This window comes from Rhodoferax sp., assembly GCF_028714215.1.
Classification (GTDB): Bacteria; Pseudomonadota; Gammaproteobacteria; order Burkholderiales; family Burkholderiaceae_C; genus Rhodoferax.
In genome coordinates this window covers 1-57,671 of the sequence record NZ_JAQTMS010000031.1, presented here as the reverse complement: position 1 = coordinate 57,671, position 57,671 = coordinate 1, and the positions used below count along the sequence as shown (strand labels likewise).

Sequence of the window (57,671 nt, the reverse complement as noted above, 5' to 3'; positions counted from 1 at the left end):
CCTCCTCGAAAACCTGTTCCTGCTGCAGTTCCGGCATCGGGTGAAAGCCGCCGACGAAGGCGGCGTCCAGCCGGCGTTCCAGGACGCCCCGGATCAGCTCGGCCGTGGTCCCGGTGACCAGCGACAACTGAACCTCGGGGTGGCGCTGCCGGTAAGTCATGAGTACCGCCGGCAGCCGGATCGCCGCCGTGGTTTCCATGGCGCCTAGCCTGAGCAGACCGCGTGGCGTGTCGGAGTCCGACAAGACCGTTCGGCTCTCGTCGGCCAGCTGCAGGATGCGCCGCGCGTAGCCCAGAAAAGTGCGCCCGGCGGCCGTCAACGCGACGCCGCCGCGGCTGCGCAGAAACAGCGCTTGTCCCAGCTCGGTCTCAAGCTCCCTGACTCTCATCGTGACATTCGACTGGACACAGTGCTGGGTCTCGGCGGCAGCGGTAAAGCTGCCCTGATCCGCCACCGCGCAAAAGATCCTGAGTTGACGCATTTCCATGGCTTGAACCTCTTTTTCCTTCCCATCACGGCCTGACGCGGCCCGGGAGGGCCCGTTCGTGAATCAGTTTTGATGATGCTAAACATCAATATAAATCAGTTTACAGGATGGGCGATGCGGGTTATCTTTGGCCCGTATGTCCGGCCCGCCGTGGCCATCTTTTGCATGGAGATTCCGGGATGCAGTTGCACGATACCGGTCTGAGGTTCTCGCCGCTGACACTTTTTCTGCACTGGGCAGTGGCCGCCGCGGTGCTGGCCCTGCTGGGGCTGGGCCTTGCCGCCGCCCGGCTGGAACCGGGTCCCGCCAAACTGGCGCTGCTGGGCTGGCACGGCAGCATCGGTCTAAGCGTCTTGCTGCTGTCGCTGTACCGCCTGTGGGCACGGCTGCGCTTCCACCATCCGCTGCCGGTCGGTGCGGTCAGTCCGATCGAACTGATCGTCAGCCGCTCGCTGGCAATCGCGCTGATCGCGGCCACGCTGGTCTTGCCGCTGCTGGGCTGGACCGCGCTGTCGGCGGCCGGGACCCAACTGCGGCTGTTCGGTGGAGTCGCGCTGACTCCGCTGGTCGACCCGGCACCAGGCTTGGCCGGCGTGGCGCGCCTTCTGCATAGTCTCGGCGCCTATGCCTTTGCCGCCGCTCTGGCGCTGCATGTCTACGGTGCGCTGCGGCACCATATCGTCAACAAGGACGACACGCTGCGCCGCATGCTGGGCAAGCAGGTCGAACTCTGAACCGGTGCTGAACCCATGAAGACAAGCCACGCGAACGCCGCCGACCGCTGCGGCATCAAGCTCCCGGTGTTTCAGGCCGGCATGGCCGGCATGGCCGGGCCGGCGCTGGCCGGCGCGGTCTCCAATGCAGGGGCTTTGGGCCACCTCGGTGGTTTGCGCCAGCCGCCGCTGCGCCTGCGGCAATGGATCCGCGAAACCAAAGCCCTGACCGACCGGCCGTTCGGCGTCAACCTGGTCCCGGTGTGGGGCGGGCCAGAGGTGTTCGAAGCCCAACTGCGGGTGGTACTGGAGGAACACCCTGGCGTGCTGTCGCTGTTTTATGGCGACTTCGGTGCCGTGATACCGCGCGCCAAGGCGGCCGGCCTGACCGTCATGGTCCAGGTCGGCACGGTCGCCGCGGCGCGGCGCGCGTTCGACCAGGGTGCCGACATGGTGATTGCACAGGGCGCGGAAGGCGGCGGTCACCTGCATCATGGCCGGATCGGCCTGCTGTCGCTATTGCCCGCGGTGGTGGCCGTGGCACAAGGGCGCCCGGTACTGGCGGCCGGCGGCATCACGGACCGCCATGACGTCAGGGCGCTGCTGGAACTGGGGGCCGCCGGAGTCTGGGTCGGCACCGCCTTCGTGGCGACGCATGAGTCCCTGGCGCACCCGGTCTACAAGCGCCGACTGCTGGAAGCCACGACCGACGACACCGAGTACCGCACCGGTTATTCGTTTGGCTGGCAGTTCGGCACGCCGCACCGGGTGATTCCGAACCGCGAGCGCTGGAACCTGTTGCGTTTCATCGGCGGCGGCGCGCGCCTGGTGGATGCCCCGCGGGTCGCCGAGAAGCTGTCACTGTTCGCCGGTCAGGGTGTCGGCCGCATCGACTCCATCGTGTCGGCAGCCGAACGCGTTGCCGAATTGGCCAGCGGGTTTGGCTGACGGGAACAGGGCTGCTGTTCGAGTTTTTGCGCGGCCGCCTCCGAGCGCAATGTCACCAAGCCCTCGGGGTCGCCGGAGAACCAGAACCACTGAGGGTCGGTGCCACCCTGGCGCAAGATGAACTGCCGGATCGTCAGCGAGACCAGCGCCACCACAAGCAGCAGCACGATCAGGCCGATGGCCATAGTCCATACGAGGATCAATGGCGCACCGGGCGCCATTTGTTTGCCAAGGAAGCCGGCTATCCCGGCCAGCAGCAGGGCTGCCAGCACCAGCTTGGCGATGGTGACGAAGACTTGTTTTCTGATTGGCATGGCCACACTCCCGTTTTTATCTTTTGCGTCATGCACGCGGCAAGGTGCTGACGGCAAGACTTTACCCTATTGCTTGCGGCGCTGAATAGCCCTGGCCATGAGGCGTTCCGCGGCACCACCTTGACGCTATAGTTCGGTGCCCCGATTTCATGTTTCAATGGACCCCATGCGCTGGACCCTCCGCTTGACCGAGACACCGGAAACACCCCGGTCTGCCGCCCTGCGCGCCAGCACGCTGCTGGCGCTGCTGTGCGCCGCCCCTGCCGGCCTGGCCAGCACGCCGGCCGCCAGCGAACGCGCGCTGCACACGGCCGAATGCGTTGCCGCGCTGGACGTCAAATCCCTTGACCTGGCCAGACAGGTGAAGGCCGGACAGCCCGAATTGCAGGCCCCGCTGACGGCCACGCTGGAAGCCGGGGCGGCTTTCATCGGACACGCCTACCTGCAGGGCGATCGCGACGAGGCGCGCTCGCAGGCCCTGCTGAATGCCGCGCTGGAAACGCAAAAACTGCTGCCCGAGGCCGAGTTGGCGGCGCGTCAAGCCAGTTGCGCGCAGGAAGGCGCACGCCTGCTGTCGCAAGCCGACGTGATCGGCCGCTTCGTCGTATCGCGGTTGGTGCAGCGGCGGCTGCAGAAGTTACTGGGCGATTGACCAGCCGCCACCCAGCGCCTTGACCAGAAACACGGTGGTCACCAGCCGCTGCCCCAGCAACTGGACCGTTTGGCGCTCGCTGGCCAGCAGCGCCTGCTGTGCCACGACCACGTCCAGATAGGCCGAGGCGCCGCCCTCATAACGTGCCGTCGTCATATCCAACACCCGGCGCGCCGCCAGCAAGGCGGCGTCGGCCTGCTGCGCCGCGCGCTCCAGCGCCGCCAAGCCGGTGATGCCGTCCTGCACCTCCTGCATCGCCGTCAACACCACGCGCCGGTAGTTGGCCACGCTGGCGGCATGGCCGGCGCTGGCGAATTCCAGGTTGGCGCGGGTGCGGCCGCCGTCGAATAGCGTTTGCGCGGCCGACACGCCCAGCGACCACAGCAGGCTGGGCGCATCCAGCAGCGTGGCCAGTTCCCGACTGTCAAGGCCCAGCGCCGACCCCAGCGTGATGCTGGGATAGAAAGCGGCATTGGCGACGCCGATCTGGGCGTTGGCGGCGGCCATGGCGCGCTCGCTGGCGGCAATGTCGGGGCGGCGCTGCAACAGATCGGAGGGCAGGCCTAGCGGCACCGCCGGCGGCACCAGTTCACGGCGCTCCGGCGCCAAGCTGAACTGCGCCGCGGCAGCCCCGGTCAGCGTCGCCAGCGCATGCTCGAACTGGCCGCGCTGGCGGCGCAGCAACTCAAGCTGCACCAGCGTCGTTTCCAGCAAGGCTTGCTGCTGCGCCAGATCCAGTCCGGAAGCGGCGCCCAGGTCATGGCGCGCGCGCACCAGTTCCAGGGCGCGCCGCTGCAATGCGATGGCACGCGCCAGCACATCCAGCTCGGCGTCGATTTCGCGCAGGTTGAAATAGTTGGCCGCCAGATCGGACGTCAACAGCAGGCGGGTGTTCTCAAGATCGGCGGCGGCTTGCTCGGCCGAGGCCTTGGCACCGGCTATCGTCTGCTGCACGCGCCCCGCCAGATCGAGCTCGTAGCCCACCGTCAGCGACACGCTGAGCTCGTTCTGCACGGTGGAAAAATTGGGGCTGGCGTAGTTGCTCAGCGGCCGATTGGCGGAAATCTTCTGACGCGCCGCGCGCTCGCTCAAACCCAGTTGCGGCAGTGCACTGGCCGCCGTCGCCGCCAGCGCGGCGCGCGCCTGCGCCAGTCGCGCCTGCGCCAGGGCCAGCGTCGGACTGCCGGCCAGCGCCTTTTGTTCCAGCGCGTCGAGTTCCGGGTTGTCGAAAACCTGCCACCAGGCACCCTTGCTGGCCGCGTCGGCCGGCCGACCGGCGCGCCAGGGCGCCTCCAGCTTCCAGCCGGGCGGCAGCTCCAGCGCCGGCGGCTGGTACTCGGGGACGGCGGCGCAGCCCAACAGGACCGAGAGACCGACGGCAGGGAAGATACGGCGCACGATCACAAGCCGTCCTTGCCCGGACTCAGCACCACGGTCTGGCCGTCGGCCAGCCAATCGGGCGGATTGAGTACCAGGCGATCGGTCTCGGCGATGCCGTCCAGCACCTCGAAATCGACACCGTAGTTGCGCCCGACGGTGACCCGGCGCAGCGTCACGCGGCCGTTGGCGTCGACCACCGCCACCATGGTGCCCGCGGCGCGAAACAGCAAGGTGTTGGTCGGCGCCAGCAGCGACTGGCTGGCGGCCAGCGACAGCTCGACCTTGACGTAGGACCCGGGCAGCAGAACGCCGTCATGGTTGGGCAGCGCCACTTCGAGCTGCATGGTGCGGGTGGCGCTGTCGATGGCTGCCGCGGTGCGTACCAGTTGTCCCGGAAAACGCCGTCCGCGCAACTCGGTCTGCGTCACCAGCACCGGCTGGCCGGGCTTGACCAACTGGGCGTAGGCCTGCGGCACATTGACGTAGACGCGCAGCGGATCGGTCTGCGACAGCATGAACAGCGCTCGCGTGCTGTCGATCAGATCGCCGACGTCCACATTGCGCCGCGTGATCACGCCGGCGAACGGCGCCAGCACGCGCTTGAAATCCTCCAGTTGGCGCAGCCGCTGCACGTTCGCCTCGGCCGCCGCCAGGAACGCTTTCGACTGCGCGACGGCACTGCGCCGCTCATCCAGATCCTGCTGCGACACCACATCCTTCTTGCGCAAGTCCTCCCAGCGCGCCAGCGTGCTGCTGGCCAGTTGCAGGCTGGCCGCGGCCTGATCGCGCGCCGCCAACGCCTGGCTCAACTGCTGGTCGATCTCGGGCGTCTCGATCTCGGCCAGCAGTTCGCCCTTCTCGACCTTGCTGCCGATGTCCCGGGTCCAGCGTTTCAGGTAGCCGCTGGCACGGGCGGCGATCGGCGACTGCACAAAGCCTTGCAGGGTACCCGGCAAGGCCAGTGTCTGACCGGCGGCGGCGCGCCGGGCCTGCGTGGTCTTGACGTACTGGCGCGCCTGCTCGGTGCTGCTGGCGCCCAGCGCTTGCGCGTTGGCGATCCGGCTCAGCACCGTGCGCGCCGCACCGGCAGACAGCAGCAGCAGCAGGATCAGGGCGGTGAACTGGGTCCGGCGCACGATTTGGCGGCGCTTGAGCAGTTCCACCGGCGCTTCATCGGCGTCGAACGCGATCGGGTGCAAACCCAGGGCCGAATGGCGTTGCTCGGTCATGCTTCAGGTCTCCAGGTTTTTGTGGGCCAAGCGCTGGTGCACGGCGGCAAACACCACCGGCACAAAAAACAGCGTGGCGATGGTGGCAAACAGCAGGCCGCCGATCACCGAGCGCCCCAGCGGTGCGTTCTGCTCGGCGCCCTCGCCCAGCCCCAGCGCCATCGGAATCATGCCAATGATCATGGCCAGCGCCGTCATCAGCACCGGGCGGATGCGGGTGGCACCGGCTTCCAGCGCCGCCGCCAGCGGCGGCACCTGAGCCGCCATGCGCTGGCGCGCGAACGAGATCAGCAGGATGCTGTTGGCGGTCGCCACGCCCATGGTCATGATGGCCCCGGTGAGGGCCGGCACGCTCAGCGTGGTGCCGCTGATGAACAGCATCCAGGCAATGCCGGCCAAGGCCGCCGGCAGCGCCGCAATGATGATCAGCGCGTCGATCCAGGACTGGAAGTTGATGACGATCAGCAGGTACACCAGCACGATCGCCATCGCCAGCCCGACACCCAGTCCGACAAACGACGCCTGCATGGTTTCGATCTGGCCGCGCAGCACCAGCTGGCTGCCGCGCGGCAAGCGGGGGCGCAGCTGCTCGATCAGGGTTTCGATGCGCGCCGCCACGCTGGCCAGATCGGTGCCCTGAACGCTGACGTAAACATCGATGGCCGGCAGGATGTTGTAGCGTGAAGCGACCGCCAGCATCCGCCCTGGCGTCACCTCCACCAGATTGCCCAGCAACTGGGTGCTGCCGCTGCCCGGCCCGCTGGCACCGCTGCCGACCGGCATGTTGAGCAGCGCGTCCAGCGAATCGACCTGGTATTGCGGGGTCTGCACCGCAATGTTGTAGACCACGCCGTTTTGCGGATTGAGCCAGAACGCCGGCGCCGTCTGCGAACTGCCGGAGAGCGAGATCAAGACGTTTTGCCCGACGTTGGCGGCCGTCAGGCCGACCTGCTGCAAGCGGCTGCGGTCCATCTGCAGGTTCAGCGCCGGGGCATCGAGCCGCTGGTGCACATGGGCGTCCACGGCACCGGGAATCTGGCGGATCTGCTGGGTCAGCTCGGCCGCCAGCAGCGCATTGGCCGCCAGGTCGGCGCCGGTGAACTGGACGTCGATCGCCGCCGGCAAGCCGAAATTGAGAATCTGCGTGACGATGTCGGCCGGCTGGAAAAAGAATTCGATGCCGGGAAAACGCTGCGGCAGTTCCAGGCGCAGGCGCGCAACGAAGGCCTCGGTCGGCGCGTGACCTGGGCGCAGGGACAGCAGAATCTCGCCGTCCAGCGTGCCTATGGTGCCGGCATTGCTGTACGACAGGTTGATGCCGCTGTTGGGCACGCCCAGGTTGTCGAGCACGGTCTCCAGTTGCTCGCGCGGGATGATCTCGCGGATGACCGCCTCCACCGCATCGGCCAGACGCGCCGTCTCCTCGATGCGGGTGCCGGTCGGTGCCCGCAGGTGCAGACGGATCTGACCGGCATCGACGCTGGGGAAGAAATCGCGCCCCAGCACCGGGTACAACAAGCAGGAGCCCAGACAGAACGCCATGAACAGCAGGGCAAAACCGCGCCGCTGCGACAGCAGGGCCGACAGCGCCAGCGTGTAGGCACGCCGGACCCGCTCGAAGCGGCGGTCGAAGGCGCGGTACAGGCGTTGCAGCAGGCTGTCGCCGCTCGGTGCGCCTTGCTGCTTGGCCATCAGCAGCAACACCAGGGTCGGTACCAGGGTGCGCGACAACAGGTAGGAGGCGACCATCGCCAGCACCACCGCCTCGGCCATGGGCACAAACAGAAAGCGCGCCACGCCGGAGAGGAAAAACAGCGGCACGAAGACGATGCAGATGCACAGCGTCGAGACGAAGGCGGCCACGCCGATCTCGCCGGCGCCGGTCTCGATCGCCTCGGCAATGGGCTTGCCCATGTGCAGATGGCGCTCGATGTTCTCTATCGTCACGATCGCCTGGTCGACCAGAATGCCCACCGACAGCGCCAGGCCGCCCAGGGTCATCAGGTTGAGCGTCTCGCCCAGCATCTTCAGCACCAGGATCGAGGCCAGGATCGACAGCGGAATGGTCAGCGCAATGATCAAGGTGCTGCGCCAGTTGCCCAGGAACAGCAACACCATGGCGGCGGTGAGCGCCGCCGCAATCAAGGCCTCCAGCACCACGCCCTTGACCGCCGCCTTGACGAACACCGACTGGTCGAACAGCGCCGTCACCTTGACGTCGGGCGGCAGCACCTGGGCCACGCGCGGCAGCAAGGCTTTCAGGTTGGCGACGATGTCGAGGGTGGAAGCGCCGCCGTTCTTCAGCACCGACAACAGCACGCCGCGCTCCCCGTTCTGGCGCACGATGTTGGTTTGCGGCTGAAAGCCGTCGCGCACCTGCGCCACATCGCGCAAATAAGTGGTGGCGCTACCGCTGGTGCGTACCGGCAGGTCGCCCAGGCCGGCAATGGCGTCGGGCGAGCCGTTCATCTTGACGGTGTACTCGGTGCCGCCGAACTTGGCGGTGCCGGACGGCAGAATCAGGTTTTGCAGGTTGATCGCGTTGACCACGTCGACCGGTGCCAGGCCGCGCGCCTGCAGGGCCGCGGTGTCGAGATCGACCGAAATCAAGCGGTTCTTGCCGCCGTAGGGATAGGGCACCGCGGCGCCCGGAATGGTGATGAGCTGCGGCCGCAGCACGTTGACGGCGTTGTCGAACACGGCCTGCTCCGGCAAGGTCGGGCTGGACAGCGCCAACTGGACCACCGGAATGCTGGAAGCGGAGTACTTGATCACCAGCGGCGGCGTGATGCCGGGCGGCAACTGGCGCACCTGCGTCTGCATCGCCGCCACCACCTGGGCAATGGCGGTCTGGATGTTGGCGGTCGGCTGAAAAAACACCTTGATGATGGAGACGCTGGCCAGCGACTGCGATTCGATGTGCTCGATGTCGCTGACCGTCGTGGTCAGGCCGCGTTCGCTCTGGCCGGCGATGCGCTGCCCCATTTCCTGCGCCGACAGGCCACCATAGTTCCAGATGATGCTGACCACCGGAATGTTGATTTCCGGAAAGATGTCGGTCGCCATGTTCAGCAGCGCAATGGGCGTTGCCAACACGATCAGCAGCGCCATCACGATAAAAGTGTAAGGGCGACGCAGCGCCAGCTGGACCATGGACATCGGCAACAGTTCTCCTCGTTATGCGGCAAATCATAGCAAGCGGGAACCGGCCCGAGTCGACAGCCACTCATTCTGGCCCGGATGCGGTTGCGCGCAGGCTTGGCGGAGTTCATTGCCTCCAGCACGCCGGTGGCTGTCACACGCCACGGTCAAACGGCAGGCCATGTCACTCCCACGCAGGGCCAACCGGACGCAGGCATGGCAGTGGTGAAAAAGGCCGGCAAGACCCTGATTGGCACTGCCGCGATGGCAATTACTGCTTCTACTTGCCTGTGCGGTACGGATAGCTTGCCCAATATCGACGGAGGACGCCGATTTCTTTGGCACCGGCGTGGCGACCTGGACAACCGACCCAGTCAAACCAGCGAGTGAAGTCCACCCGTCAGCGCCACCGAAACCACTCCATCACCTCCATAATGTTGCGTACACTACACTTACATGTTGCGTTTACTACATTTATATGGCATATTTCGAGCAACCCATGAAACGCACCTCCATCACGCCCAACTCCACCGAGGAATGAATATGGCTCACGCAGTGACGAACGCATGCATCAAGCGCGAACACACGAATTGTTGTTTGAGCTTGCCCCATGGACCGCTTTCATGAAAGCAAGGTTTGGACCTCCTGCCAATCGATCCAGGTGAATGCAATGACGGCGTGCTTTGAAATCTGGAATGTTCTGTCAGCACATCCAGGCAGACATCGCCACGCCTGAACAATTCAAACCTTTTTTGGAACTCAACGAATGCCGGTCCAAGCAATGGGCAACCATCTCTAAGCGCATTGCGTCCTTGCCAAAGGCGGAGCCATCGAAAGCCGGAGCCCGCAAGTTGGCAAAGCCAAAGCTGGATCGCCGAACAACCCAACAAAATTTCAGGTAGTCACTCGCCATGAGCGCTTTCAACGAAGAACGTGTCTTGTCGGTCCACCATTGGACTGAACGACTATTTACTTTTTCAACGACCCGAGAGAAATCTTTGCGGTTCAGCAACGGCCACTTCACAATGATTGGGCTCAGGGTCAATGATAAGCCGCTGCTGCGTGCCTACAGTATCGTTAGCCCAAACCACGAAGAACATCTTGAGTTTCTCAGTATCAAGGTGGCTGACGGCCCCCTGACATCGCGACTTCAGCATGTCAAGGTCGGGGATACGATCATCGTTGGCAGAAAACCAACTGGCACGTTGCTTATTGACTATTTGCTTCCAGGCAAGCGACTCTATATGCTTTCGACGGGGACCGGCCTGGCCCCTTTCATGAGCATTATTCGCGATCCGGCAACCTATGAAAAGTTCGAACAAATCGTTCTGGTTCATGGCGTACGTCAGGTTGACGAACTCGCATACCACGATTTGGTCGTTAACCATTTACCGAAGGACGAATTTCTCGGTGATCTGATCTCCAATCAACTTTTTTACTATCCCACAGTGACTCGTGAATGCTATCGAAATATGGGCCGGATCACTGACTTGATTGAAAACGGCAAGATGTTTGCCGACCTGAAATTGCCTGCATTGGACCCCTCGCAAGACCGCGTCATGCTTTGCGGAAGTCCGGCCATGCTCAGAGATTTGAAGCAAATGCTTGAGAGCACAGGCTTCCTGGAGGGAAGCACCGCCAAGCCGGGTGACTTCGTCATTGAGCGTGCTTTTGTCGAGTCATAGACAGCACACCCTCAACTGAAGCGCCGACGTCATCCAGCCCATCGCCGATACCAGGCAGCCATGTAGTAAACACGACAAATACATGTAGTGATTGCAACATTTATGGAAGTACAATGGCAAAAACAGGAGCGTTTCAGTTATGCGCAAGTATCTACAAATTAATCTCGCGGATCGATCGATCAAATGCGAAGAACTTCACGGCGAGGCCATTATTCGTTCCGGCCGCTACCTGATCGCCAAGACATTGCTTGAAATGGGTGCTGCCAGCGTCGATCCGATGTCGCCACGGAACCCCTTGATTTTTTCTGCCGGCCCGTTTGCGGGCACGAATTTCTCCAATGCGAACCGGCTCAGCGTGGGATGCAAGAGCCCACTGACGGGTGGCATCAAGGAAGCCAATGCCGGCGGTACCTTTGGCTTCGCACTGGGTCAACTTGAAATCGCGGGCTTCACCTTGCAGAACGCATCGCCCGACTGGATCGTCATCCGCATCACCAAGGATGGACAGATTGCGTTCGATAGCGCCGAACCGTATAGGGGCAGGGGCAACAACGAAGTCGCCCGCATGCTGATCGAAAAGTACGGCAAGAAGATAAGCTTTGCGATCTGCGGCCCGGTCGGCGAACACCTTGGACTGATGGCCGGCATTTCGTTTGCGGATACCGACGCACGTCCCTCAAGGCTGGCTGCACGGGGTGGCGTTGGCGCCGTGATGGGCAGCAAGAAAGTCAAGGCCATCGTTATCGATACGCACAAGATGCCAACTTTCCACGACCGTCAGAAGGTGATGGGCGCGGTCCGCGAATACGGCGCCAAACTCGGCAAAGAGTCGGCGATCGACAATTTCAAACGCTTGGGTACCGCCATGGTGGCCGATCTGACCAACTATATCGGCGGCCTGCCGGTGCGAAACTTCAGCGTCGGACGCCTGGTTGAAGAAAAAGACGGTCCACTCAAACTGGGTGGCGCCTACATTCGCGAGCGCAACCTGACACGCGGAGGCAAGACCGCGCACGATTGCATGCCTGGCTGCCTGATTCAGTGCAGCAACGTCTACTTTGACGACCAGGGCCAGGAAATGGTGTCGCCGCTGGAATACGAAACGCTGGGTCTGATGGGTAGCAATTGCGGATTGCAGGACCCGGACGACGTGGCGCGCCTGAATGCCGTGGCCAACGACTTGGGCATAGACACCATAGAACTCGGCGCCACGCTGGGGGTGCTGATGGAGGCCGGACAAGGCGCCTTTGGCGATGTCGCTTTCATGGCGGCAGCGCTGGAGGATATTCGTATCGGCAACCAGCGCGGCCGCCTGCTGGCTCAGGGCACCGCCCAGGTCGGCAAGCATTACGGCGTCACGCGCGTGCCGGTTATCAAACGCCAAGCCATCAGCGCCTACGACCCACGCGTAATCGAAGTGACTGGCATATCCATGATGCTCACCGCGCAGGGTGCGGATCACACCGCCGGCAACCTGCCGGCCTTCGATTGCAAAGGCAAAAGCACCGAAGATCTGGTAGCGGTCAGCCTGGGTGCACAGGTGGCAGCGGCAGCCGCGGATTCCCTGGGTTTCTGCATCTTCGGACGCTCCGTGACCGACACCAATCCGCAACTGATCGTTAACGCACTGAACGACGCGCACGGCACGCAGCTCGATGAATCGTTCCCCAAAACGATGGGGCTCGAGGTGTTGAAACTGGAATGGAAGTTCAACCAGCTGGCCGGCTTTACCGACCAGGACGACGAACTCCCGGCCTTCTTTTACGCCGAGGCGCTGGCGCCCACCGGCAATCTGGCGCGCCATCGCGGCAAAGCAGTCAACCAGAGTTTGGATCAACTCATTGTCCGCAACTGAGTGAAGCGTCATGGAGTCGAATTGTTCGCTTTGCCTGGTTATCGCCGCTGAACCAATATTCACCCTCTTGATCAGCGTCTGTGAGAAACAGCCATGACTCATGTAGTAACCGAAGCCTGTATTAAATGCAAGTACACCGATTGCGTCGACGTCTGCCCGGTCGACTGCTTTCGCGAAGGCCCCAATTTCTTGACCATCGATCCGGCTGAATGCATCGACTGCGCGGTTTGTATTCCCGAATGCCCGGCGAACGCCATCTATGCCGAGGAAGATGTGCCAGCGGATCAACGGCACATGACCCTGCTCAACGCCGAATTGGCCAAGCTACCGAGTTGGAAAGGCATCAGCAAGCGCAAGGCCCCCTTGCCGGACGCCGACCATTGGAAGGACCAAAGTGGCAAGTTGTCGGATCTCATTCGTTGAGCTTCGCACTCCCTTGGATCCAGCATGATTCATCCTTGAAGATTTCGAACGAATAATCTTGACCCGAGCGAGCCGAAGCCAGAATCTCTATCACATCACCATGACTGCCAAATCCAACCGTCTCCCTTTATCAGCTTCCCGCAGCGCTCCAGCGAATCAAACCGGCGCTCGAGAAAGCGGAGCCAACAGAACACGCAACAACATTCTTCGTGCTGCCACCAAAGTCTTTGCCCGTTACGGTTACGAGGGCGCTAGCGTGGAGAAGATTTCGAAGACCGCAAAATCATTCGACCGAATGATCTACTACTACTTTGGAAGCAAGGAAGGCTTGTTTATCGAAGTTTTGGAGGATATGTACCGGCGCATGAACGACGCCGAAATGGAATTGCGGCTAGACATCGAACAGCCGGTTGAATCCCTCACGGAAATCATTCGCTTCGTGGCTTCCTATTACCACAAGAACCCTGAATTCATCACACTGCTGAATACCGAAAACCTTCATCGAGGCAAACATATCTCGAAATCGGCGCGCGCCAGGGACTACTCGTCGCCAGCCATAGACATCATTCGTCAGCTACTGGAAAGCGGCGCGCGAAAAGGTGTCTTCAGAACCGATGTCTCGGCACGCAATGTCTACCTGCTGATTGCAGCCATGGGCTACTTCTATATCGCCAACGGCTACACGCTATCAACCTTTCTCGGCGAAGACCTGAAGACGCCAGAAGCCCTGGCAGAGTGGCAGACCTTCATCATCAGCGCGGTGATGCGCACTGTCATGCGCAACCGCTGACTTTTTCCGCTGTGCGCAGCCGTAGCAACTGACGTTTTCATCAACCTTTAAAAGGAAAACCATGGCAACCCAAGGAGCAACCGAAAAATCAGGCAAAGTAGTCATCCGGAACATTGGCTTGCTGTTGTCTGGCGACATCGACTTGCCCGTTCTCGACGCGGACACGATTGTCGTGAACGACGGCCTGATCGTGGCCGTTGGCAAAGCCAAGGACTGCAACCTTGAGCACGCTCAGACCATGATTGATGCACAGCAGACCTGCGTCGCTCCGGGCTTGATTGACAGCCACGTTCATCCGGTGTTCGGCGACTGGACGCCGCGCCAGAACCAGAGCGGCTGGATCGATTCCACGATGCACGGCGGCGTCACCAGCATGATCTCCGCGGGTGAAGTCCACTTGCCCGGGCGACCCAAGGATATCGTTGGCCTGAAAGCGCTGGCCATTACCGCACAGCGCGCGTTCGACAATTTCCGCCCCGGCGGCGTCAAGGTCCTGGCCGGTGCACCGATCATTGAAAAAGGCATGGTCGAACAAGACTTCAAAGATCTGGCCGACGCTGGCGTCAGTTTGCTCGGTGAAGTGGGTCTGGGTTCCGTCAAGGCTGGCTACGAGGCTGCGGAAATGGTCCGCTGGGCCCGTAAGTACGGCATCCAGAGCACCATTCATACCGGTGGCCCCTCCATTCCGGGATCGGGTCTGATCGACAAGGACGTGGTGCTTGAGGCCGATGCGGATGTCATCGGTCACATCAACGGTGGTCATACTGCCTTGTCCGAGGCCCATGTTTGCGAACTGTGCGAAAAGTCGTCGCGGGCCATCGAGATCGTGCACAACGGCAATGAAAAAGTGGCTATCGCAGCGGCGCAGGCCGCGTTGCAACTCAAGTGTCCGCACCGTATCATCCTTGGCACCGATGGGCCGGCCGGCTCGGGTGTTCAACCGCTGGGCATGCTGCGCATGGTGGCCTTGCTGTCCAGCCTGGGCGGCATTCCGGCCGAGATCGTGTTCTGCTTCGCCACCGGCAACACAGCGCGCCTGCGCAATCTGAACTGTGGCCTGATCGAAGTCGGTCGGGCTGCCGACTTTGTGTTTTTGGACAAAGCACAGCATACGGCGGGGCGCGACATCCTTGACAGCATTCAGCGTGGCGACATCCCGGGCGTTGGGATGGTCATGATCGACGGCATTGTGCGTTGTGGTCGCAGCCGCAACACGCCACCGGCAACGGCGATTCCCGTCGTGCTCGGCGTCGCCTGAAAACCGACCAGCATGGGAGACCGAAAATTGACTAGCAGCACAGGTGTTTATCTGCGCCCAAAGACGCTTGATGAGGCCTTGACCGCATTGGCCACAACGCCTTTGACGGTGCTGGCGGGGGGCACTGATTTCTATGCTGCGCGCAGCGGGCAGATCATCACGGAGGCCCTTCTCGACATCACTGCCATTGCGTCATTGCGAACCCTGGTCGATGAAGGCTTGCATTGGCGCATTGGTGCCACCGTCACATGGAGCCAAGTGGTTCGGGCCAAGCTGCCGGCGCAATTTCGCGGGCTGCAGTCGGCGGCACGGGATATTGGCGGCATGCAGGTGCAAAACAGCGGCACCGTGGCCGGCAATATCTGCAATGCATCGCCCGCTGCCGATGGCGTCCCAGCCCTGATGGCACTTGATGCGCAAATCGAAATTTCGTCGTTGGCGGGTACGCGCAGCGTGCCGCTGACCGGGTTTGTGCTGGGTCCGCGCAAGACCGCCCTGCTCCCTGGCGAGCTCGTGACGGGCATCCTGGTTCCCAAGCGTGGCGCGGCCAGGTCCAGTTTCATCAAGCTTGGACACCGGCGCTACCTGGTGATTTCAATCGCCATGGTGTCGGCTGTCATCGAGGTCGACGCGGCCGGCGTGATTACCTATGCCGGGATCGCGGTGGGGTCCTGTTCGGCGGTGGCCCAGCGCCTGAGGACGCTGGAACATAGACTGATCGGCCGGCAGGCCTGGCCCGGCCTGTCGGGATTGGTCGAGGCGTCTGACCTCGCTTCGCTGACACCGATCGACGACGTGCGCGGCAGCGGAGTCTACCGACGTGACGCGGCCTTGACGCTGGTTAAACGAGCCATTGAAGAGGCCCTCCATGAATGACCCACTACAAATGACGACGCCAGCTCAGGTGCCGCAGACCCTCCGTTTGAATTTGAACGGCAAGACGGTTGACGTTTTGACTGCACCCAGCAAACGCTTGTCGGATGTGTTGCGCGATGACCTTGGTTTGACCGGGACCAAAATCGGCTGCCATGCGGGTGATTGCGGCGCCTGCACCGTTTTGCTCGACGGCGAACAGGTTTGCGCCTGCATCACTCCGGTTGGCCAGTGCGTGGACCGGGTCGTCACCACGGTCGAGGGACTGGCCTGTGACGGCCAGCTCAATCGCCTACAGCAGGCCTTTCTTGCACATGGTGCAGCACAGTGCGGGATTTGCACGCCGGGCATGCTGATGGCTGCCAGCGACGTGCTGCGTCGTTATCCTGATCCCACCGAGCAGCAGGTGCAGGATGGCCTGGGCGGTGTCCTGTGCCGCTGCACCGGTTATCGGAAGATCATCGAAGCGGTGCTGGCGGTGGCGCGGGGCGAATTCATTTTGCCGCAACCGCCGGCTGGTCAGGCCGTAGGCGCGCGCCTGCCCAGGCTCGACGGCGTTGCCAAGATCACCGGTGCCGAGAAGTTCGGCGCCGACCACTACCCGCCGGATTGCCTATGGCTGCGCACGGTGCGCTCACCGCATGCACGGGCCACATTCACGCTCGGCGACCTGGATTCCTTCAAGCGCCGGCACCCGCAAGTCGTTGCGGTCTTCAGCGCCAAAGATGTGCCTGAGAACAGTTTTTCGGTGTTTCCGGAGCCGAAGGATCAACCGGTTCTGGCGGAACACCATGTACGCATGCGCGGCGAGGCGGTCCTGCTGATCGTCGGCGCCATGGAGGCGGTGCAGGCCATTGCCGAGTCGGATATCCCGATCACCTGGCAGCCAGAGGCGCCGCTTGACACCAGTGAAAAAGCATTGGCAGCGACCGGTGATCTGCTGCACGATTTCGCGCCTGAAAACGTGTTGTGCCGTGGCCGCGTGGTCAAGGGCGATGTGGCGACCAGTCTTCGCGAGTCGGCCTTCATGGCGGAAGATGAGTACCGCACTGGCTACGTTGAACACGCCTACATCGAACCGGAGGCAGGTTATGCCGAAGTGTTCAATCAGCTGGGCGAGCAGCGCCTACGCGTCTTTGTCTGCACCCAGACACCGGTGATGGATCGGGATGAGGTGGCACATGTGCTGAAACTACCCAAGCATGTGGTGCACATCGTGCCCTCTGCCATCGGCGGCGGATTTGGCGGCAAGCTTGACGTCTCTGTCCAGCCCCTGTTGGCGCTGGCAGCCTGGCTTCTGAAGCGGCCGGTGCGCACGGTCTACAGCCGGGCCGAATCCATGCAGTCGACGACCAAGCGCCATCCGTCACGTATCCGCGCCCGCTTTGCTTGCGACGCGCAGGGCCAACTGACTGCGCTCGATTTTCATGGTGATTTCAACACCGGCGCCTACGCCAGTTGGGGTTCTACCGTCGCCAATCGGGTCCCGGTGCATGCGACCGGGCCCTACTACGTTCCGAACTTGCGGGCACTGACGCGGGCGGTGTACACCAACAACGCCATCTCCGGCGCCTTCCGCGGGTTTGGCGTACCGCAGGCCCATATCGTGACCGAGGCCTTGCTCGACGAATTGGCCGAAAAAGTCGGTATCGACCAGCTCGAATTCAGGCTCAAGAACGCGATCCGTGCGGGTCAACCAACCGCCACAGGACAGGTGTTGCAGGCCAGTGTCGGCATGGTGCAATGCCTGGAAGCATTGCGCCCGGCGTGGCACGGCGCGCAAGCGATGGTCAAGGATTTCAACCGTCAGGCCGAGGCCGGCGCTGGCGTGTTGCGACGCGGCGTTGGCATTGCCAGCATGTGGTACGGCATCGGCAACACGGTGATCGCCAATCCGTCGACCATGACCGGCGCGCTGCGCCGCAATGGCCGGCTGTTTCTGTACAACGGCGCGCAGGAAATCGGCCAGGGCAGCGGCACCGTGATGCCGCAGATTTTTGCCGACGCGGTCGGGCTGCCGGTGGCGCTGGTCGACCAGGTCATGGGCGACACGGATCTGACCGAGGATGCCGGCAAGTCGTCGGCCTCGCGCCAGACCTTCGTCTCGGGCAATGCCGCCAAGTTCGCAGGCGAGGACATTCGCCAGCAGCTGCTACAGTTGCTGGGGCTCGGGCCGAATGCCATGCTGAGCGTCGCGGGAACGGTTGTTAGCGGCACCGAGGGGGGTGCTGAAAGACACTTGGATCTGGGCACCCTGCCAGCCAACCAGTACGGCGACCTCATCTCTGGCCGCGGCTACTTCAACCCACCGACGGTGCCGCTCGATGCCAACGGCCAGGGCGTGCCCTATGCCTGCTACGGTTTTGCCGCCCAGATTGCAGAGGTTGAGGTGGATATCGAAACCGGCACGGTCAAGGTTTTGCACATCCACGCAGCGCATGATGTGGGCCGCGCCATCAACCCGACGCAGGTTGAAGGACAGATTCACGGTGGCGTGGCACAAGGACTTGGTCTGGCCATGATGGAAGAATACATCAGCGGTCGCACCGACAATCTGCACGACTACATGATCCCCACGGTGGGCGACGTTCCGCCTATCACGGTTCATATCATCGAAGACAAGGAGCCACTCGGACCCTATGGTGCCAAAGGAGTGGGTGAGCCGGCGCTGGTGGCCACTGCGCCAGCCATTCTGAATGCGATTTACGACGCCATCGGAGTGCGTGTGCGGCAAATTCCGGCGACGCCGGATCGTGTGCGCCGCGCCCTCCTGACGCGATGACGGGTAAATACCGATAGCGTGTCTGTTTTGCTATGCTACATTTTCAAAAATGTAGCATACACAACATATTAATTAAGGTAACACTACATTAATAATCATGGCCGAACATACTAGAACTGATGGCTTGCCAGGCATGGAGGCCTCGACGCCTGCGCAGGCAGCGCAGCCGCTGCGGCCACGCGGCGAGCGGCTGATCAGCGACAAAATCGAGTGCAATGCGTGCCCGGTGCTGTGCCAGATCTCGAACGGCCGCAGTGGTGCCTGCGACCGCTATGCCAACCGCTGCGGCACCCTGGTACGCGTCGATCCGGTGCTGATGCTGCGTCGTCGCCTGGCTGACGGCGAGGCGGCCGTGGTCCCGCTGGGCGGACGCATCGGGGCTGATGGCGTGATGGCGCCAACGCCAACCGACAGCACGGAGATTGCGCTCGCTGACGATGTGTTCATTACCGGTGTCGGCGCATCGACCACCTATCCCGATTACAAGCCAGCCCCCTTCATCGTCTCATCCCAGGCCGCAGGTGTTGATTTGGTCACAGTGGTTACGGAAGGGATCTTCAGCTACTGCAGTTTCAAGGTAAAGATCGATACCGACCGCTACCTGGGCCCGGAACAGGCCAACGTGCGTTGCAAGGGCGAAGTCGTCGGCCATGTGACGACGGCCGAATACGGTTCGCAGATGCTTTCGCTTGGCGGTGTCCATCACTTGACCGGCGGCAGCAAGAAAGAGGGGCGCGTCACCGCCGAAATGATGGCCGCGTTGGGCAACAAGCAAGCAGTCGAGTTCATGATCGACGGCGGCTCGCAGATTCTGATTCAGGCCGGCCGTGCGCCGGTTGTCAACGGTGTCGAGGAAAAACGCATGCGACTGGGCTGCGGCTCGGCCACGGTCGGGATTTTTGCCGAGCAACTGGCGGGTATCGTGGACGAAGTGGTGGTGGTCGACGATCACATCACCGGCGTACTGACCGAGCACCAGTCAGGTCATTGTCTGGACATGCGTGCCTCCGGGATCAAGATGCAAGGACGAAAATCGACGCCCGGACGTTATTTTCAGGTCGCCAATCCGGGAACTGGATGGGGTGGCACCGACCTCACCGATCCGCTGTCCATCATCGAAGGTTGGGATGCGAACAAAGCCTGGCCCGGTTTGCGCCTGCTGATGACGTCGACCACCGGCGAGCACGCGAGCTGGTACGTGCTGGACCAACAACTGCGCCCGGTCGAGCAGGAGATGCCGGCCGAGGTGCGCCGTGTCGTCGAGCGCATTGGTGAAAATTGTGAACCGTCTCTCTCGACGGTCCTCTTTCTCGCCGGTGCCGGTGGCAGTCTGCGCGCCGGCGTGACCCAGAACCCGATTCTGCTGACCCGTGCCATCAAGAACGCGCTGGTCAATGTGACCTGCGGCGGGGCACCCGCCTACGTCTGGCCTGGCGGCGGCATCACGGTGATGGTCGATGTCATGCGCATGCCCGATCACAGCTTCGGAACCGTGCCGACACCGGCGATCATCGCGCCGATTGAGTTTTGCATGAAGCTTGACGACTACCGCGCGCTGGGAGGCCATATGGACTATGTGCGCAGCTTGAAAGAAGCCCTTGAGCGGGGCGCCTGGCACGATGAAGGTGCACCTACGGCACGGCAGTGGGCGCCGCAGCCGATCGGTAATCCCTGGCCGCTGGGGCAAGCGCCCATGCTGGGCTGAAATGCGCTCGTCATGAACGCGCAGCGGACACAACTCCCGGACGGCCGCTGGCATTTTCAGCACGGTCCGATCGACATCATCATCGGAGCCAGTGGCACTGCGGACGCAATGGCCATGGCGCACGCGGATGCCTGGCAACGCTTCACCGGTATCCTCGATGAACTGGTGCAAGAACTTCCCGTGCTGCGGCGTCCGGTCGGCGACGAGTGCCCCATGCATGGCGCCATCGCCCGGCGCATGTGGCAAGCCTGTCGGCCTTTCAATGCCGCTTTCATCACCCCCATGGCAGCCGTGGCGGGCGCCGTGGCGCAGGAGCTTGTCAGTTGTTACGAAAGGGACGGCGTGTCGCGCGCCTGGATCAACAACGGGGGCGACATCGCCCTGCACCTGGCGCCTGGCCAATCGTTGCGAATCGGTCTGTATGCGGATTTGGCCAACCTGGATCTGCAGGAACTTCAAAGCGGCATTGGTACCGACGGTCAGTTTGAAGTTTTCAGTGCCATGCCAGTTCGCGGCATCGCCACCAGCGGTTGGCGTGGCCGCAGTTTTTCACTGGGCATCGCCGACAGCGTGACTGTGCTGGCGCGCACGGCTGCGCAGGCCGACGCAGCGGCAACCGTGATTGCCAATGCCGTCAACCTGATTGACGCGCGGATCCAACGTCGGCCGGCTTGCGAACTGACCGACGACACCGACCTCGGCGCCCTGCCAGTGACGGTGGCTGTGGCGCGACTCGAACCCGAGCTGGTGCGCCAAGCCTTGTCCGCGGGGCTGACGCGTGCCCAGGAATTGCGTGGCGCCGGCTTGATCTGGTCTGCCGCACTGGTGTGCCAAAACCAGCTTGCGACCACCGGCGGCGCGTGGCTGCCGACGGCAGCAAGTCGACTCCTGCACAAGCAGCCTGGCATGGTATTTGCGTGAAATCAATGGAGTCAAAACAATGATTGAAATTCGACGAGTCTTTACCCACGTGGAGCAAATTCAGCACGAATTTGGTCCGGTTGCCGCTACACCTCTGCTGCGCGGGGCCATTGCCGCAGTGCTGACCAACCCCTTTGCGGGCCGCTACGAACCTGACATCTTGCCGATGATGGAAGCACTGCAACCGGTTGGCGTCGAAATGGCGCAGCGCCTGCGCTCGGCGATGAACGTGCCGGTAGAACGTATCGAGGGTTACGGAAAAGGTGCCATTGTGGGTGCCGCCGGTGAGCTGGAACACGGTGCGCTGTGGCATGTGCCGGGCGGTTACGCGATGCGCGAACTGCTGGGTTGGAAAGGCGACCCCAAGGCCTATGCCAAGGGGCAGGGAGAGCTGAAAACGGGGCAACCGGGAAATGCCTTGGCGATCGTGCCCTCGACCAAAAAAGTGGCTGGACCCGGCGCTGCCCTGGATGTGCCGCTCACGCACATCAATGCCAGTTACGTGCGCAGCCATTTTGACGCCATCGAAGTGCGGGTTCCGGGCTCGCCCAAGTCGGATGAAATTGTTTTCATTCTGGCGATGAGTACCGGAGCGCGTGTCCATGCACGGGTCGGTGGCCTTGCCGCCAGTGCCATCAGCCTGTGGGACGGACTGCGTTGAGGTCTCAAACAGCCGTCGCTCCAACATTGAAGGAAATACCATGAACGCAAAAATTCGAAAAGTGATTGTCCAAGTCGATGAAACCCGCATCGAGATGGGCCGGCCGATCGATCCGCCGACACGCAGGGCGCTGGCCATGGCGGTGATTGAAAACCCTTTTGCCGGGCGCTATTCGGAAAACCTCGACGAGTTGATCGCAATCGGTGATGAGCTCGGTGGCCTGTTGGGGCAAAAGTGCGTGCAGGCCCTGGGCATCCTGCCAAGCCAGGCGCAAAGCTACGGCAAGGGCGCCATTGTTGGCGAGGCCGGTGAGCTCGAACATGCGGCGGCCATCCTGCACCCCAAGCTCGGGGCGCCGCTGCGCAAGGCGGTCGAAAAAGGCGCCGCCCTGGTGCCTTCGGCCAAGAAGATGGGCGGGCTCGGCACGGCGCTCGATGTGCCTTTGGGTCACAAGGATGCGGCTTTTGTGCGCAGCCACTTTGACGCCATGGAGGCGCGGGTCAGCGATGCACCCCGAGCCAGCGAGATCGTGGTGGCGGTCGTCGTTACGGCCAGCGGGCGACCGCTGGCACGCATCGGCGGATTGCAAGCGAGTGAGATAGTGGGTCAGGACGGACTGCGCTAGGGCCCGTTGACACTATTTTTGCGAGATAAAAATAGGGTGAACAGGCCCTAACCTGATTCGCCCGCGGTAGTTTTACTTTTTTAATTGAGGAGACTTTTGATATGAAGATGCTAAGAACGATGCTGCACACGACCAGTTTTGCGGCCACCCTGGTTCTTTTGACGTCGGCGCATGCCCAGGGCGTCGTGAAGATCGGCGAGGTCAACAGCTACAAGGCGCAGCCCGCTTTCCTTGAACCCTACAAGAAGGGCATGGAGCTCGCCATCGCCGAGGCCAACGCAGCGGGCGGTGTCAATGGCAAGCAGATCGAACTGGTCACGCGTGACGACAACGCCAATCCAGGCGATGCCGTGCGCGTCGCCGAAGAGCTGATCTCCCGCGAAAAGGTTGACGTTCTGATGGGTACCTTCCTGTCCAACACCGGCTTGGCAGTTGCCGACTTCGCCAAACAGAAGAAGTTCTTCTTCCTGGCCGGCGAACCCCTGACCGACAAGATCATCTGGGGCGGCGGCAACAAGTACACCTACCGCCTGCGCCCGGGCACCTACATGCAGGCCGCCATGCTGGTGCCGGAGGCCGTCAAGTTGAAGAAGAAGCGCTGGGCCGTTGTCTATCCCAATTACGAGTACGGCCAGTCGGCGGTCGCCGCGTTCAAGCAGTTGCTGAAAGCGGCGCAGCCGGATGTGGAGTTCGTCGCCGAGCAGGCGCCGCCGCTGGGCAAGCTCGACGCAGGCAGCGTGGTGCAGGCGCTGGCTGATGCCAAACCGGACGCGATCTTCAACGTGCTCTTCGGTGCCGATCTGTCGAAGTTCGTTCGCGAGGGCAATACGCGCGGGCTGTTCCAGGGTCGCGCGGTGGTCAGCGTGCTGACCGGCGAGCCCGAGTACCTGGATCCGCTCAAGGACGAGGCGCCCAACGGCTGGATCGTCACCGGCTATCCCTGGTACGGTATTCAGACACCCGAGCACAAGGCGTTCCTGGACGCCTATCAGGGCAAGTACAAGGACTATCCGCGCCTGGGGTCGGTGGTGGGCTACACCGCCGTCAAATCGATTGTGGCGGGCTTGAAGAAAGCCAAGAGCAGTGAAACAGAAAAACTGGTGGCGGCCTTCAAGGGTCTGCAGGTCGATAGTCCTTTCGGCAAGATCAGCTACCGTGCGCAAGACAACCAGTCCACCATGGGGGCCTATGTGGGTAAAACCAAGAATGATGGCGGCAAGGGCGTGATGGTCGACTACACCTACCTCGACGGTGCCAGGTACCTGCCATCCGATGCCGACGTCGCCAAATTGCGCGCGCCGGACTGATCAAGCCGCTTTGTCGGGGTAACTTTCTCGCGTTTGGACCGGCTCTGGTCCGGTCCAAACGCGCCAGGTCAGGCCCATGGTATTGAAGGGATGGAATGAATTTTTCAGGCTTTTTGGCCCAATTGCTCAACGGGCTGGCGGGTGCTTCGTCTCTGTTCTTGGTGGCAGCCGGCCTGTCGCTGATCTTTGGCGTCACGCGCATCGTGAATTTTGCGCACGGTTCGTTCTTCATGGTTGGCATCTACGTGGCCTACACGCTGGTGAGTCACCTTGGCACCGGACTCGGGTTTTGGCCGGCTCTGCTGCTGGCGGCCGTTGCCGTGGGTGTGCTGGGCGCGCTGATTGAAATGCTGCTGCTGCGGCGCATCTACAAGGCACCTGAACTGTTCCAGTTGCTGGCCACTTTTGCGCTGGTGCTGGTCATCAAGGATGCCGTACTCTGGTTCTGGGGTCCTGATGAACTGCTGGGACCCCGGGCGCCCGGACTCTCGGGTGCGGTACAAATCCTGGGGCGTTCCTTTCCGTCCTATGACCTGTTTCTGATCGTGGTCGGACCGGTCGTGCTGGGCCTGCTCTGGTTGCTGCTGACCCGCACACGCTGGGGTACGCTGGTTCGGGCCGCGACCCAGGACCGGGAAATGGTCAGTGCGCTGGGGGTGAATCAGGCCTGGCTGTTCACGGCCGTATTTGCGCTCGGCGCATTGCTGGCCGGCCTGGGTGGTGCCCTGCAACTACCACGCGAGCCGGCCAGCATGGAGATGGACCTGAACACCATCGGCGCGGCCTTTGTCGTGGTGGTGGTGGGCGGCATGGGTTCCATTCCCGGTGCCTATGCAGCGGCCCTGCTGATTGCTGAAATCAAGGCCGTCTGCATCTGGCTGGGCGTGGTGGAAATCGCGGGAGTCAGCCTGTCGTTTTCAAAACTGACCCTGGTGGTCGAATTTCTGGTGATGGCCACAGTGCTGGTGGCCCGCCCCTGGGGCCTGATGGGGCGCCCCCAGGCCCCCAGCCGCTACGTGGGGCTCCCGGAGGAGCCGCTGCGCCGCGCCAGCAAGACTTACGTCATTGCCGCCGCCTTGCTGGGTCTGGCCTTGGTCGCGCTGCCGACCGTCACCGCCGGTTCACCCTACACCATCGTGTTGATGATCGATCTGCTGGTGGCCGCCCTGTTTGCGGCCAGCCTGAACTTCATCATGGGCCCTGCCGGAATGCATTCGTTCGGGCATGCCGCCTATTTCGGTCTGGGTGCTTACGGGGCAGCGCTGCTGGTGCGCAGCACCGGCATGCCAATGGAGCTTTCCCTGTTGCTGGCGCCGCTCGTGTCAGCGCTTGGCGCCCTGATCTTCGGCTGGTTCGCAGTGCGCCTGTCGGGCGTCTACCTGGCCATGCTGACACTGGCGTTCGCCCAGATCACCTGGGCCATCACTTACCAATGGGATAGCTTCACCGGCGGCAGCAACGGCCTGACCGGTGTCTGGCCGGCCCAGTGGTTGGCCGACAGGCAGAACTACTACTACCTTACCTTGTTCATGGTCGTCGCGGGCGTCCTGCTGCTGCGTCGCATCCTGTTCTCGCCCTTTGGCTACGCTTTGCGCGCCGGACGCGATTCCGTGTTGCGTTCCGATGCAATCGGCATCGATGTCAAGCGGATGCAGTGGCTGGCCTTCATGATTGCCGGTACCTTTGCCGGACTGGCCGGCGCGCTCTATGCCTTTTCCAAGGGCAGCATATCGCCCGAGACCCTGTCCGTTGGAAAATCCGTGGATGGTCTGGTGATGGTCCTGCTGGGTGGCATCCAGACGCTGGCCGGGCCGGTTGTCGGTGCCGTCACCTTCACCTGGCTGCATGACACGGTGGCCCGCAATACCGATTACTGGCGCGCCATGCTGGGTGCCATCATCATCATTCTGGTGCTGTTGTTCCCGCAGGGAATTGCCGGTTTCGTCAAGCAATTAGCCGATCGCCACCGGGAAAAACAGGAGACCGGCGTATGACAGCCATCGCCACAACATCATCAGTGCCGCTGTTGCGGGTCGCCGGCCTTGGCAAATCGTTTGGCGGTGTGAGGGCCGTGGACGGCATCCATTTCGACCTGGCCGCAGGAGAGTTGCTGGCACTGATTGGCCCCAATGGCGCCGGCAAATCGACCACCTTCAACATGGTGAACGGGCAGTTGCGTGCCGACAGCGGCTCGATCCAGCTCAACGGGCTGGAACTGGTGGGGCGCAAGCCGCGCGAGATCTGGCGGCGCGGCGTTGGCCGCACCTTCCAGATTGCGGAGACCTTTGCCTCGCTGACGGTGGTTGAAAACGTGCAGATGGCGCTGCTGTCGCAGGACGGGAAGCTATTCTCGATGTGGCGACGTGCCAGCGACTACCGGCGCGATGACGCCTTGGCCGTGCTGGAGCAGGTCGGCATGAAAGCGCAGGCGGAGCGCTCGTGCAACGTACTGGCCTACGGCGACGTCAAGCGCGTGGAGCTCGCGATCGCCATGGCGAATGACCCGGCGCTGCTGTTGATGGACGAACCGACCGCGGGAATGGCCCCGAAGGAGCGCAACGAACTGATGGCGCTGACCAAACAGCTGGTCATTGACCGCAACATCGCGGTACTGTTCACGGAGCACAGCATGGACGTGGTGTTCGCCTATGCCGACCGCATGATCGTGCTGGCACGGGGCCGCCTCATCGCCGAGGGCGCACCGCTTGAAATCCGTGATCACCCCAAGGTGCAGGAGGTCTACTTCGGCAGCGGCAAAACCTTCGAGAGATTGACCGCAGAAGTGGCTGGGGAGAACGCATGATGGCCGCTACCGGTACCACATTGCTCGAGGCCCGTGGTCTGGCCGCCTGGTATGGCGCGGCGCAAATCCTTTATGACGTGGACCTCAAGGTCCAGCGCGGTGAGGTCGTGGCACTGATGGGGCGCAATGGCGCCGGCAAATCGACCACGCTCAAGGCCCTTATCGGCATGCTGTCCAAGCGGCGCGGCACGGTGACGTTTCTGGGCCAGGATATTTCCCGCAGTGAACCGCATCAGGCGGCGCGCCTGGGTTTGGGGTATGTGCCGGAAGACCGTCGCATCTTTACCGATCTGACGGTGATGGAAAACCTGGCGGTTGGCCGACAGCGCGCGCGCCAGTGGGCGGACGGCAGCGCGGCGCCATTGTGGACGTGCGAGCGCCTGTTCGAGTTGTTTCCGAACCTGGGTGAGATGTGCAACCGGATGGGTGGCCGCATGAGCGGCGGCGAGCAGCAGATGCTGACGATCGCACGCACCTTGATGGGAAACCCCTATCTGGTTCTGCTGGATGAACCCTCCGAGGGCGTGGCCCCGGTGATTGTGGAGCAGATGGCCCACATGATCCTGGCACTCAAGGCGCAAGGCGTGAGCATTCTGCTGTCCGAGCAGAACATGCACTTTGCCGAGTTGGTCTCTGATCGGGCCTATGTCCTCGAGAAGGGACAGATTCGTTATCAGGCGAGCATGAAGGAGCTTTCACACAATGAAGAGGTGCGACGCGCTTATCTGAGTGTATGAGGGGTTCATTCATGGTCCAGTCCTATGGCACACAGGTTCTGTGGCCGGATCATTGCGTGCAGGGCACTGACGATGCCGCCCTGCACAAGGGCCTCAAGCTGCCGACCGCCCAGATCATTGTGCGCAAGGGCTATCACAAGAGCCTGGGTAGCTACTGCGCTTTGGAGGAAACCGACCACAAGACGACAACCGGGTTGGCCGGTTACCTGAAGCAGCGCGGTATCAAAACCGTGTTCGTGACTGGTCTGGAAGCAGACGAGCGCCAAGGGTGTCAAACGAATCCAGTCGGGCGATTTCGAACTGGGCTAGTACTCGGACAAAAAATGGCAGCCCATGGAAAGCCTTGACCTCAAAGTTCTCGCCGATGCGCTGCACTGGCGCCGCGCCAATCATGCCGCTACCCTGGTCACCGTTGTGGAAACCTGGGGCAGCGCACCACGCCCGCCGGGTGCGTTGCTGGCGGTGCGGGATGACGGGCTGGTAAGCGGCTCGGTATCGGGCGGTTGCGTTGAGGACGATCTGATCGCACGCACCAGGGCTAGACTCCAGTCGGTCAACGGTGCTGCGCCCGTGCTGGAGCGACCGACCATGATCAGCTACGGCGTCAGCAAGGACGAAGCCGCCCATTTCGGCATCCCCTGCGGCGGCACCTTGCGACTGCTGCAGGAGCCCTTGCTGGACAGCAACTGGATCGAACAACTGCTGACGCGCACCGCCGCGCACGAATTGGTGGCACGAACGCTGACCCTGAGCAGCGGCGCCGTGTTGCTGGCCGGCGCGTTGCGGGGACAGGGCCTTGTGTTTGACGGCTTGACGTTGACCACCGTGTTCGGTCCCAAATGGCGTTTGCTGCTGATTGGTGCAGGACAATTGTCGCAGACGGTTGCGCAAATTGCGGTGCTGCTCGATTTCGAAGTGCTGGTATGCGACCCGCGTGAAGAATACGCAGCCACCCTGGCTGCTGGCGTGCCGGTTGCGCGCCATGTCGAAGGCATGCCCGACGATGTCGTGCGCCAAATGGTGCCCGACGCCCACACTGCCATCGTTGCCCTCACGCACGACCCCAAACTGGACGACATGGCGCTGATCGAGGCGCTGCGATCCCAGGCCTTCTACGTCGGGGCCCTCGGATCGCGGCGCAACCAGCAGCTCCGAAAGGAGCGACTGATCGAACACTTTGATCTGACTGTCGAAGAAATGGGACGATTGCACGGTCCGGTCGGTTTGGCCATCGGCGCCAAGATGCCAGCAGAAATTGCCGTTTCCATTGTGGCCGAGATCGTTCAGGCCAGGAACTCGACGCCCTCTGCCGTATCGACCGCCGACGGCCGAAGCGGCCAGTTCCTCAGAGGTTGAGCATCTGCATGGATGCCGGCGCGTAGCGCTGCCCGGTGGCGACTCCGGCGGGCATCACACGGTCCAGGCGCGCGAGAATTTCGTTTGAAAGCACCAGATCGCAGGCCGCGATGTTTTGCTCAAGCAAAGCGATGCGCTTGGTGCCAGGGATGGGAACAATGTCAGTGCCTTGTGCCATGACCCAGGCCAGGGCCAACTGGGCCGCCGTGCAGCCCAGACCGGCAGCGATGGCCTGAACTTCTTCCACCAGGGCAAGATTCTTCCGGAAATTCTCTCCCTGAAAGCGCGGCGCATGACGGCGGTAGTCGTCCGGCGCAAAGTCGTCGGGCGTCTTGAAGGCACCGGTCAGAAAACCGCGGCCCAGGGGACTGTAGGCGACAAAACCGATACCCAGAGCACGAACCGTGGATAGCAGTTCCTCCTCGGGCTCACGGCTCCAGAGTGAATATTCGGTTTGCAAGGCCGTGACGGGATGCACGGCATGGGCCCGTCGAATCGTGTCGGGGGCGGCTTCGGACAAGCCGATATAGCGCACCTTGCCGGCCTGCACCAGTTCAGCCATGGCTCCGACCGTGTCTTCGATAGCCACATTGGGGTCGACGCGGTGCTGGTAATAGAGGTCGATGACCTCCACGCCCAGGCGCTTGAGGCTGGCATCGCAGCAGGCACGTACATAGTCGGGCCGTCCATTGACGCCCCTGAAGGATCCGTCTTCGCCCCGCATGTTGCCGAATTTGGTCGCCAGGATGAGGCCCTGGCGGCGGCCGGCGATGGCTTTGCCGACCAATTCCTCATTTTTGCCGACGCCATACATATCGGCGGTGTCGAGGAAATTGACGCCCAGATCCAGCGCGCGGTGGATGGTGGCGATGGATGCCGTGTCGTCGCGCCCGCTGTAAAACTCGGACATGCCCATGCAGCCAAGTCCCTGCATTGAAACCTGAAGGGCGGATTGACCCAGTCGGCGTGTTTGCATCGTGCTTCTCCTTTGAATTCACCATTTTGGCTGGAGTCGGGCTTCCTTGCTGTGATGCAACCAGTAGCCGGACATCGGGTCGACGTTTATAAGCACCAGAAACCATTGAAAACAGGACAAAATTGAAACCGTTACATTAAATCCGGGTAATATAGTTAAAGTATGTTTTATCCGGGTATAATTTGCACTCCTTCAATGTCCGAAGAAAGACCCCAGTGGACCCATCAGCTCCCCCCTATATCGCGTTCGATGGCAATCAGAAAATAGCGGCTGGCCCGCTCCCGGTGGTGGCGCTCAAGGTCAAGGAAACCTCCGACGCGCACCCGCTGGCCCGAATACTGGTATTCAATGCGGTGACCAGCGAACTGATCGATTTTGACTGTCGCGGCACCCCGGCACAGATGTTGCGCCGGCTCAATGTGCCGGCCAAGGAGGCGGCACCGTCCACCGATGAAACGCCGCGTGCCGCACCCGCCGGGCCGGGCCGGCCGCGGCTGGGCGTGGTGGCGCGCGAGGTGACTTTGTTGCCGCGCCATTGGGAATGGCTGAGCAGCCAGCCCGGCGGCGCCTCGGTCGCCTTGCGCAAGCTGGTGGAACAGGCCAAGCGGGCCAATTCCTCAAGCGACAGCGTGCGCCAGGCGCAAACCGCAGCCTACCGGTTCATGTCCGCCATGGCCGGCAATCTGGATGGTTTTGAAGAGGCGGCACGCGCGCTTTTTGCCGCCGACCGCGGCAAGTTCGACGCGCTGCTGGCGTCCTGGCCAAGCGACGTGCAGACGCACCTGCAGCAGTTGGCCGGACCGGCTTTTCAAGTCGCTGCCGACGGGTCGGTTCAGGACACTCGCCATGCTTAAGACCCTGCGCTCGCGTGACGCCGCGATGCCCTTCATCATGCTGACCGTGCTGCTCGACATGGTGGCCATCGGCCTGATCATTCCGGTGCTGCCGGCGCTGGTTGGCAGCTTCTCCGCCTCCAAATCCGATCAGGCTTACTGGTACGGCGTCATCGCCTTTTCCTTCGGCTTCTCCAATTTCCTGATGTCGCCGGTACTCGGTGCCCTGTCCGACCATTTCGGCCGCCGGCCGGTGTTGCTGCTGGGCTTTCTGGGTTTGGGCGTCAGCTTTTTCGGCACCGCGTTCGCCACCGCCTTGTGGGTCTTGATCGCCGTGCGGGTGGCGGCCGGTGCCATGCAGGCCAATGCCGCCATCGCCAACGCTTACGTGGCCGACATCACGCCGCCCGAGCAGCGGACCAAACGCTTCGGCTTGCTGGGCGCCATGATGGGGCTGGGTTTCATCGTCGGCCCGGTCATGGGCGGGCTGCTGGGCGCCATCAATTTACAGCTCCCGTTTCTCGTCGCCGGGGTTCTGGCCATGGTCAATTTGCTGTACGGCTATTTTGTGCTGCCGGAGTCCTTGCCCATCGCGCAGCGCAAAGCGTTCAGCTGGCGCTCGGCCAACCCGGTGGCTTCCTTGCGCAAGCTGGCGCAACTCAGGGGGGTGGGTCCGCTGGTCGGCGTGGTCGCCTTCAGCGGTCTGGCGCAGTTCGTGCTGTACACCAGCTGGGTGCTCTACAGCAGCTTCAAGTTTGGCTGGGGCCCGCTGGAGAATGGCTGGTCGCTGGCCATGGTGGGCCTGGTGTCGGTGGCCGTGCAGGGGTTCCTGCTGGGACGTCTGCTGAAGCGCTTTTCCCCGCAGCGCCTGGCCATCCTGGGCCTGATCTCGTCGGCGTTGGCCTGCGCCCTGTGGGGTGCCGCGACCGAGGGCTGGATGATGTACGTCGTCATCGGCGTGAATATCTTTGGCGTGACGGTGGCCGCTTCGGTGCAGAGCCTGATTTCATCAGCGGCGGACAGCCGCAGCCAGGGCCAGACGCTGGGTGCGGTGAGTTCGCTCAACAGCTTGATGGCGGTGCTGGCGCCGATGCTGGCAGCGCCCTTGCTGGCCCTGGTTTCGCACTACCCCCGGGGCGATTGGCGCATTGGCGCGCCATTCTATTTTTGCTCGGCACTGCAGCTGGCATCGCTGTGTCTGGCGATCGTTCACTTTCGCCGCCAGCGCAACAGCTCCCATGCGAGCCGGCGTGAAGCAGGAACACTGGAACCGCACTGACCCCGGCCACCTTGATGTTTCGACCGGCCCGAGGTCGGTGCGCTAAAGTCGCGCTCATCATGGCCATGGAAACAGAAATTGGAAAACATCCCTATGCACCTGCCCACCAGCGCCGCTGTCGCTTCTTTTGACCGGAGCCTGGCTTGACCAGCCGCGGCGACGCCCTACCCGCCAGCGCCTACCAATGGCTGGGCAGCGGCGCCTACCGCGCCAGCGTGCTGACGCGCGGCCCCTGGCATCCGGAGCACCAGCACGCCGGCCCGCCGATCGCCCTGGTATGCCGCGCCGTCGAGCAGGCCGCGGCCAAGCATGGCTTGACCCACATCGCGCGGTTGACCGCCAACCTGCTGCGTCCGGTGCCCATTGGCGAGGTCGCGATCGAGGTCGCCACCGACTACGCTGGACGCAACGCCGGTCATTTTTCGGCGCGGCTGATGGCCGCGGGAAAAGAAGTTGCGCGCTTCACCGCGCTGGCCCAGCGCGAGAACGATGTACCCATTCCGGACGGCTTGCCGGGCCATCCGTTGCCGCTGGCGCCCCAAGGTCCGCTGGAATCGGAAAGCTGCGTATTCCCATTTGCCGGCAAGCACACCGGTTACGCCGACCTGGTCGAGACCCGGCTGGCGCGCGGCCGCATGTTCGACGGCCCCTGCGCGGTCTGGTTCCGCCTGCGCCACCCGCTGCTGGATGACGAGTCGCCAAGCGACTACCAGCGCGTTGCCGTGGCTGCCGATTCGGGCAACGGGATCAGCGCGATTCTGGACTTTGAGCGCTACAGTTTTGTCAATTCGGACCTGACCCTCCATCTGCTGCGCAAGCCCCGGGGTGAATGGATCTGCCTGGATGCCCGCACCCACCTCGGCCCCAGCGGCGGCGGGCTGGCCGAATCGGCGCTCTATGACGTTCATGGCCTGGTCGGCCGGGCCATGCAAAGCCTGTCGGTCAGCCGCCGCGGCTGAACCGGTCTTGAACGGTGGACCCTCATTCGCCATGGAGCTGCCGGTGACCGGCTCAATGACCGAACGTTTTGCGCTCGCGCCAGGACCGCAGCGCATCGTCTGCCTGACCGAAGAGACCACCGAGTGGCTGTACCTGCTGGGGCAGCAACACCGCATCGTCGGCATTTCGGGTTACACGGTGCGGCCGCGCCGTGCGCGGGACGAAAAACCGCGGGTCAGCGCTTTCACCAGCGCCAACATCGACAAGATTCTGGCCTTGCATCCCGACTGTGTTTTTGGTTTTTCCGATCTGCAGGCCGACATTGCCGCGGCGCTGATTCGCCATGGCGTTCAGGTCACGGTGTTCAACCAGCGCAGCGTGGACGAGATTTTTTCCATGCTGTACCAGGTGGCGGCCATGCTGGGGCAGGAGCGGCTGGGTCTTGAAAGGATTCAAGACATGCAGCGCCAACTGGTGGCGCTAGCCGACGCCGCCAGTGGCCTGGCACGCCGTCCGAAAATCTACTTTGAGGAATGGGACGAGCCGCCCATCAGCGCCATTCGCTGGGTCTCCGAACTGATCGGAATGGCCGGCGGCGATGACTGCTTTCCGGAATTGGCAATTCAATCCTTGGGCAAGAACCGGATCATTGCCGACCCGGCGGAGATCGTGCGACGCAATCCCGACATCATCATCGGCTCCTGGTGCGGCAAGAAATTCCGGCCCGAAAAAGTGGCGGCACGACCGGGCTGGGACAAAATCAACGCGGTGCAAAACCGGCAGTTGTTTGAAATCAAATCCGCCGACATCCTGCAACCCGGCCCGGCCGCCCTGACCGACGGCGTGAACCAGTTGCATCGCATCATCATGGATTGGGGTCGCCGGCAGGGCGAAACCCCGCAGCGTGTGGCAGCCGGCTACTGATTCTTCTTGGCGATTTCGTTGCCCAGGTAGCCACCGCCCACGGCGCCGGCAATGGTGGCCAGGGCTTTGCCGTTGCCGCCACCCATCTGATTGCCCAGCAGGCCGCCGACCACCGCGCCGACACCGATTCCGATGGGGCTGTTTTGCGCAACCGGCGCTGCAGCCGCCTGCGGATGGGCCGGCGCCGAGGCCTGTTGCCGGGCCGGCTTGGCGGCAGCAGCTGTGTAGGTATGCGTTGCCGGTTCTCGCGGCATGGTTTCACTGCCACTGTTTTTGCTTGTAGCAGCCGACGCCGCCGGCAGCGAGGCAACAGCGCCGGTCTGTTGTGCACCGTCCGCGGGGGAACCGTGCGAACTCGGCAGCACGCCGGTAATGGCGGCAATGCCCACCAGGCTGACCAGCGTGACGGATACCGCGGCGGTGGCCAGCAAGGGATGGATACGGTTGGAAGTTTGGGTCATGCTCATAAAGAATTCCTTCAAGTAATACACCAATTGGCGCGCCTGCGAATTAAACGTTCGAACCAGGCAATGGGCTGTACTCAGACTGTTTCGTTTGTAAAGACAGGTAACGACGACGCTGAAGAGCGGGGGGCGATCGCCCTGCTCGCCGGGGTATGAAAAGCCTTGCGTTAGACTGACCGGCAACATCCCCGACCGGAGAAACCAATGCCCGCCAAAATCAACCACATCGATTTGCCCAGCATGACGCCGGGCTCACACAAGCAGATCCGCTGGCTGCGCTTCGGCAAAGCCGGTGCCCGCCCCAAGGTCTATCTGCAAGCGGCCATCCACGCCAATGAAATGCCCGGCACCATGGCCTTGCACCACCTGATGCCGCAGTTGCTGGCGGCCGAACGCAAAGGCCTGATCCAGGGCGAAATCATCGTCGTGCCGACGGTCAACCCGATTGGCCAGTCGCAACTGGTCGGCAATGCGCATGCCGGTCGCTACAACCTGCTGAGCTACGAGAACTTCAACCGCAACTGGCTGGACTTGAGCGACGCCGTCGCCGAGCGCGTCGGCCAACGACTGGGCGCCGACGCCGAGGCCAACGTCAAGCGCGTTCGCAAGGCGGCGCGCGAGCTGCTGGCCGAGATGAAGCCGGTCAATGAATTGCAGACGCTGCGCGTCGAAATCATGAAGCTGAGCGTCGATGCCGACTACGTGCTGGATTTGCACTGCGACATCCACGCGGCCTTGCACCTGTTCACCTCGGAATGCGACTGGCCCAACGGCGCCATTCGGGAACTGGCCGCCGACCTGGGCGCCCAGGCCAGCCTGTGCAATCAGCCTTATGCCAAGAGCCTGACCTTCTCCGGTGTGCATGCGTCCTTGTGGGGCCGCTTGCGCGAGCGCTTTACCCAAGCCGCCCTACCGCAAGCCTGCATGTCGGTCACGGTGGAGATGCGCAGCCAGTTCGACGTCAGCGACGCGCTGGGCCGCAGCGACGCCAACAACCTGTACCGCTGGCTGGTGCGGCGCGGCGTCATCAAGGGCCGCGCACAACCGCTGCCACGCCTGCTGTCGCCGGCCATGCCCATGAGCGGCATGGATGTGGGCTACAGCCAGGGCACCGGCTTTCTGGTCTTCCATGTGAAACCCGGCGCCCAGGTCAAAAAGGGGCAGGTCATTTGCGACGTCATCGACCCCGCCAATCCGCACGGCCCCAAGGCGCGCACCAGCTACCAGAGCCAGACCAACGGGGTCTTGTTTTCCTGCCGGCTGGACGGCTATTTGTCCTGGCCGGGCCAGGTGATGTACCGCATCGCCGGCGCCCAGCCCCTGCCGCACCGACTGGGCATGTCCGGCCTGGACGATTGACGGAGCAGTTGAGCCTGCGCGTGTTTGAAGGTGGTGCAGACCTGCGCGCCTTGACGCGCATGCGTTGCCGCTACGCAAACGCTAAATACCGTGGCTTTGAAGCGTGACCACACCTCTTGGCGTGTGCAGGGTCGCGGTGATGTTGGCCGGGCCGGTCTCAACCTTGATGCCCGTGAGGCCGATGGCCTCGTAAGCCGCTTGCAACTTGGCGGCCACCGGATGCGTGACGGCAATGCCCTGCAAGCTAACGCCTGATCGCGGCAAGCTGTTTCTGGGGTGCAGGCGCAGCGGTTCGGCTTCATCCGGTTTGCCCCATTGAATCAGGCTTGGAAGAGCACCGTCGAACAGGCGCTGGCCATCGTCGCGCACCGTGATCTGCCACTGCAGCAAGCCTTTGCGCGAATGACGGCTGGCTTGCACCGCTGGCCCGCGATCAATGCCTTGCGCTTTCAATGCGGCGCGAGCGGCCTGAATGTCGCTGGTGTTGGCTACAAAATGCACAAAGCGCGGCTCGCTGGCGACGGCCGCTTGCAGCGCCGCATCGTCCATGTCAAACCACCGCCTGGACGGCGCATTGGCGGGCCTTTTGGCTTCTCGGTTGATGGCGATGATTTCAAAATAGGCCAGCGGGTTGGCCGGCGTGGCGATCTTGAACAAGCGGTTGTGGGTGCCGTACAGCGCGTGGTCACCGCCGGGGCCGGGCGTAATGCCCAAGGTGGCCTCGCACCACTGCACGCCAAGCTCCAGAGTCTGTGCCACGACGACCAGGTGATCGATTTGAGTTCTCATGGTCTGACGATAACATCCATCAGCACCATCGCCGCACCTCGCTATGTGTGGGAAGGTAATTGAAATCAAGGCGGTCGGTGCCGTGGTCCAGTTCAATCGCAATGCCGACGGGACTGTGCTCAGTGCCACCTTGAGACAGAACGGTCAGGTGCTGGAGGGGAAAAAGGAATAGGTCGGAATGCGACCAGCGCCTTTCAACTGGGGCAGGTGCTCCGTGGCGTGCCCAGGCCGACCCGAACCGATCTTGCGGTTCGGGTCGGCCCTGGTGCAGCGTCAATGGCCGTTGCCCGCGGGCCGCTTATGGGCCCCGCATTCTTTTTACTTCGTGTTCACCTGGAGCGAATAAGCGCCACTGGTGATCGTCTGGGTACCGACGGTGAATTTCCCGTCGTGCGACGCCTGCCCATGGTAGGAAGCATTTCCGGCGATGGATACTACCCCCGTCGCACTGATCGATCCGGTGTACGCTGTGCCGGGCGCAGTAACCACGGGATTGCTGGAGACCCAGTCACTAAAGGTCAAGACGCCGCCGCTGGCTATCGTGATGGTGTCATGAACCCAGAACGGCGCGGGCGCGACCCCCCCGGCCAGCATATGCGCAACTGACGATTCCGCAGGCAGGGGGCCGGCCGTGTAAGTCTGCCCGGTAATCTGGACAATCATCAACCGATACTGAACATTGCCGCCGCCATTGTCGTTGGTGTAGGTGCCCACGATCGTCTTCTTGTCGTCGGACATGAATCCAGCGTAGCTGGCCATTCCCGAGCTCATGGTGACAAGCCCATCGCTGGCCACTGAAATGGTTCCCTGCGCCCCTGCTGGCGTTACAGGCCCGGATGGATCGGTCTCACTGCTTATGGTGATTGCTCCGGCCGCATCAATGGTCCCTGCCCCATACGACCATTTGTACTGCGAGCCAACGCTCAACTGATGGAAGACGAATGACTTGTTCTGCAAGTCAGCGCTGCTATAGACAGTCCCCGGCACCACTTTCTGGACAACCCGCAACTGGCTGCTGCCGTCAGATCCGGTACCGGCAACGAAATTCTTGCTGGATGTCATCGTCATATGAACCTGGCTTCCGGCGTTGACACCAGATTCAGCTATGACGCCGCTGCCACTGATGGTCCACTGCATGGAACCGGCGGCCGGCGGCGTGCTGTTTCCGGTGCTTTCAAGGAACGAAGAAACAGTCATCAGACCGGAGGAATCGAGTGTTCCGGTAGCACGCACCCAACCGTCCATGCTGCCAGTCCTGAGCATATTGATGCGCCAGGTTCCGGTAAGGTCGGATTGGCTAAAGGCGGCCGGGCTCGCTGTGGCGACAAAATTCGTGCCTGAAATATTTGCTCCGCTGACGTTGGCCGTGGCGCTGGTCGGGCTGAAGGTGTAACCGGACATGGAGGGTGTCACCGTATAGTTGCCGTTCACAAGGCCCGAGAAGGTGTAATTGCCGCTGACGTTGGTGGTGGCAGTCGCGGAACCGGCACCGCTCAAGGTGATGGCCACACCCGACAGCACGCTCCCACTTACCGCGCCGGTGATGCTGTAAGTCGACGCAGCATTGGCTGTCGCCACAAAATTCTTGCCAGCGATATTGGCTCCGCTGACGGTTACGGCCGAGCTGGCGGGGTTGAATGTATAACCGGTCTTGGACGGCGTCACGGTATAGCTTCCATCGTATAGACCCGTGACGCTGTAGTTCCCGCTCGCGTCCGTGGTGGCGCTGGCTGTCGCCGCGCCGGTCACTGTGACCGTCACGCCCGACAGGGTGTCGCCAGTGACCGTGCCGGAGATGGCGTGGCTTGTTCCAAGGGCAGTGGCCGTGAAATTCATCCCGGTCACATTGGCACCGTTCACGATGGCGGTCAGGCCACTCGGACTGAACGTGTACCCGGTCTTGGCCGCTGTGACCGCATAGCTGCCGTTCGCGATGCCTGTGAAACTGTAATTTCCGCTCGCATCGGAGGTGGTGCTGGCGCCACCCGTCAGGGTGATGGTCGCCCCTGCCATGGCCGCACCGGAGGTTGTGACAGTGCCTGTAATTCCGTAGCTATCGGGGGTAGAACTCCCGCCGCCACCACAGGCGGCAAGTGCAATGCCGAAAAGCATTGCGATGAGGACTCTGACAATCTTCATGATTATTCCCTTTCGCCTAAAAGGCCAGCACATACAGAGGACGATGCAGGCCAGGTCGCCTGCACCCGTGCATCAAATACCGATAAATGAAGTTGGCGATTGATAACTATCAATGGCGTTGCGCGTGAACCGCAATTCCGGGTAAAAGGTCGAACCGGTTGCAAATGCGACGGACCAAGGCATCGTTGATTTACCGGCGCTGTTGGACAGCACAGGGTTCCCCCTGGGCAGCGCGGCCGACGATGCTTCCGGGATCGCCGGGGAAACGGGAAATCACGAAGCCCGCCATGGTCCTGTCGAGTCGTGCTGTACCTTGGGTTGCCAGCCTCACAAAAACCTCTCCATACGCCACTCGGCGTATTTCCCGATCCCCTGTGCTTCCCTAAAGTCACCCCGTCGCTGCGCAAATACCTGTCTCAAACAAATAGGCACGGCGTAGCGAAATGGTTTCCTTATTCACTACCGGAGAAGCACTCAATGCAACGTCGTTTTACTCTCAAGGCGCTTACCGCCGCCGTCGCCCTGGCGGGCCTCTCTGCCCTGCCAGCCCATGCCGCCGACACCATCAAGGTCGGCGTCTTGCACAGCCTGTCGGGCACCATGGCCATCTCGGAAACCGTGTTGAAAGACACCGTGCTGATGGCCATCGACGAGATCAACGCCAAGGGCGGCGTGCTGGGCAAGAAGCTGGAACCCGTGGTGGTTGACCCGGCTTCCAACTGGCCTTTGTTTGCCGAAAAAACCAAGCAGTTGCTGGGACAGGACAAGGTCGCGGTCATCTTCGGCTGCTGGACCTCGGTGTCGCGCAAATCGGCGCTGCCGGTGCTGGAGGAAATGAACGGCCTGCTGTTCTACCCGGTGCAATACGAGGGTGAAGAGCTGTCCAAGAACGTGTTCTACACCGGTGCCGCGCCGAACCAGCAAGCCATCCCCGCGGTCGACTATTTGATGAGCAAGGAAGGCGGCGGCGCCAAGCGCTGGGTGCTGCTGGGCACCGACTACGTGTACCCCCGCACCACCAACAAGATTTTGCGCGCCTACCTCAAATCCAAGGGTGTGAAAGAGACCGACATCGACGAGAAGTACACGCCGTTTGGCCACTCCGATTACCAGACCATCGTCGCCGACATCAAGAAGTTCTCGGCCGGTGGCAAGACCGCCGTGGTGTCGACCATCAACGGCGACTCCAACGTGCCGTTCTACAAGGAACTGGGCAACGCCGGCTTGAAGGCCAAGGACGTGCCGGTCGTCGCCTTCAGCGTGGGTGAGGAAGAGCTGCGCGGCGTCGACACGAAACCGCTGGTGGGCCACCTGGCCGCCTGGAACTACTTCATGTCGATCAAGAACCCGACCAACACCGAGTTCATCAAGAAGTGGACCGCCTACGCCAAGGCCAAGAACCTGCCCGGCGCCGACAAGCCTTTGACCAACGACCCGATGGAAGCCACTTACATCGGCATCAATATGTGGAAGCAGGCGGTCGAGAAAGCCAAGTCGACCGATGTCGACAAGGTCATCGCCGCCATGGCGGGACAGACCTTCAAGGCGCCCAGCGGCATCGTCAGCAAGATGGACGAGAAAAACCACCACCTGCACAAGTCGGTGTTCATCGGCGAAGTCAAGGCCGACGGCCAGTTCAACGTAGTCTGGAAGACCCCCGGCCCGGTGAAGGCCAAGCCCTGGTCGCCCTACATCGAAGGCAATGCTTCCAAGCCTGACGAACCGGTGAAGAAGTAGGAAATCAAGTTGCGCCCTTGACTGTTATCGCGGGACTTTCAGATGTTGTCATTGCGGGCTTGACCCGCAATCCATGGATCCCGGATCAGGTCCGGGATGACAGCCTGGGAGACCGGGACGACAGTGACGGGCCGCAATGACAACCAGAGAGACCGGAATGGCAGCCGTGGGGTGTCATTCCGGGTTTTCGTGCAAACAACCTATCCCATTCAGAGACTCTGTCAATGCATAGACGATTGATCCGATTGACAGTATTCGCGACATTTTTCATCGCTTCTCACGGCCATGCCCTGACGGCGGACCAGGCCAAAGCCATCGCAATCGGTGAATCCGACGCCCGCGTCGAGGCCTTGAGCCAGGCCGTTGCCACGGCGGACGACAAGACCGCGGCCTTTTTGCAGGCGCTGTCCGATGACGCCGTCAAAGTAGCGGGTGACAAGGTGTTTGTCGTCAAGGACGGCAAGGGTTTTGACCCGGTGAGCGGCGCCGAGGCGGCCATGCCGGACACCGCCGAAGACGTGATCAACAACAACCGCATGCGCGGAGAGCTCGATTCCGCGCTGGCCGCGCTCAAGCTGTTTTCCAAGGATGAGAAGACCCGCAGTGCCGCCATCAAGCAATTGCAGAGCGATGCCGATGAAAGCAAGCTGCCGCTGATCGAGAAAGCTTTTGCTGTCGAGCAAAACGCGCAGATCAAGGAGCAACTGGGCCTCGTGCGCGCCGCCGCCTTGCTGAACAGTTCTGACAAAACCAAACGTCTGGAAGCCGCCAAACTGCTGGGTAGCAGCACGCAGGCCAACACCAAGACCGTGCTGCTGGTGCAACTAAGCAAAGAGACCGAGCCGGACGTCAAGTCCGCGCTGCAAAACACGCTGCGCCAGGTGGAGGCCGCGCTGGCCTGGGGCGACCGCTTGGGCGCCATCTTCAGCGGCATCAGCCTGGGCAGCATCCTGCTGCTGGTGGCGCTGGGCCTGGCCATCACCTACGGCTTGATGGGTGTCATCAACATGGCGCACGGCGAGCTGATGATGATCGGCGCCTACGCCACCTACGTGGTGCAGGGCCTGTTCCAGAAATACCTGCCGGCGGCTTTTGACTGGTATCTGCTGGCCGCCGTGCCGGTGGCCTTCATGGCCTCGGCGTTGATGGGCGCGGCGCTGGAGCGCGGCGTGATCCGCTTTCTGTACGGCCGCCCGCTGGAAACCTTGCTGGCCACCTGGGGCATCAGCCTGATGCTGATGCAGCTGGTGCGCACCCTGTTCGGCGCGCAAAACGTGGGCGTCGAGAACCCGTCCTGGATGAGCGGTGGCGTGCAGGTGCTGGGCAATCTGTCGCTGCCCTACAACCGGCTGGTGATCGTCGGTTTTGCCGTGTTCGTGTTGGCGGCGGTGGCGTGGCTGATCGGCCGGACCCGCCTGGGTCTGTTCGTGCGCGGCGTCACGCAAAACCGGCCCATTGCCGCGTGCATGGGCGTCAACACGGCCCGCATCGACACCTACGCGTTTGCGCTCGGTTCCGGCATTGCCGGGCTGGCCGGTTGCGCGCTAAGCCAGGTCGGCAACGTCGGGCCGGACCTGGGGCAGGGCTATATCGTGGACTCGTTCATGGTAGTGGTGCTGGGCGGCGTCGGCCAGTTGGCAGGCACCGTCTATGCCGCCATGGGGTTGGGCGTGCTGAACAAGTTTTTGGAGGGCTGGGCCGGCGCCGTGCTGGCCAAGATCGCGGTGCTGGTGTTCATCATCGTCTTCATTCAAAAACGTCCGCAGGGCATTTTTGCGATGCGGGGCCGGAGTGCCGAAGCATGAATGACGCAGGTGGAATTTTCAGGGGAGGGACAGGCCGCAATTTTTCATCTGTCATCCCGGACTCGATCCGGGATCCATCGTGTGGCATCGGAGCAGGCGCGTGGATTGCGGATCAAGTCCGCAATGACAACCGTGGGGCTGTGTCGCACGGTATCTGGGAACGGTTGGTAACCTCATGCTAAAAGTCAGAATTCAAGCAGTCAGGCCGCTGCTCTCTCGCTCTGGCTGGACTGCCTTCATCCTCGCCTTGCTGCTGGTCTGCGCCGTGGCACCGGTGCTGAACCTCGCGCTGCCGAAAGACAGCCTGTTCCACCTCAGCGACTACGCGGTGGCGTTGGTGGGCAAGATCATGTGCTACGCCATCTGCGCGCTGGCGATGGACTTGATCTGGGGTTACACGGGCATTCTGAGCCTGGGGCACGGTGTGTTTTTTGCGCTGGGTGGCTACGCCATGGGCATGTACCTGATGCGCCAGATCGGCACGGACGGCAACTATAAAAGCCAGCTACCCGACTTCATGGTGTTTCTGGACTGGAAGACGCTGCCCTGGCACTGGAGCTTCAGCGACAGCTTTGCCGCCACCCTGTTGCTGGTGCTGGCGGTGCCGGGTCTGGTGGCCTTTGTGTTCGGCTACTTTGCCTTCCGTTCACGCATCAAGGGCGTCTACTTTTCCATCATCACGCAGGCCATGACTTTTGCGACCATGCTGCTGTTCTTCCGCAACGAGACCGGCTTTGGCGGCAACAACGGCTTCACCGATTTCAAGCGCATTCTGAACATCCCGATTGCCACGCCCCACATGCGCATGACACTGTTTGTGCTGACCGGCGTGACGCTGCTGGGCTTTTTTCTGCTGGCGCGCTGGCTGATCAGCAGCAAATTCGGCCGGGTCTTGCAGGCGGTGCGCGACGCCGAGACGCGCGTCATGTTCAGTGGCTACTCGCCCGTTGGCTACAAGCTCACCATCTGGACCATCTCGGCCATGATGTGCGGCGTGGCCGGCGCCCTGTATGTGCCGCAAGTGGGCATCATCAACCCGAGCGAGATGAGTCCGGCCAACTCGATAGAGATTGCGATCTGGGCCGCCGTCGGTGGCCGCGCCACGCTGATAGGGCCTATCATCGGCGCCTTCATCGTCAACGGCGCCAAGAGTTGGTTGACGGTGGCCTACCCCGAGTTCTGGCTGTACGTCCTGGGCGCGCTGTTCATTGGCGTGACGCTGTTTCTGCCTGACGGCGTGGTTGGCCTGGTGAAGAAGTTGCGGAGACAAAAACCATGACGCCAGATCTGATGGAGCAAGGCGCTCGCCGCATCGAAGCGCTGGCGCAAAAGAAGCAGCAAGGCCATACCGAATCCGGTGGCCGCGCGGCCGGCTTCGCGCGCATCGCGACGCCGGGTGAAGTGGATGTGACGCATGGCCGCATCCTCTACCTGGAGGACGTCAGCGTCAGCTTCGACGGCTTCAAGGCCATCAACAAGCTCTCGCTGGACATTGCACCGGGCGAGCTGCGCTGCGTCATCGGACCCAACGGCGCCGGCAAGACCACGCTGATGGACATCATCACCGGCAAGACCCGACCGGACGAAGGCACGGTTTTTTTTGGCAGCACCATCAACCTGCTGCGTTACAGCGAGCCGGAAATTGCGCAACTGGGCATAGGCCGCAAGTTCCAGAAGCCCACCGTGTTCGAGCATCTCACCGTGTTCGAGAACCTGGAACTGGCCCTGAAGACCGACAAGGCAGTCACGGCCTCCCTCTTCTTCCGGCTCGATTCAGCCCAGAGCGACCGCCTGCTGGAGGTGCTGCACACCATTCACCTGGCCCGCAGCATCTCCCGCCTGGCCGGCAATTTGAGCCACGGACAAAAGCAGTGGCTGGAGATCGGCATGCTCTTGATGCAAGACCCCAAACTGTTGCTGCTCGATGAGCCGGTAGCCGGCATGACCGACGAAGAAACCGAACGCACCGCAGAGCTGTTCCTGTCGCTCAAGGGCAAGCACTCGCTGATGGTGGTGGAGCACGACATGAGCTTCATCAACACCATCTCGGACATCGTCACCGTGCTGTGCGAGGGCTCGGTGCTGGCGCAAGGCACCTTGGCGCAGGTGCAGGCGGACGAGAGAGTGATTGAGGTGTATCTTGGACGCTAACTCTTTGTCCTCGCCCAGGACGGGGGGCCGGGATGTGCGCCCGGCTGCGCGCGGCTTGCCGGGTCTCGCCCCGGCGGGCGACTCACTTTCTCTTGCTTCGCCAAGAGAAAGTAAGCAAAGAGAAGGCGACCCCGCTGTCTGCGTCCCGCAGCAAAGCTGCGGGCAACCTGCGGTGCTCGCTGCAGGTGGGGTCCCGCTCGAACTCGCTACGCTCAAACAATCGCGGGCCCTGATCCACCTGCAGCTGCGCTCCTCGGCGCATACAGAAGGGGCTTGGGGAACGACGCTCGTGGCGCTGCGCGCCACATTGCACCGCAATTCCGATGCCCGGCTTTGCCGGGCGAGGGGTTTGGTTCCCACCGCCGTGATGCGTCGGCGAGTAGCGCAGGGCTGGGCGGATCAGGGCTCGCGATTGTTTGAGGCGAAGCCGAGTTCGAGCGAGACCCCGACCAGACCGAGCAACGCAGCGTACCGGCACGCAGTGCCGGGCGACGAATTCGGCTCGCCTTTTCTTTGCTTACTTTCATTTGGCGAAGCAAAAGAAAGTGAGTCGCCCGCCGGGGCGAGACCCGGCTTGCATGTGAAGCAAAAGTCGATGAAGAAAGTAAGTGGTGGATGTAGTCCACCTGCCGCGGCAACACCCGGCCCCGTCCGGGGAGGACCAACCGAATGCTGACCGTCACCAACATCAACCAGTACTACGGTGGTTCCCACATCCTGCGCGACGTCAGCCTGCAGGCCACGCCGGGCCGGGTCAGCGTGATCCTGGGCCGCAACGGTGTCGGCAAGACCACGCTGCTAAAAAGCCTGATGGGTCTGGTGGCCATCAAGACCGGCAGCATCGAGTTCGACGGCAAACCGATTCACAACGCCACGCCCTATGAGCGCTCGCGCGCCGGCATCGGCTTTGTGCCGCAGGGGCGCGAAATCTTCGCACGCCTCACGGTGGAAGAAAACCTGCGCATGGGGCTGGCCTATAAAAGTGCCAACACCCCGATACCACCCGAGCTGTTCGAGTTGTTCCCGGTGCTGAAACAGATGCGGCAGCGTCGCGGTGGCGATCTGTCGGGGGGGCAGCAGCAGCAACTGGCGATCGCCAGGGCGCTGGCGGCCGGCCCCAAACTGCTGCTGCTGGACGAACCGACGGAAGGCATTCAGCCCAGCATCATCAAGGACATCGGCCGCGTCATCCGCCTGCTGGCCGGTCGCGGCGACATGGCCATCGTGCTGGTCGAGCAGTACTACGACTTTGCGCGCGATCTGGCCGACGACTACCTGGTGATGGAGCGCGGCGCCGTGCTGGCGCGTGGCAAGGGCGCGGACATGGAAGCCGACGGCGTGCGACAACTGGTCGCGATTTAGAACCGCTGCGCCAGCGTCGCACCGGCCTGCGCTGGCTGGTACCGAGTGTGGGTCAACGCACAGACCGGTTTCCCGGCAATTTCAACAATCGGTCGCCAGCAACCGATTTGCTGACATGCCGAATTTTGACTACCCATTCTTCACCCAGCGCGACGCAAAAAGAGGACCAGTTCCATGAACTCCACCGTGAAAACGCTTCGCCTCCTGGGAACGCTGGGCGCCATCATGGTGGCGAATGACCCTTTGCTGGCCCAGGAGAAAGCAAAGAGCCCGGCCGATGGTTACGATATTCACATCGTCGCACCGCATAGACACGAAGACGGCAGCGTGCATGGCCCCTATCACCACTATTGCAAGGCGATCAAGCCCGAAGTCATGCAGTGCCTGATTTTTACGTCGACCGATCCCAATGCCGAACTGGTCGAGATCGAGTACTTTATCGACAAGAAGCTGGTGCGCAGCAACGTGACGTTGGAGCAATGGAACAAGTACTACCATGACCACACTGCGGAAATTGCCACCGGAAACGTGCAAGTGCTCGATCTCCCGCGCCAGAAGGCGAAGGAGATTGCTGCGGCCGCGGCCAAAACCGACGGCATTATTTTTCACCTGTGGCCGCAGGGCGCCAAAGTACCCAACGGCGATGTGACCTTCCCGACGGCCATCAGCCACAAGCGTATGGAGAAGCTCGAAATCCCGCGGTGAGAACTGGCGGGCGCGGATGGCCGGAGATTTGAAATGCGGAGATCACCATGACCCACGATCCGTTCTGTGCAGTGCGGGAATTCCAACTGGCCAGTGGAACGCAATCGCGTTTCTATGCGCTGGCCGCGCTGGAGGCGGCCGGGCTGGGCCGGGTCTCGCGTCTGCCGGTGTCGATTCGCATCGTGCTTGAATCGCTGCTGCGCAACTGCGATGGGCACCGGGTTACGCAAGAACATGTGCGTCAGCTCGCCGGCTGGCTGCCGACGGCGCCGCGCACTGCCGAAATTCCCTTCGTCGTCGCGCGCATCGTGCTACAGGACTTCACCGGCGTGCCCTTGTTGTGTGATCTGGCCGCCATGCGCAGCGTGGCGCAGCGCTTTGGCCGGGACCCGAAAGTGATTGAACCGCTGGTCCCGGTCGATCTGGTGGTCGACCATTCGGTGCAGGTCGATCACTACCGGGTCGCCAACGCGCTGGACCTGAACATGCGTCTGGAATTCCGGCGCAACGCCGAGCGCTACCGCTTCATCAAGTGGGGGATGCAGGCTTTCGATACCTTGCGCGTGGTGCCTCCGGGCATCGGCATCGTGCATCAGGTGAACCTCGAATACCTGGCCCGCGGCGTAGTTCAGAAAGACGGTGTCAGCTACCCGGACACGCTGGTCGGGACCGACTCGCACACCACCATGATCAACGCCCTGGGCGTGGTCGGCTGGGGGGTCGGCGGCATTGAGGCGGAAGCCGGCATGCTGGGGCAGCCCTTGTACCTGCTGACGCCGGACGTCGTCGGTGTGCACCTGCAAGGCCGCCTGCCAGAGGGTGCGACGGCGACCGACCTGGTGCTGCACGTCACCGAGCGCCTGCGCCGGGCCCAGGTGGTGGGCAAGTTCGTCGAGTTCTTCGGCGAGGGCGCGGCAACGCTGAGCGTCCCGGATCGGGCAACGATTTCCAATATGGCGCCCGAATATGGCGCCACGATGGGCTTCTTCCCGGTCGACGCGCAGACTGTCAACTATCTGGCTGCCACCGGCCGCAGCAAAGACGAAATCGATGCTTTCCAGTCCTATTTCAAGGCGCAGGGGTTGTTCGGCATGCCGCGCTCCGGTGACATCGACTACAGCACGGTGATCGAGTTCGATCTGGCCACGGTTCAGGCGTGCGTGGCCGGTCCCAAGCGGCCGCAGGACCGCATCAACCTGGACCAGTTGGAGCAGACCTTTACCCAGCTGTTCTGCGGACCGGTGGCGCAGAACGGCTATGGCCGCACGCCGCAGGAACTGGCGCGGCGCTACCCTCTGACCACATCGGCGCCGCATGCCGCAGCCGCCGCTCCGGGTGCCGCAACCAGCGTCAACCGCAACGAGGCCGAGATGGCGGACCATGATCGTGCCGGCGCCGTGCCGGCGCAGGTGGATGTGCCGGACACGCAGGACATTGGCCACGGCGACGTGCTGATCGCCGCCATCACTTCCTGCACCAACACCTCCAACCCGGGCGTCATGCTGGCGGCGGGTCTGTTGGCGCGCAAGGCGGTGGCACTCGGGCTGTCGGTCGGGCCACGGGTCAAGACCTCGCTGGCACCGGGTTCGTGCGTGGTGACGGATTACCTCGCCAAGGCCGGACTGCTGACTGACCTGCAAGCGCTTGGCTTTGGCGTCGTCGCCTACGGTTGCACCACTTGCATCGGCAACGCCGGGCCGCTCGCCGGAGCGCTGGAAGCGGCCGTTGTCGCGCACGATCTGGTGTGTGCCGCCGTGCTGTCGGGAAACCGCAACTTCGAGGCGCGCATTCATCCTGCGCTGAAAGCCAACTTTCTGATGAGCCCACCGCTGGTGGTCGCGTTTGCCCTGGCCGGGCGCATCGACATCGACTTGACAAGCACGCCGCTGGGCCGTGGCCGCGACGGGCAATCCGTCATGCTGAAAGACATTTGGCCCAGCGGCCAGGAGATCGCGCAGGCGCTGGCACTGGCCACCGATGCGCAGTCCTATCGTGCGCTGTACCGTGATTTCGTTCACGGCAATCCGCTGTGGAACGAGATTGCGACCGAACGCAGCCAGATCTATGGCTGGGCGCCCTCGACCTACATTGCCGAACCCCCGTTCTTTGACGACTTTGCGCTCAAGCCGGTCGGCCTGGCCGACATACTTGCCGCCCGGGCACTGGCGATCTTCGGTGACTCCGTCACGACCGACCACATCAGTCCCGCCGGCGCCATCATGCCCGGTTCGCCAGCCGCCCAGTACCTGCTGGCCCAGGGCGTTGCCGTGCCCGACTTCAATAGCTACGGTTCGCGCCGCGGCAATCACCAGGTGATGCTGCGCGGCACCTTCGCCAACGTGCGCATCCGTAACCTGATGTTCCCGGCCAACGACGACGGCTCGCGGCTGGAGGGCGGGGTCACCCGCTTCCAGCCCGGCGGCCAGGCCATGTCGATCTACGACGCTGCCATGCAGTACCAGGCCGGCGGCACGCCAACGCTGGTGTTTGCGGGTCAGGAATATGGCACCGGTTCCAGCCGCGACTGGGCCGCCAAGGGAACGCGTCTGCTGGGGGTTCGCGCGGTTGTGGCGAAGAGCTTCGAGCGCATTCACCGCTCCAACCTGGTCGGCATGGGCGTGCTGCCATTGCAGTTCCAGGAGCAGGACGGGATCGAATCCCTGGGCATCGTTGGCGACGAGGAATTCCACATCCTCGGCCTGCAAGGCCAACTGCGGCCGCGTCAGGACGTCATGCTGTCGGTGCGTCGGCGCGACGGGTCGCGGCAGCAGGTGACACTCAAGTTACGGGTCGACACGCCGATCGAAGTGGACTACCTGCACCACGGCGGCATCCTGCCCTACGTCTTGCGTACGCTGCTGAACGACAGCGCGACCTAGCGGGACTTCTGAAGCTTTGACTTCAGATCGTCGGCCTTTTCCCGGTCGCCGCAGAGTTCCCGCCGCATGGCGGACAAGGTCAGAGATTGGTTCGCTGGCGCACAGACCCTTCCGGCCTGGGTGCGTATCTTGCCAAGCTTGACAACCGATCCACCTACCCGAGAAAACCCATGCTGAAATCCAGAGAAGGCCAAAAAGTTCCCAACGTCACATTCCCGATCCGGGCCCACGGTGAATGGCAGAAAGTCGACAGCGACAGCTTGTTCAAGGGCAAGACGGTGGTGCTGTTCGCGCTGCCGGGCGCCTTCACACCGACCTGCTCCAGCACCCACCTGCCACGTTTCAACGAGCTCTCCGGCGTCTTCAAGGCCAATGGCGTCGACAGCGTGATCTGCCTGTCGGTCAACGACCCCTTTGTGATGGAAACCTGGAAAGAAGAGCAGCACGCCGAAGGCATCTACTTCCTGCCCGACGGCAACGGTAAATTCACCGAAGGCATGGGCTTGCTGGTGGACAAATCGGACATCGGCCTGGGCCAGCGCAGCTGGCGCTACTCGATGCTGGTGAAGGATGGCGTGATTGAAAAAATGTTCATCGAGCCGCAAGAGCCGGGCGATCCGTTCAAGGTGTCGGACGCCGATACCATGCTGAACTACATCAACCCCAAGGCCAGTGCCCCGCCGCGCGTCACCTTGTTCAGCAAACCCGGCTGCCCGCACTGCGCGCGTGCCCGCAAGATGCTGAGCGACAAGGGCTATCGCTTTGAAGAGATCGAACTGGGCAGCCACGGCATCAGTTACAGCTCGCTGCAAGCGGTGAGCGGGCGCGGCACCACGCCGCAGGTGTATATCGATGGCCAGCACATCGGCGGTGCCGACGACCTGGCCAACTGGCTGGCGAAGTGAGTTCCTGCCCATGAGCCCGTTCCATGTCGATGTCGCCATCATTGGCGCCGGTACCGCCGGCATGGGTGCCTACCGGGCGGCCCGGGCGCATACCGATTCGGTCCTGCTGATCGAAGGCGGCCACTACGGCACCACCTGCGCCCGGGTCGGTTGCATGCCCAGCAAGTTGCTGATCGCCGCGGCGGAAGTCGCGCATCAGGCGCGCCATGCCGATCGTTTCGGGGTCCATGTCAAAGACCTGGCGATTGACGGAGCGGCAGTGCTGTCTCGGGTGCGGCGCGAACGGGACCGTTTTGTCGGCTTCGTGCTGGAGACGGTTGAGGCCATTGCGGCAACCGACCGCCTGGTGGCCAAAGTCACATTTCAGGATGCCAACACCTTGCTGACGGAACTGGGCCAGCGGGTCCACGCCAAGCGCATCGTGATCGCCAGCGGCAGCGTTCCGGTCGTGCCGCCGCTGTTGAAAGAACTGCGCAGGCGCTTGTTGACCAATGAGAGCGTGTTCGAGCTGCCTGACTTGCCGAAGCGCCTGGCGGTGTTCGGTCCAGGCGTGCTGGGTCTTGAACTGGGGCAGGCTCTGAGCCGGTTGGGCGTTGACGTGAAGATGTTTGGCGTGGGCGGCGGTATTGCCGGCATTCATGACCCGGCGATTCGCGACTACGCCAACCAGGTTTTCAACCAGGAGTTCTATCTGGATGCCTCGGCGCAGGTGAAGTCCGTCATTGAATCCACCAGCGGGGTCGAGGTCAATTACCGGCACCGCGACGGCGTCTGGCGAACCGAGCAATTCGACTATGTGCTGGCGGCGACCGGTCGCGCGCCGGATGTCAAAGAGCTGGCCTTGCAAAACACCGGGCTGGCTTTGAATGAGCGCGGCGTTCCCTTGTTTGACCGCTTCACCCAGCAGTGCGGCACCAGCTCGATCTTCATTGCCGGCGATGCCAGCAACGAGTCTCCCCTGTTGCACGAAGCGGCCGATCAGGGCCGCATCGCCGGCGACAACGCGGGCCGTTATCCGGATCTGCGCTCCGGCTTGCGCCGCTGGCCCCTGGCGCTGGTCTTTACCGATCCTCAGGTGGCCTCGGTCGGATTCAAGCTGGAGCAGCTAAACCAGCAGTTCAAGGATCGCTTCGCGGTGGGCCTGGTGTCATTCGAGGATCAGGGACGCAGCCGGGTCATGCTGCGCAACCAGGGACTGCTGAAAGTCTATGCCGAGCTGGGCAGCGGCTTGTTCCTGGGCGCCGAAATGTTCGGCCCGGCGGCCGAACACATCGGCCATCTGCTGGCCTGGGCGGGGCAACAACGCATGACGGTGTCTGGCATGCTGGAAATGCCCTTCTACCATCCGGTGATTGAAGAAGGCTTGCGCACCGCACTGCGGGACCTCAACCATAATCTGCACATCGGCTCGGCTGTGATCGAGCGTTGCATGGATTGCGGGCCAGGTGCCTAGGGCCTGTCAGACACAAAAGCCCGAAGTCTTCCGATCAAGACCACTCAGCAGGCACACTGGCATGACCGACACGCGCACCGAGTCCGACAGTTTTGGCCCGATCGAGGTGCCCAGCAGCGCCTTGTGGGGCGCTCAGACCGCGCGCAGCCTGCACTTCTTCGCCATCGGCGAGCAGCGCATGCCGCTGCCGGTGATCCACGCGCTGGCCTGGCTTAAATGGGCGGCCGCGCGGGTCAACCAGGATCTGGGTCTGCTCGACGCCGACAAGGCGCAAGCCATCGCGCAAGCGGCGCAGCGCGTGGCGATGGGCGAGTTCGACGCAGAGTTTCCGCTCTCGGTATGGCAAACCGGATCGGGCACGCAGAGCAACATGAACGTCAACGAAGTGGTGGCCCGGCTGGCCGCGCGCGCGCTGCACAGCGACAGCGCTACGCCGCGCCGGATTCACCCCAACGACGATGTGAATTTGGGGCAGTCTTCCAACGACGTTTTCCCAAGCGCCATGCACATCGCCGTGGCCGACCAGGCCAGGCGTGGTCTGTTGCCTGGCCTGCGCGATTTGCGCGGCGCGCTGGCGGCCAAGGCATTGGCGTTTGCCGGCATCATCAAGATCGGGCGCACTCATTTGCAGGACGCCACGCCGCTGACGCTGGGCCAGGAGTTTGGTGGCTATGAAGCGCAGTTGGCGCTGTGTCAGCAGAGTATCGAGCACGCCCTGCAAGCCGTGCACGCCTTGGCCATCGGCGGCACGGCGGTCGGCACCGGCCTGAACACGCACCCGCAATTCGGTGCCCGGGTGGCGGCCCTGCTGGCCGGCCAACTGGAACTGCCCTTGGTACAAGCGGACAACCTGTTTGCCGCCATGGCCGGCCATGAAGCCCTGGTGGCCTTGCATGCCAGCCTGCGGATGCTGGCCATCGCCTTGACCAAGATCGGCAATGACATCCGGCTGATGGGCAGTGGGCCGCGCGCCGGTTTGGGCGAACTCCTGCTGCCGCAAAACGAGCCCGGCAGTTCCATCATGCCGGGCAAGGTGAATCCGACCCAGATCGAGGCCTTGACCATGGTTTGCGCCCAGGTCATGGGCCATGACGCGGCGATTGGCTTCGCCGCCAGCCAGGGGCAGTTCGAGTTGAACGTCTACAAGCCGCTGATCGCGCTGGACACGCTCGACAGCCTGCGCCTGCTGGCGGACGCCATGCGCAGTTTTACCCGGCACTGTGTGGACGCTCTGGCGGTCAACACGGCGCGCGTGCAGGAGTTGCTACAGAGTTCACTGATGCTGGTCACCGCACTGACGCCGCACATTGGCTACGACCAGGCCGCGCAGCTGGCCAAGCACGCCCAGCAGCAGGGCCTGACGTTGCGCCAAGCGGCCTTGGCGCTGGGCGTCGTGACGGCCCAGCAGTTCGACGCCTGGGTCGACCCCCGCCAGATGCTGGGGCCTAGCGACAGCACGGCTCAGAGCTGAAAAGCCACCAGGCGCACCACGCCTTCGAGCAACTCGCGCGCCAGTCCGGGTTTGCGCGGCCGGTAGCGCGTGGCGCTCTTTTGTTGCGCCTCTATCCACTGGGCAAAACCGCTCACCACCGATGCTTCGTAGAACGCCACCATCAACTCGAAGTTGACCAACAGGCTGCGCTCATCGAGGTTGGCCGATCCAACCAGGGCCAGGTCATTGTCGAACAGCACCGCCTTGGCGTGAATCATATGGGGCGCCAGCCAGATCCGACCGCCGGCGCCGGCCAACTCGCGCAGCGCGGCATGACGGGCCAGGTCGGCCAGCCTGTGGTTCGACTGGCGCGGCAGCAGCAGGTCGACGGCGACCCCGCGCCGCGCCGCCAGCGTGAGCGCCATCAACAGCGTCGAGTCCGGCACGAAATAGGGGGTGACCGCCAGAATCCGGTTTTGCGCCTGGAAGCAGCCTGAAACCAGCAGCGTGTAAATGGTGTCGTCGGTCTGGTCCGGACCACTGGCCACCAGCCGCGCGCCCGAGTCCGGGGCAGCAGCGCTGCCGGCGCCGGGTCGGGTCACGCCGGCCAGCGTTCCCTGGGTTGCGAAAATCCAGTCCTGATCGAATCTCTGTTGCGCCTGCGCTGCCACGGCGCCGCGCAAGGCGAAGCTCAGATCGATCCAGGCCGGCTTGCTGCGCAAGCGCCGCGGCTCACCTGCAAAGTACTCGGCGGCCAGGTTGCGCCCGCCGCACCACAGCCACTGGCCGTCGGCGATTACCATCTTGCGGTGGTTGCGCAGGTTGGTGCGGCCGCGCAAGGCCGAACGCAGCGGCGAGACAAACAAGGCCACCTGCACACCGGCGGAAGCAAGGCGTTTCAAATCCGGCCGGCCACCCAGGTAGAAGCCAATGCCATCGAGCAGCAGGCGAACCCGCACTCCGGCGCGGGCACGCTGCATCAGAAGCTGGGCGATTTCATCGCCAACCCCATCACGTCCCAAAATGAAAGTGCACAGATCGAGCGTCCGGCTGGCGCCCATGATGATCTGCCGCAAGGAATCAAGCGCGTCCTGGCCATCCTGGTGGATCGCCAGCTGCTCGACGGTGACGCTGTCCGGCAGCCCGATGGCGGCGGCAAGTTGCCGGCTTCGGCTGGCCGGTGCGGGCAGCTCGCCGGCCGCGCGCAGTGCCGTCGGGGCTGCCAAACCTTGGCGGTAGCCGACGATCTTTCTATTGCCCAGCATCAGGTACAGCGGCAGCGCCAGGTAGGGCAGCAACAGCAGCGAGATAACCCAGGCAATGGCGGCGGACGGATGGCGCCGCTGCTTGCGCGCGTGCGAGGCGACGCTGTAAAAAGTCAAGCCCACTAACACCACCAGGCTGTGCAGACTTACCCAGTGAAAAGCCGACAAGTGGTTCAGCAGGGTCATGTGAGGGCCGTTCAGTGAGCCGGGCTGTTTCAGGTCGACCAGATGCGCGGACTCGGTGCTGGCAGTCCCCAGAAGTGCTGGCGCCAGGCGGCCCAGAGCCGGCGCAGCAAGTCCATGGCCGGCTCCACCAGAGGGGCCAGCAACCTGACCACGACGACCTGGGCATCGGGGCTGCTGGCGCCGGCCAGATGACGCAGCGGGTGCGCCGCAATCACCTCACGCGCCACCTCCAGAGATCCTTGGCGACGTTCTCGCGCCAGACCACTGCCGGTGACAAAGAAAATGGAGGCCAGGCAGCGTTGCCCGGCCAATCCCAGTGGGCTGTTCATCAGGCGCAGGTCCTCGGCCGCGATGCGACCGCGCTCCAACCAGACCCCGGGCAGCTCGATGTGTTGCAGAAAGCTCCCGCTCTCGAACGGCTGGCCGGCGTGCGGCAGTCCCAGCGCGGTGACGTCCCAGCCGATGAACTCGGCCTCTGGGCTCAACGCCAGCGTCAGCTGGTTTTCGGCCAGGCACTGGTTGTAGCAAAGGGCTTCCAGCGGCAGCCATTCAAGACGCGCCTGGTCTGCCAGGGTGATGTGGGTGTGCTGCACCGCCAGCTCGCCATTGGAGCGGTAAAAACGGGTTGCGCCCGGCGTGGTGATCAGACCGTGGGCGGCGCCGGCGCCGTTGATCCGCAGATCGAGTGTGTCGCCGCCGACCAGCCCGCCGGGCGGATGCACCAGTACGTTGTGGCACACCGCATCGCCCTCAGGGTACAGGCTTTGCAGAATGCGCAAAGGTCCGCTGTGACTGTGCCGGGCCACCGTGCGGGCGGCCTCCAGACGGTAGTCGAGTTGAAGTTGGGCGTGCCAGGACATTGCCGCAGTTTACCGGTGTGTCTGCCAGGGAGGGCACATAAAAAAAAGTCCACCAGAGCATGCGCTCTGGTGGACAAACCCTTAGAGAAATATGGTTGCTATCGATCTGCCGCGCCGGCCCGGGCCGCGCGGCAGATGGCCGGCTTAGCGGCTGTAAGCGGTTTCGCCGTGCGAGGTGATGTCCAGACCTTCGCGTTCGTCTTCTTCGCTGACGCGCAGACCGAGGGTCAGGTCGACCAGCTTGTAGGCAACAAAGGAGACCACGCCCGACCAGACGACGGTGGTCAGCACCGCCTTGAGCTGGATCCAGACCTGGTCCGCCACCGGCACCGACGACACCGCAGCCGTGACCCAGTCGCCGACCAGGCCGGGGCCACCCAGTGCCTGGCTGTTGAAGACGCCGGTCAGCAGGGCGCCGACGATACCGCCGACACCGTGCACGCCGAAGACGTCCAGCGAGTCGTCGGCGCCCAGCATTTTCTTCAGGCCATTGACGCCCCACAGGCAGGCGAAGCCAGCGACGAAGCCGATCACGATGGCGCCCATCAGGCCGACGTTGCCGCAAGCCGGGGTGATGGCCACCAGACCCGCCACGGCGCCGGAGGCAGCACCCAGCATGGAAGCCTTGCCGCGCATCAGCGCTTCACCGAGGCACCAGGCCAGCACTGCGGCCGCCGTGGCCGAGAAGGTGTTCATGAAGGCCAGCACGGCGGTGCCGTTGGCTTCCAGGGCCGAGCCGGCGTTGAAGCCGAACCAGCCGACCCACAGCAGGGAGGCGCCGACCATGGTCAGTGTCAGGCTGTGTGGGGCCATCGATTCCTTGGCATAGCCGGTGCGCTTGCCCAGCACGAAGGCACCGACCAGGCCGGCCACGGCGGCGTTGATGTGGACCACGGTACCTCCGGCAAAGTCCAGCGCGCCCCACTGCCAGATCATGCCGGCCTTGGCGTTCATGGCGTCAACCACGCCTTTGCTGGTGTAGGCATCGGGACCCATCCAGAACCACACCATGTGCGCGATCGGCGTGTAGCTGAAGGTGAACCACAGCGCCATGAACAACAGCATGGACGAGAACTTGATGCGCTCGGCGAAGGCGCCGATGATCAGGCAGCAGGTGATGGCGGCAAAAGTGGCCTGGAACGCCATGAACAGCAGTTCCGGAATCACCACGCCCTTGCTGAAGGTGGCGGCATTGGCGAACTCTCCCTTCATCGGATCGAACAAGCCTTTCATGAAGAGCCGATCGAAACCGCCGATGAACTGGTTGCCCTCGGTGAAAGCCAGGCTGTAGCCGTACAGGCACCACAGCACCACGATCATCGAGAAGGTGACGAACACCTGCATCAGGATCGACAGCATGTTCTTGCTGCGCACCAGGCCGCCGTAGAACAGGGCCAGACCGGGGATCGACATCATGATGACGAAGGCGGTGGCCACGATCATCCAGGCCACGTCGCCCTTGTTGGGCACCGGAGCTGGCGCCGCGGCGGCGGAAGCGGCGGCTGCCGGAGCGGCCGCGGTGACCGCGGCCGGTGCCGCGGAAGCAGCCGCTTCAGCCGGCTTGGCGGCCTCCGAGGCGGCGGCGGAAGGTGCCGCCGGCGTCTGTGCCAGCGCGATGCTGCCGCCAGCCAGCAGGCTCAAGCCCAGGGCCAGGGAAAGAAGTAATTTTTTCATGTCGGTGTTCTCCTGATCGGGGTTAGAGCGCTTCCTTGCCGGTCTCGCCGGTGCGGATGCGTACGACTTGCTCGAGGTTGTAGACAAAAACCTTGCCGTCACCGATCTTGCCGGTGCGGGCCGCGCTCTCGATGGCCTCGATGACGCGGTCGACCAGCTCGTCGACGATGGCCGCCTCGATCTTGACCTTGGGTAAAAAGTCGACCACGTACTCGGCGCCCCGGTACAGCTCGGTGTGGCCTTTTTGACGGCCAAAGCCTTTCACTTCGGTGACGGTGATGCCCTGCACGCCGATCGCCGAGAGCGCTTCGCGCACCTCGTCGAGCTTGAAGGGTTTGATGATGGCAGTTACGAGTTTCATGCGTTCTCCTAATGGATTGACGACGGGGCGAAATCAGAAGCTGTATTTGAGGCCGACGGTGACGACGCTGTCACCCAGGAACTTGCCCTTGCTGTCGGTGTAGAACGGCTTGTCGGCATTGGTGCCCATGGCGGCCACCGAGACCGCCAGGCCATTGCCGAAGTCTTTCGCCAGGGTCAGCGCGTAGTCGGTGTAGTCGCCGGCGTTGTTGGCGATATTGGGAATCGATTGGCGACCGATATGCGGCGTCAGCGAATAGCCGTTGCCCAGATCGAAGGTGGCCGCCAGTTCGAAATAGGCGCTGCCCGAGCTGTTCGGATTGGCAATGAAATTGCCGGCGCTGCGGCTGTATTTGGCGGTCACCGGGCCGTAGGTCAGGGCACCGTAGAACTCGGTGGTGTTGGCGTTGGTGGTGGCCGTGTTGCCGGGGTACTGGTAGGTGATGAGGCCCAGGTCATAAGTGAAATCCTTGCTGATTTCGCCCTTGTAGCCGCCGTACAGATCAAGCTCCACAGAGCCGTCGGTGGCGCCGGCGTAATCCTTGATCCA

The 57,671-nt window shown here is 62.8% G+C and carries 50 protein-coding genes and 1 pseudogene (1 of these 51 running past the window's edge); 37 read left to right on the top strand and 14 right to left on the bottom strand.

Annotation, left to right across the window (positions count from 1 at the left end):
• Positions 1-487: the 5' portion of a LysR family transcriptional regulator gene (locus PHS32_RS14805; RefSeq protein WP_301079796.1), read on the bottom strand. It extends 407 nt beyond the left edge of the window; only the first 487 of its 894 coding nucleotides appear in the window; it begins with the start codon at positions 485-487; the stop codon falls past the left edge of the window.
• Positions 488-666: 179 nt separating this feature from the next.
• Here PHS32_RS14805 and PHS32_RS14800 point away from each other — a divergent pair, with 179 nt between their 5' ends.
• On the top strand, positions 667-1,221 hold the full coding sequence (locus PHS32_RS14800; protein WP_301079795.1) for a cytochrome b/b6 domain-containing protein: 555 nt from the start codon (positions 667-669) through the stop codon (positions 1,219-1,221).
• A 15-nt stretch (positions 1,222-1,236) separates the two neighbouring features.
• On the top strand, positions 1,237-2,148 hold the full coding sequence (locus PHS32_RS14795) for a nitronate monooxygenase (protein ID WP_301079794.1): 912 nt from the start codon (positions 1,237-1,239) through the stop codon (positions 2,146-2,148).
• On the opposite strand, the gene PHS32_RS14790 is transcribed toward PHS32_RS14795, so the two are convergent.
• Positions 2,073-2,462: a hypothetical protein gene (locus tag PHS32_RS14790; protein ID WP_301079793.1), complete on the bottom strand. Its 390-nt coding sequence runs from the start codon at positions 2,460-2,462 to the stop codon at positions 2,073-2,075. The genes PHS32_RS14795 and PHS32_RS14790 overlap by 76 nt on opposite strands.
• A gap of 166 nt (positions 2,463-2,628) precedes the next feature.
• On the opposite strand from PHS32_RS14790, the gene PHS32_RS14785 reads away from it, so the two are divergent.
• On the top strand, positions 2,629-3,114 hold the full coding sequence (locus PHS32_RS14785; protein WP_301079792.1) for a hypothetical protein: 486 nt from the start codon (positions 2,629-2,631) through the stop codon (positions 3,112-3,114).
• Here the strand turns inward: PHS32_RS14785 and PHS32_RS14780 are convergent.
• From PHS32_RS14780 to PHS32_RS14770, 3 genes are read right to left on the bottom strand one after another with little or no spacing between them, the layout of a single operon-like run.
• A complete protein-coding gene (locus tag PHS32_RS14780; protein ID WP_301079791.1) occupies positions 3,100-4,518 on the bottom strand; it encodes an efflux transporter outer membrane subunit in 1,419 nt (472 codons plus the stop codon). The genes PHS32_RS14785 and PHS32_RS14780 overlap by 15 nt on opposite strands.
• The gene (locus tag PHS32_RS14775; protein WP_301079790.1) at positions 4,515-5,723 is read right to left on the bottom strand and encodes an efflux RND transporter periplasmic adaptor subunit; all 1,209 of its coding nucleotides are present in this window, start codon (positions 5,721-5,723) and stop codon (positions 4,515-4,517) included. The genes PHS32_RS14780 and PHS32_RS14775 overlap by 4 nt, the downstream gene beginning before the upstream one ends.
• Positions 5,724-5,726: 3 nt before the next feature.
• On the bottom strand, positions 5,727-8,882 hold the full coding sequence (locus PHS32_RS14770) for an efflux RND transporter permease subunit (RefSeq protein WP_301079789.1): 3,156 nt from the start codon (positions 8,880-8,882) through the stop codon (positions 5,727-5,729).
• A gap of 232 nt (positions 8,883-9,114) precedes the next feature.
• Between PHS32_RS14770 and PHS32_RS14765 the strand changes: the two genes are divergently transcribed.
• From PHS32_RS14765 to PHS32_RS14680, 18 genes and pseudogenes are all read left to right on the top strand, one after another.
• Positions 9,115-9,405 carry a PIN domain-containing protein gene (locus PHS32_RS14765; RefSeq protein WP_301079788.1) on the top strand — a complete coding sequence of 97 codons (291 nt, stop codon included), beginning with the start codon at positions 9,115-9,117 and terminating at the stop codon, positions 9,403-9,405.
• Between the two features lie 370 nt (positions 9,406-9,775).
• Positions 9,776-10,549 carry a ferredoxin--NADP reductase gene (locus PHS32_RS14760; protein WP_301079787.1) on the top strand — a complete coding sequence of 258 codons (774 nt, stop codon included), beginning with the start codon at positions 9,776-9,778 and terminating at the stop codon, positions 10,547-10,549.
• Between the two features lie 139 nt (positions 10,550-10,688).
• Positions 10,689-12,404, top strand: coding sequence for an aldehyde ferredoxin oxidoreductase C-terminal domain-containing protein (locus PHS32_RS14755; RefSeq protein ID WP_301079786.1), 1,716 nt, complete (start codon positions 10,689-10,691; stop codon positions 12,402-12,404).
• 93 nt (positions 12,405-12,497) lie between these two features.
• Positions 12,498-12,827, top strand: a complete 330-nt coding sequence (gene fdxA / locus PHS32_RS14750; RefSeq protein ID WP_301079785.1) for a ferredoxin FdxA — start codon at positions 12,498-12,500, stop codon at positions 12,825-12,827.
• Positions 12,828-12,927: 100 nt separating this feature from the next.
• Entirely contained in the window at positions 12,928-13,617 is a 690-nt protein-coding gene (locus tag PHS32_RS14745) for a TetR/AcrR family transcriptional regulator (RefSeq protein WP_301079784.1), read from the top strand.
• Positions 13,618-13,678: 61 nt separating this feature from the next.
• Positions 13,679-14,875 carry an amidohydrolase family protein gene (locus tag PHS32_RS14740; protein ID WP_301079783.1) on the top strand — a complete coding sequence of 399 codons (1,197 nt, stop codon included), beginning with the start codon at positions 13,679-13,681 and terminating at the stop codon, positions 14,873-14,875.
• A 27-nt stretch (positions 14,876-14,902) separates the two neighbouring features.
• Positions 14,903-15,751: a xanthine dehydrogenase family protein subunit M gene (locus tag PHS32_RS14735; protein ID WP_301079782.1), complete on the top strand. Its 849-nt coding sequence runs from the start codon at positions 14,903-14,905 to the stop codon at positions 15,749-15,751.
• On the top strand, positions 15,744-18,530 hold the full coding sequence (locus PHS32_RS14730; protein WP_301079781.1) for a molybdopterin cofactor-binding domain-containing protein: 2,787 nt from the start codon (positions 15,744-15,746) through the stop codon (positions 18,528-18,530). Before PHS32_RS14735 ends, PHS32_RS14730 begins: the two co-directional genes overlap by 8 nt.
• 97 nt (positions 18,531-18,627) lie before the next feature.
• A complete protein-coding gene (locus PHS32_RS14725; protein WP_301079780.1) occupies positions 18,628-20,235 on the top strand; it encodes a 6-hydroxynicotinate reductase in 1,608 nt (535 codons plus the stop codon).
• Between the two features lie 12 nt (positions 20,236-20,247).
• Complete coding sequence (locus tag PHS32_RS14720; RefSeq protein WP_301079779.1) at positions 20,248-21,156, top strand: UPF0280 family protein; 909 nt, start codon at positions 20,248-20,250, stop codon at positions 21,154-21,156.
• A gap of 19 nt (positions 21,157-21,175) precedes the next feature.
• On the top strand, positions 21,176-21,817 hold the full coding sequence (locus PHS32_RS14715; RefSeq protein WP_301079778.1) for an amino acid synthesis family protein: 642 nt from the start codon (positions 21,176-21,178) through the stop codon (positions 21,815-21,817).
• Between the two features lie 40 nt (positions 21,818-21,857).
• Complete coding sequence (locus PHS32_RS14710; protein ID WP_301079777.1) at positions 21,858-22,442, top strand: amino acid synthesis family protein; 585 nt, start codon at positions 21,858-21,860, stop codon at positions 22,440-22,442.
• A gap of 107 nt (positions 22,443-22,549) precedes the next feature.
• Complete coding sequence (locus PHS32_RS14705) at positions 22,550-23,749, top strand: ABC transporter substrate-binding protein (RefSeq protein ID WP_301079801.1); 1,200 nt, start codon at positions 22,550-22,552, stop codon at positions 23,747-23,749.
• A gap of 95 nt (positions 23,750-23,844) precedes the next feature.
• The gene (locus tag PHS32_RS14700) at positions 23,845-25,743 is read left to right on the top strand and encodes an ABC transporter permease (RefSeq protein WP_301079776.1); all 1,899 of its coding nucleotides are present in this window, start codon (positions 23,845-23,847) and stop codon (positions 25,741-25,743) included.
• Between the two features lie 23 nt (positions 25,744-25,766).
• Positions 25,767-26,552 (top strand): ABC transporter ATP-binding protein, encoded by a 786-nt coding sequence (locus PHS32_RS14695; RefSeq protein WP_301079800.1) that lies wholly within the window; start codon positions 25,767-25,769, stop codon positions 26,550-26,552.
• Positions 26,552-27,289: an ABC transporter ATP-binding protein gene (locus PHS32_RS14690; protein ID WP_301079799.1), complete on the top strand. Its 738-nt coding sequence runs from the start codon at positions 26,552-26,554 to the stop codon at positions 27,287-27,289. The genes PHS32_RS14695 and PHS32_RS14690 overlap by 1 nt, the downstream gene beginning before the upstream one ends.
• Positions 27,290-27,309: 20 nt before the next feature.
• Positions 27,310-27,598, top strand: a pseudogene (locus PHS32_RS14685) (isochorismatase family protein); the annotation flags it as partial.
• A 24-nt stretch (positions 27,599-27,622) separates the two neighbouring features.
• The gene (locus PHS32_RS14680) at positions 27,623-28,645 is read left to right on the top strand and encodes an XdhC family protein (protein WP_301079775.1); all 1,023 of its coding nucleotides are present in this window, start codon (positions 27,623-27,625) and stop codon (positions 28,643-28,645) included.
• Here PHS32_RS14680 and PHS32_RS14675 read toward each other — a convergent pair.
• Positions 28,635-29,621: an aldo/keto reductase gene (locus PHS32_RS14675; RefSeq protein WP_301079774.1), complete on the bottom strand. Its 987-nt coding sequence runs from the start codon at positions 29,619-29,621 to the stop codon at positions 28,635-28,637. The two genes, PHS32_RS14680 and PHS32_RS14675, sit on opposite strands and share 11 nt — an antisense overlap.
• A gap of 215 nt (positions 29,622-29,836) precedes the next feature.
• Here PHS32_RS14675 and PHS32_RS14670 point away from each other — a divergent pair, with 215 nt between their 5' ends.
• The 4 genes from PHS32_RS14670 (at position 29,837) to PHS32_RS14655 (ending at position 33,596) form a co-directional block, all read left to right on the top strand.
• Positions 29,837-30,475, top strand: coding sequence for a DUF2239 family protein (locus tag PHS32_RS14670; RefSeq protein ID WP_301079773.1), 639 nt, complete (start codon positions 29,837-29,839; stop codon positions 30,473-30,475).
• Complete coding sequence (locus tag PHS32_RS14665) at positions 30,468-31,733, top strand: MFS transporter (protein WP_301079772.1); 1,266 nt, start codon at positions 30,468-30,470, stop codon at positions 31,731-31,733. The genes PHS32_RS14670 and PHS32_RS14665 overlap by 8 nt, the downstream gene beginning before the upstream one ends.
• A gap of 143 nt (positions 31,734-31,876) precedes the next feature.
• Positions 31,877-32,692 carry a thioesterase family protein gene (locus PHS32_RS14660; protein WP_301079771.1) on the top strand — a complete coding sequence of 272 codons (816 nt, stop codon included), beginning with the start codon at positions 31,877-31,879 and terminating at the stop codon, positions 32,690-32,692.
• 55 nt (positions 32,693-32,747) lie between these two features.
• Positions 32,748-33,596, top strand: a complete 849-nt coding sequence (locus PHS32_RS14655) for an ABC transporter substrate-binding protein (RefSeq protein ID WP_301079770.1) — start codon at positions 32,748-32,750, stop codon at positions 33,594-33,596.
• Here PHS32_RS14655 and PHS32_RS14650 read toward each other — a convergent pair.
• Positions 33,590-34,063, bottom strand: coding sequence for a glycine zipper 2TM domain-containing protein (locus PHS32_RS14650; RefSeq protein ID WP_301079769.1), 474 nt, complete (start codon positions 34,061-34,063; stop codon positions 33,590-33,592). The two genes, PHS32_RS14655 and PHS32_RS14650, sit on opposite strands and share 7 nt — an antisense overlap.
• 201 nt (positions 34,064-34,264) lie before the next feature.
• On the opposite strand from PHS32_RS14650, the gene PHS32_RS14645 reads away from it, so the two are divergent.
• Positions 34,265-35,419, top strand: a complete 1,155-nt coding sequence (locus PHS32_RS14645; protein WP_301079768.1) for a succinylglutamate desuccinylase/aspartoacylase family protein — start codon at positions 34,265-34,267, stop codon at positions 35,417-35,419.
• 81 nt (positions 35,420-35,500) lie between these two features.
• Here the strand turns inward: PHS32_RS14645 and PHS32_RS14640 are convergent, their stop codons facing one another.
• The gene (locus tag PHS32_RS14640; RefSeq protein ID WP_301079767.1) at positions 35,501-36,208 is read right to left on the bottom strand and encodes a VOC family protein; all 708 of its coding nucleotides are present in this window, start codon (positions 36,206-36,208) and stop codon (positions 35,501-35,503) included.
• 43 nt (positions 36,209-36,251) lie between these two features.
• Here PHS32_RS14640 and PHS32_RS14635 point away from each other — a divergent pair, with 43 nt between their 5' ends.
• Positions 36,252-36,380, top strand: coding sequence for a hypothetical protein (locus PHS32_RS14635; protein WP_301079766.1), 129 nt, complete (start codon positions 36,252-36,254; stop codon positions 36,378-36,380).
• 146 nt (positions 36,381-36,526) lie between these two features.
• Here PHS32_RS14635 and PHS32_RS14630 read toward each other — a convergent pair whose 3' ends face one another.
• Positions 36,527-38,347 carry a carboxypeptidase-like regulatory domain-containing protein gene (locus tag PHS32_RS14630; RefSeq protein WP_301079765.1) on the bottom strand — a complete coding sequence of 607 codons (1,821 nt, stop codon included), beginning with the start codon at positions 38,345-38,347 and terminating at the stop codon, positions 36,527-36,529.
• A 477-nt stretch (positions 38,348-38,824) separates the two neighbouring features.
• On the opposite strand from PHS32_RS14630, the gene urtA reads away from it, so the two are divergent.
• The 10 genes from urtA (at position 38,825) to fumC (ending at position 52,815) form a co-directional block, all read left to right on the top strand.
• Positions 38,825-40,084 (top strand): urea ABC transporter substrate-binding protein, encoded by a 1,260-nt coding sequence (gene urtA, locus PHS32_RS14625; RefSeq protein ID WP_301079764.1) that lies wholly within the window; start codon positions 38,825-38,827, stop codon positions 40,082-40,084.
• A gap of 224 nt (positions 40,085-40,308) precedes the next feature.
• The gene (gene urtB / locus PHS32_RS14620) at positions 40,309-41,889 is read left to right on the top strand and encodes an urea ABC transporter permease subunit UrtB (protein WP_301079763.1); all 1,581 of its coding nucleotides are present in this window, start codon (positions 40,309-40,311) and stop codon (positions 41,887-41,889) included.
• A 175-nt stretch (positions 41,890-42,064) separates the two neighbouring features.
• On the top strand, positions 42,065-43,168 hold the full coding sequence (urtC, locus tag PHS32_RS14615) for an urea ABC transporter permease subunit UrtC (protein ID WP_301079762.1): 1,104 nt from the start codon (positions 42,065-42,067) through the stop codon (positions 43,166-43,168).
• Entirely contained in the window at positions 43,165-44,040 is an 876-nt protein-coding gene (urtD, locus tag PHS32_RS14610) for an urea ABC transporter ATP-binding protein UrtD (protein WP_301079761.1), read from the top strand. Before urtC ends, urtD begins: the two co-directional genes overlap by 4 nt.
• Positions 44,041-44,709: 669 nt before the next feature.
• A complete protein-coding gene (urtE, locus tag PHS32_RS14605) occupies positions 44,710-45,402 on the top strand; it encodes an urea ABC transporter ATP-binding subunit UrtE (RefSeq protein WP_301079760.1) in 693 nt (230 codons plus the stop codon).
• 174 nt (positions 45,403-45,576) lie between these two features.
• A complete protein-coding gene (locus tag PHS32_RS14600) occupies positions 45,577-46,107 on the top strand; it encodes a DUF1264 domain-containing protein (RefSeq protein WP_301079759.1) in 531 nt (176 codons plus the stop codon).
• 47 nt (positions 46,108-46,154) lie between these two features.
• Positions 46,155-48,986 (top strand): aconitate hydratase AcnA, encoded by a 2,832-nt coding sequence (gene acnA, locus PHS32_RS14595; protein WP_301079758.1) that lies wholly within the window; start codon positions 46,155-46,157, stop codon positions 48,984-48,986.
• A 170-nt stretch (positions 48,987-49,156) separates the two neighbouring features.
• A complete protein-coding gene (locus tag PHS32_RS14590; RefSeq protein WP_301079757.1) occupies positions 49,157-49,891 on the top strand; it encodes a glutathione peroxidase in 735 nt (244 codons plus the stop codon).
• Positions 49,892-49,901: 10 nt separating this feature from the next.
• Positions 49,902-51,344: a dihydrolipoyl dehydrogenase gene (locus PHS32_RS14585; RefSeq protein WP_301079798.1), complete on the top strand. Its 1,443-nt coding sequence runs from the start codon at positions 49,902-49,904 to the stop codon at positions 51,342-51,344.
• 61 nt (positions 51,345-51,405) lie between these two features.
• Entirely contained in the window at positions 51,406-52,815 is a 1,410-nt protein-coding gene (gene fumC / locus PHS32_RS14580) for a class II fumarate hydratase (protein ID WP_301079756.1), read from the top strand.
• Here fumC and PHS32_RS14575 read toward each other — a convergent pair.
• The 5 genes from PHS32_RS14575 to PHS32_RS14555 all read right to left on the bottom strand — a co-directional run.
• The gene (locus tag PHS32_RS14575) at positions 52,806-54,227 is read right to left on the bottom strand and encodes a phospholipase D-like domain-containing protein (protein ID WP_301079755.1); all 1,422 of its coding nucleotides are present in this window, start codon (positions 54,225-54,227) and stop codon (positions 52,806-52,808) included. The genes fumC and PHS32_RS14575 overlap by 10 nt on opposite strands.
• A gap of 29 nt (positions 54,228-54,256) precedes the next feature.
• Positions 54,257-55,087, bottom strand: a complete 831-nt coding sequence (locus tag PHS32_RS14570) for an urease accessory protein UreD (protein ID WP_301079753.1) — start codon at positions 55,085-55,087, stop codon at positions 54,257-54,259.
• A 144-nt stretch (positions 55,088-55,231) separates the two neighbouring features.
• The gene (gene amt / locus PHS32_RS14565) at positions 55,232-56,761 is read right to left on the bottom strand and encodes an ammonium transporter (protein WP_301079751.1); all 1,530 of its coding nucleotides are present in this window, start codon (positions 56,759-56,761) and stop codon (positions 55,232-55,234) included.
• 22 nt (positions 56,762-56,783) lie between these two features.
• Positions 56,784-57,122: a P-II family nitrogen regulator gene (glnK, locus tag PHS32_RS14560; RefSeq protein ID WP_301079749.1), complete on the bottom strand. Its 339-nt coding sequence runs from the start codon at positions 57,120-57,122 to the stop codon at positions 56,784-56,786.
• 33 nt (positions 57,123-57,155) lie between these two features.
• Positions 57,156-57,671 (bottom strand): TorF family putative porin (locus tag PHS32_RS14555; protein ID WP_301079747.1); only part of this gene is annotated, 516 nt, incomplete at its 5' end.

Coding starts and splice junctions, on each gene's coding strand:
- PHS32_RS14800 (WP_301079795.1), top strand. CDS start 667: ATGCAGTTGCACGATACCGGTCTGAGGTTCTCGCCGCTGACACTTTTT.
- PHS32_RS14795 (WP_301079794.1), top strand. CDS start 1,237: ATGAAGACAAGCCACGCGAACGCCGCCGACCGCTGCGGCATCAAGCTC.
- PHS32_RS14790 (WP_301079793.1), bottom strand. CDS start 2,462: ATGCCAATCAGAAAACAAGTCTTCGTCACCATCGCCAAGCTGGTGCTG.
- PHS32_RS14785 (WP_301079792.1), top strand. CDS start 2,629: ATGCGCTGGACCCTCCGCTTGACCGAGACACCGGAAACACCCCGGTCT.
- PHS32_RS14775 (WP_301079790.1), bottom strand. CDS start 5,723: ATGACCGAGCAACGCCATTCGGCCCTGGGTTTGCACCCGATCGCGTTC.
- PHS32_RS14770 (WP_301079789.1), bottom strand. CDS start 8,882: ATGTCCATGGTCCAGCTGGCGCTGCGTCGCCCTTACACTTTTATCGTG.
- PHS32_RS14760 (WP_301079787.1), top strand. CDS start 9,776: ATGAGCGCTTTCAACGAAGAACGTGTCTTGTCGGTCCACCATTGGACT.
- PHS32_RS14755 (WP_301079786.1), top strand. CDS start 10,689: ATGCGCAAGTATCTACAAATTAATCTCGCGGATCGATCGATCAAATGC.
- fdxA (WP_301079785.1), top strand. CDS start 12,498: ATGACTCATGTAGTAACCGAAGCCTGTATTAAATGCAAGTACACCGAT.
- PHS32_RS14745 (WP_301079784.1), top strand. CDS start 12,928: ATGACTGCCAAATCCAACCGTCTCCCTTTATCAGCTTCCCGCAGCGCT.
- PHS32_RS14740 (WP_301079783.1), top strand. CDS start 13,679: ATGGCAACCCAAGGAGCAACCGAAAAATCAGGCAAAGTAGTCATCCGG.
- PHS32_RS14730 (WP_301079781.1), top strand. CDS start 15,744: ATGAATGACCCACTACAAATGACGACGCCAGCTCAGGTGCCGCAGACC.
- PHS32_RS14725 (WP_301079780.1), top strand. CDS start 18,628: ATGGCCGAACATACTAGAACTGATGGCTTGCCAGGCATGGAGGCCTCG.
- PHS32_RS14720 (WP_301079779.1), top strand. CDS start 20,248: ATGAACGCGCAGCGGACACAACTCCCGGACGGCCGCTGGCATTTTCAG.
- PHS32_RS14715 (WP_301079778.1), top strand. CDS start 21,176: ATGATTGAAATTCGACGAGTCTTTACCCACGTGGAGCAAATTCAGCAC.
- PHS32_RS14710 (WP_301079777.1), top strand. CDS start 21,858: ATGAACGCAAAAATTCGAAAAGTGATTGTCCAAGTCGATGAAACCCGC.
- PHS32_RS14705 (WP_301079801.1), top strand. CDS start 22,550: ATGCTAAGAACGATGCTGCACACGACCAGTTTTGCGGCCACCCTGGTT.
- PHS32_RS14700 (WP_301079776.1), top strand. CDS start 23,845: ATGAATTTTTCAGGCTTTTTGGCCCAATTGCTCAACGGGCTGGCGGGT.
- PHS32_RS14690 (WP_301079799.1), top strand. CDS start 26,552: ATGGCCGCTACCGGTACCACATTGCTCGAGGCCCGTGGTCTGGCCGCC.
- PHS32_RS14680 (WP_301079775.1), top strand. CDS start 27,623: ATGGAAAGCCTTGACCTCAAAGTTCTCGCCGATGCGCTGCACTGGCGC.
- PHS32_RS14675 (WP_301079774.1), bottom strand. CDS start 29,621: ATGCAAACACGCCGACTGGGTCAATCCGCCCTTCAGGTTTCAATGCAG.
- PHS32_RS14665 (WP_301079772.1), top strand. CDS start 30,468: ATGCTTAAGACCCTGCGCTCGCGTGACGCCGCGATGCCCTTCATCATG.
- PHS32_RS14655 (WP_301079770.1), top strand. CDS start 32,748: ATGACCGAACGTTTTGCGCTCGCGCCAGGACCGCAGCGCATCGTCTGC.
- PHS32_RS14650 (WP_301079769.1), bottom strand. CDS start 34,063: ATGAGCATGACCCAAACTTCCAACCGTATCCATCCCTTGCTGGCCACC.
- PHS32_RS14645 (WP_301079768.1), top strand. CDS start 34,265: ATGCCCGCCAAAATCAACCACATCGATTTGCCCAGCATGACGCCGGGC.
- PHS32_RS14640 (WP_301079767.1), bottom strand. CDS start 36,208: ATGAGAACTCAAATCGATCACCTGGTCGTCGTGGCACAGACTCTGGAG.
- PHS32_RS14635 (WP_301079766.1), top strand. CDS start 36,252: ATGTGTGGGAAGGTAATTGAAATCAAGGCGGTCGGTGCCGTGGTCCAG.
- PHS32_RS14630 (WP_301079765.1), bottom strand. CDS start 38,347: ATGAAGATTGTCAGAGTCCTCATCGCAATGCTTTTCGGCATTGCACTT.
- urtA (WP_301079764.1), top strand. CDS start 38,825: ATGCAACGTCGTTTTACTCTCAAGGCGCTTACCGCCGCCGTCGCCCTG.
- urtB (WP_301079763.1), top strand. CDS start 40,309: ATGCATAGACGATTGATCCGATTGACAGTATTCGCGACATTTTTCATC.
- urtC (WP_301079762.1), top strand. CDS start 42,065: ATGCTAAAAGTCAGAATTCAAGCAGTCAGGCCGCTGCTCTCTCGCTCT.
- urtD (WP_301079761.1), top strand. CDS start 43,165: ATGACGCCAGATCTGATGGAGCAAGGCGCTCGCCGCATCGAAGCGCTG.
- urtE (WP_301079760.1), top strand. CDS start 44,710: ATGCTGACCGTCACCAACATCAACCAGTACTACGGTGGTTCCCACATC.
- PHS32_RS14600 (WP_301079759.1), top strand. CDS start 45,577: ATGAACTCCACCGTGAAAACGCTTCGCCTCCTGGGAACGCTGGGCGCC.
- acnA (WP_301079758.1), top strand. CDS start 46,155: ATGACCCACGATCCGTTCTGTGCAGTGCGGGAATTCCAACTGGCCAGT.
- PHS32_RS14590 (WP_301079757.1), top strand. CDS start 49,157: ATGCTGAAATCCAGAGAAGGCCAAAAAGTTCCCAACGTCACATTCCCG.
- PHS32_RS14585 (WP_301079798.1), top strand. CDS start 49,902: ATGAGCCCGTTCCATGTCGATGTCGCCATCATTGGCGCCGGTACCGCC.
- fumC (WP_301079756.1), top strand. CDS start 51,406: ATGACCGACACGCGCACCGAGTCCGACAGTTTTGGCCCGATCGAGGTG.
- PHS32_RS14575 (WP_301079755.1), bottom strand. CDS start 54,227: ATGACCCTGCTGAACCACTTGTCGGCTTTTCACTGGGTAAGTCTGCAC.
- PHS32_RS14570 (WP_301079753.1), bottom strand. CDS start 55,087: ATGTCCTGGCACGCCCAACTTCAACTCGACTACCGTCTGGAGGCCGCC.
- amt (WP_301079751.1), bottom strand. CDS start 56,761: ATGAAAAAATTACTTCTTTCCCTGGCCCTGGGCTTGAGCCTGCTGGCT.
- glnK (WP_301079749.1), bottom strand. CDS start 57,122: ATGAAACTCGTAACTGCCATCATCAAACCCTTCAAGCTCGACGAGGTG.